The organism is Vreelandella subterranea (genome assembly GCF_900111305.1).
GTDB classification, from domain to species: Bacteria; Pseudomonadota; Gammaproteobacteria; order Pseudomonadales; family Halomonadaceae; genus Vreelandella; species Vreelandella subterranea.
Genome location: NZ_FOGS01000016.1, coordinates 1 through 40,960 on the forward strand (window position 1 = coordinate 1; position 40,960 = coordinate 40,960).

General features: G+C 57.6%; 36 protein-coding genes. 6 read left to right on the forward strand and 30 right to left on the reverse strand.

What is annotated here, in order from left to right; all coding sequences use genetic code 11:
• Nucleotides 1–604: 604 nt before the first annotated feature.
• The 4 genes from BMX75_RS17165 to BMX75_RS17180 form a co-directional block, all read right to left on the reverse strand.
• Nucleotides 605–2,410: an acyl-CoA dehydrogenase C-terminal domain-containing protein gene (locus BMX75_RS17165; protein WP_092830814.1), complete on the reverse strand. Its 1,806-nt coding sequence runs from the start codon at nucleotides 2,408–2,410 to the stop codon at nucleotides 605–607.
• Between the two features lie 232 nt (nucleotides 2,411–2,642).
• Nucleotides 2,643–3,410 carry an SDR family NAD(P)-dependent oxidoreductase gene (locus tag BMX75_RS17170; RefSeq protein WP_092830816.1) on the reverse strand — a complete coding sequence of 256 codons (768 nt, stop codon included), beginning with the start codon at nucleotides 3,408–3,410 and terminating at the stop codon, nucleotides 2,643–2,645.
• 27 nt (nucleotides 3,411–3,437) lie between these two features.
• A complete protein-coding gene (locus BMX75_RS17175; protein ID WP_092830818.1) occupies nucleotides 3,438–5,102 on the reverse strand; it encodes an AMP-binding protein in 1,665 nt (554 codons plus the stop codon).
• 160 nt (nucleotides 5,103–5,262) lie between these two features.
• A complete protein-coding gene (locus BMX75_RS17180) occupies nucleotides 5,263–5,862 on the reverse strand; it encodes a TetR/AcrR family transcriptional regulator (RefSeq protein ID WP_092830820.1) in 600 nt (199 codons plus the stop codon).
• Between the two features lie 126 nt (nucleotides 5,863–5,988).
• Here BMX75_RS17180 and BMX75_RS17185 point away from each other — a divergent pair, with 126 nt between their 5' ends.
• Nucleotides 5,989–7,176 carry an acetyl-CoA C-acyltransferase gene (locus BMX75_RS17185; protein WP_092830822.1) on the forward strand — a complete coding sequence of 396 codons (1,188 nt, stop codon included), beginning with the start codon at nucleotides 5,989–5,991 and terminating at the stop codon, nucleotides 7,174–7,176.
• Between the two features lie 60 nt (nucleotides 7,177–7,236).
• Here BMX75_RS17185 and BMX75_RS17190 read toward each other — a convergent pair whose 3' ends face one another.
• Both BMX75_RS17190 and BMX75_RS17195 read right to left on the reverse strand, forming a co-directional pair.
• A complete protein-coding gene (locus BMX75_RS17190) occupies nucleotides 7,237–8,928 on the reverse strand; it encodes a methyl-accepting chemotaxis protein (protein WP_092830824.1) in 1,692 nt (563 codons plus the stop codon).
• A gap of 15 nt (nucleotides 8,929–8,943) precedes the next feature.
• Nucleotides 8,944–9,366 carry an arsenate reductase ArsC gene (locus BMX75_RS17195; protein ID WP_092830826.1) on the reverse strand — a complete coding sequence of 141 codons (423 nt, stop codon included), beginning with the start codon at nucleotides 9,364–9,366 and terminating at the stop codon, nucleotides 8,944–8,946.
• A 182-nt stretch (nucleotides 9,367–9,548) separates the two neighbouring features.
• Here BMX75_RS17195 and arsB point away from each other — a divergent pair, with 182 nt between their 5' ends.
• Entirely contained in the window at nucleotides 9,549–10,619 is a 1,071-nt protein-coding gene (gene arsB / locus BMX75_RS17200) for an ACR3 family arsenite efflux transporter (protein WP_092830828.1), read from the forward strand.
• A gap of 19 nt (nucleotides 10,620–10,638) precedes the next feature.
• Here the strand turns inward: arsB and arsJ are convergent, their stop codons facing one another.
• The 16 genes from arsJ to BMX75_RS17280 form a co-directional block, all read right to left on the reverse strand.
• Nucleotides 10,639–11,850 carry an organoarsenical effux MFS transporter ArsJ gene (arsJ, locus tag BMX75_RS17205; RefSeq protein WP_092830876.1) on the reverse strand — a complete coding sequence of 404 codons (1,212 nt, stop codon included), beginning with the start codon at nucleotides 11,848–11,850 and terminating at the stop codon, nucleotides 10,639–10,641.
• 16 nt (nucleotides 11,851–11,866) lie between these two features.
• The gene (locus BMX75_RS17210) at nucleotides 11,867–12,898 is read right to left on the reverse strand and encodes an ArsJ-associated glyceraldehyde-3-phosphate dehydrogenase (protein WP_092830830.1); all 1,032 of its coding nucleotides are present in this window, start codon (nucleotides 12,896–12,898) and stop codon (nucleotides 11,867–11,869) included.
• Between the two features lie 132 nt (nucleotides 12,899–13,030).
• Nucleotides 13,031–13,849: a phosphate ABC transporter ATP-binding protein PstB gene (gene pstB, locus BMX75_RS17215; RefSeq protein WP_422822083.1), complete on the reverse strand. Its 819-nt coding sequence runs from the start codon at nucleotides 13,847–13,849 to the stop codon at nucleotides 13,031–13,033.
• Nucleotides 13,850–13,896: 47 nt separating this feature from the next.
• A complete protein-coding gene (gene pstA / locus BMX75_RS17220) occupies nucleotides 13,897–15,063 on the reverse strand; it encodes a phosphate ABC transporter permease PstA (RefSeq protein ID WP_092830834.1) in 1,167 nt (388 codons plus the stop codon).
• Between the two features lie 18 nt (nucleotides 15,064–15,081).
• On the reverse strand, nucleotides 15,082–16,332 hold the full coding sequence (gene pstC / locus BMX75_RS17225; protein WP_092830836.1) for a phosphate ABC transporter permease subunit PstC: 1,251 nt from the start codon (nucleotides 16,330–16,332) through the stop codon (nucleotides 15,082–15,084).
• 177 nt (nucleotides 16,333–16,509) lie between these two features.
• Nucleotides 16,510–17,520, reverse strand: coding sequence for a PstS family phosphate ABC transporter substrate-binding protein (locus BMX75_RS17230; protein WP_092830838.1), 1,011 nt, complete (start codon nucleotides 17,518–17,520; stop codon nucleotides 16,510–16,512).
• A 143-nt stretch (nucleotides 17,521–17,663) separates the two neighbouring features.
• A complete protein-coding gene (locus BMX75_RS17235; protein WP_092830840.1) occupies nucleotides 17,664–18,398 on the reverse strand; it encodes a sulfite exporter TauE/SafE family protein in 735 nt (244 codons plus the stop codon).
• Nucleotides 18,395–19,588, reverse strand: a complete 1,194-nt coding sequence (locus tag BMX75_RS17240) for a multidrug effflux MFS transporter (protein ID WP_092830842.1) — start codon at nucleotides 19,586–19,588, stop codon at nucleotides 18,395–18,397. Before BMX75_RS17240 ends, BMX75_RS17235 begins: the two co-directional genes overlap by 4 nt.
• 158 nt (nucleotides 19,589–19,746) lie before the next feature.
• Nucleotides 19,747–20,259: an STAS domain-containing protein gene (locus BMX75_RS17245; RefSeq protein WP_092830844.1), complete on the reverse strand. Its 513-nt coding sequence runs from the start codon at nucleotides 20,257–20,259 to the stop codon at nucleotides 19,747–19,749.
• On the reverse strand, nucleotides 20,249–21,439 hold the full coding sequence (locus BMX75_RS17250) for a PP2C family protein-serine/threonine phosphatase (RefSeq protein ID WP_092830846.1): 1,191 nt from the start codon (nucleotides 21,437–21,439) through the stop codon (nucleotides 20,249–20,251). The genes BMX75_RS17245 and BMX75_RS17250 overlap by 11 nt, the downstream gene beginning before the upstream one ends.
• 8 nt (nucleotides 21,440–21,447) lie before the next feature.
• Complete coding sequence (locus BMX75_RS17255) at nucleotides 21,448–22,209, reverse strand: MlaA family lipoprotein (protein WP_245748637.1); 762 nt, start codon at nucleotides 22,207–22,209, stop codon at nucleotides 21,448–21,450.
• A 62-nt stretch (nucleotides 22,210–22,271) separates the two neighbouring features.
• Nucleotides 22,272–23,393 carry a beta-ketoacyl-ACP synthase III gene (locus BMX75_RS17260; RefSeq protein WP_092830850.1) on the reverse strand — a complete coding sequence of 374 codons (1,122 nt, stop codon included), beginning with the start codon at nucleotides 23,391–23,393 and terminating at the stop codon, nucleotides 22,272–22,274.
• A 96-nt stretch (nucleotides 23,394–23,489) separates the two neighbouring features.
• Nucleotides 23,490–27,401 (reverse strand): ATP-dependent RNA helicase HrpA, encoded by a 3,912-nt coding sequence (gene hrpA / locus BMX75_RS17265; RefSeq protein ID WP_245748642.1) that lies wholly within the window; start codon nucleotides 27,399–27,401, stop codon nucleotides 23,490–23,492.
• Between the two features lie 199 nt (nucleotides 27,402–27,600).
• On the reverse strand, nucleotides 27,601–29,277 hold the full coding sequence (locus BMX75_RS17270) for an AMP-binding protein (RefSeq protein ID WP_092830852.1): 1,677 nt from the start codon (nucleotides 29,275–29,277) through the stop codon (nucleotides 27,601–27,603).
• Between the two features lie 141 nt (nucleotides 29,278–29,418).
• Complete coding sequence (locus tag BMX75_RS17275) at nucleotides 29,419–30,204, reverse strand: class II glutamine amidotransferase (protein ID WP_092830854.1); 786 nt, start codon at nucleotides 30,202–30,204, stop codon at nucleotides 29,419–29,421.
• Between the two features lie 19 nt (nucleotides 30,205–30,223).
• Nucleotides 30,224–30,649 (reverse strand): hypothetical protein, encoded by a 426-nt coding sequence (locus BMX75_RS17280; protein ID WP_092830856.1) that lies wholly within the window; start codon nucleotides 30,647–30,649, stop codon nucleotides 30,224–30,226.
• 63 nt (nucleotides 30,650–30,712) lie between these two features.
• Here BMX75_RS17280 and BMX75_RS17285 point away from each other — a divergent pair, with 63 nt between their 5' ends.
• Both BMX75_RS17285 and BMX75_RS18105 read left to right on the forward strand, forming a co-directional pair.
• Nucleotides 30,713–32,794: a S9 family peptidase gene (locus BMX75_RS17285; protein WP_092830858.1), complete on the forward strand. Its 2,082-nt coding sequence runs from the start codon at nucleotides 30,713–30,715 to the stop codon at nucleotides 32,792–32,794.
• Nucleotides 32,795–32,947: 153 nt separating this feature from the next.
• Complete coding sequence (locus BMX75_RS18105; protein WP_175474768.1) at nucleotides 32,948–33,109, forward strand: hypothetical protein; 162 nt, start codon at nucleotides 32,948–32,950, stop codon at nucleotides 33,107–33,109.
• A 42-nt stretch (nucleotides 33,110–33,151) separates the two neighbouring features.
• On the opposite strand, the gene BMX75_RS17290 is transcribed toward BMX75_RS18105, so the two are convergent.
• The 8 genes from BMX75_RS17290 to grxD all read right to left on the reverse strand — a co-directional run bounded on the left by BMX75_RS17290 (nucleotide 33,152) and on the right by grxD (nucleotide 38,948).
• The gene (locus tag BMX75_RS17290) at nucleotides 33,152–33,607 is read right to left on the reverse strand and encodes a YcgN family cysteine cluster protein (RefSeq protein ID WP_092830860.1); all 456 of its coding nucleotides are present in this window, start codon (nucleotides 33,605–33,607) and stop codon (nucleotides 33,152–33,154) included.
• Between the two features lie 10 nt (nucleotides 33,608–33,617).
• Nucleotides 33,618–34,211: an acyl carrier protein phosphodiesterase gene (locus BMX75_RS17295; protein WP_092830862.1), complete on the reverse strand. Its 594-nt coding sequence runs from the start codon at nucleotides 34,209–34,211 to the stop codon at nucleotides 33,618–33,620.
• Nucleotides 34,208–34,513 carry a YcgL domain-containing protein gene (locus BMX75_RS17300; RefSeq protein WP_092830864.1) on the reverse strand — a complete coding sequence of 102 codons (306 nt, stop codon included), beginning with the start codon at nucleotides 34,511–34,513 and terminating at the stop codon, nucleotides 34,208–34,210. The genes BMX75_RS17295 and BMX75_RS17300 overlap by 4 nt, the downstream gene beginning before the upstream one ends.
• Nucleotides 34,510–35,643 carry a ribonuclease D gene (gene rnd, locus BMX75_RS17305; protein ID WP_245748639.1) on the reverse strand — a complete coding sequence of 378 codons (1,134 nt, stop codon included), beginning with the start codon at nucleotides 35,641–35,643 and terminating at the stop codon, nucleotides 34,510–34,512. The genes BMX75_RS17300 and rnd overlap by 4 nt, the downstream gene beginning before the upstream one ends.
• Before the next feature lie 50 nt (nucleotides 35,644–35,693).
• Entirely contained in the window at nucleotides 35,694–36,299 is a 606-nt protein-coding gene (gene recR / locus BMX75_RS17310; protein WP_066319820.1) for a recombination mediator RecR, read from the reverse strand.
• Between the two features lie 3 nt (nucleotides 36,300–36,302).
• On the reverse strand, nucleotides 36,303–36,629 hold the full coding sequence (locus BMX75_RS17315) for a YbaB/EbfC family nucleoid-associated protein (protein ID WP_092830868.1): 327 nt from the start codon (nucleotides 36,627–36,629) through the stop codon (nucleotides 36,303–36,305).
• A 36-nt stretch (nucleotides 36,630–36,665) separates the two neighbouring features.
• Nucleotides 36,666–38,489 carry a DNA polymerase III subunit gamma/tau gene (gene dnaX, locus BMX75_RS17320; RefSeq protein ID WP_092830870.1) on the reverse strand — a complete coding sequence of 608 codons (1,824 nt, stop codon included), beginning with the start codon at nucleotides 38,487–38,489 and terminating at the stop codon, nucleotides 36,666–36,668.
• 108 nt (nucleotides 38,490–38,597) lie between these two features.
• Nucleotides 38,598–38,948 (reverse strand): Grx4 family monothiol glutaredoxin, encoded by a 351-nt coding sequence (gene grxD / locus BMX75_RS17325; protein WP_074395926.1) that lies wholly within the window; start codon nucleotides 38,946–38,948, stop codon nucleotides 38,598–38,600.
• A gap of 222 nt (nucleotides 38,949–39,170) precedes the next feature.
• Between grxD and argF the strand changes: the two genes are divergently transcribed.
• The gene (gene argF / locus BMX75_RS17330; RefSeq protein ID WP_092830872.1) at nucleotides 39,171–40,091 is read left to right on the forward strand and encodes an ornithine carbamoyltransferase; all 921 of its coding nucleotides are present in this window, start codon (nucleotides 39,171–39,173) and stop codon (nucleotides 40,089–40,091) included.
• A gap of 59 nt (nucleotides 40,092–40,150) precedes the next feature.
• Nucleotides 40,151–40,960, forward strand: a protein-coding gene (locus tag BMX75_RS17335) for an IS5 family transposase (protein WP_092830874.1) whose coding sequence is annotated in 2 segments (ribosomal slippage) — nucleotides 40,151–40,493 and nucleotides 40,493–40,960 — 811 coding nt annotated over the 2 segments. Because the reading frame shifts where the segments join, the coding sequence is not laid out codon by codon here. This gene is flagged as partial in the annotation.

Below are 40,960 nucleotides of genomic sequence, written 5' to 3' on the forward strand. Positions count from 1 at the left end.
CCATGATCAAACTCTTCAGTTTACAATCATTGCGGTTCTTACCTGCCACCCGAAAGCGACAGAAGCGAACCAAACTTGGCTCAAGGTTTTCAAACGTTCTCTCAAGATCCGAAGACCTTGGACGAGTCGCTTGCCTTGATATTTGGTGATTTACCACCCTCATCGGCAAGCGCCCACATGAATTACCTGATCACATTATTAAAGAGCGTTTCGCTGTGCTGCTTGACTGACTAAAAAGTCAGTGAAAGGCTCGACCAACCGTTGAACTGCTTGGCCTCAGCGAGGAAGACGTATTCTACGCACTTCCGAAGGATTGTCAATGACTGATTGGCAAAAATCGCGGCGGCGTGACATGACACATGAACCACGCTCGCTTGCCTAACCCGCTGACAAATCTGAGGTTTTACACCTCATCTACCGCTGGCAACGCTGGGCGTCCCCGGCAGCGGATGCGTACTTTACGGTGTTGCTGGCGGGTTGGCAAGGGGTAATAAAATAAAAAAGCGGCAGACTTCGTCAAAAGACGGAATCTACCGCAAACCACCGATCAGAACGCCTGACCAGAGAGTGCCCGTTCGCAGCCTGCGGCCGCGCTAACTGTTAATCAGATTTCAAACCCCAGACCAAAGTCCTCACTGGACATGGCCATCAGGCTACCCGCACCCGCCTGGATCATTTCCGCGTGGGCCTTGGTACGCGGTAACAACCGCTGGTAATAGAAACGTGCAGTGTTCAACTTCGCGGCATAGAAAGCCTTGTCTTCGCCCGCTAGAGACACCGACGCCTGCTTGGCCGCCCGAGCAAATAAGTACGCGAGCGTGACGTAACCGGAATACATAAGGTAATCAACGCTTGCCGCCCCGACTTCTTCTCGGTCCTGCATGGCTTTCATGCCAACGCCCATGGTCAGCTCACCCCATTCGGCATTCAGCTTGGCCAGCGGCTCGACAAACTCTTTGAGGTCGGGGTTGTCGGCTTCTGCCTTGCAGAACTTGTGAATCTCCTTGGTGAACACCTTCAACGATTCGCCCTGGCTCATCAATACTTTACGGCCCAGCAGGTCGAGGGCCTGAATACCGGTCGTGCCTTCATAGAGGCGGGTAATCCGCGCATCACGGACCAGCTGCTCCATTCCCCACTCTTTGATGAAGCCATGACCACCGTATACCTGCACGCCTTCGTTGGTACTTTCAAAACCGACTTCCGTCAGGAAAGCTTTGACGACAGGCGTCAAAAGTCCGAGCAGCGTCTCGGCACGGTCACGCTCTTCACCCGCCTGCCCATGCTCGACCACGTCAAGCATTTGTGCGGTGTACAGCACCAGCATGCGCCCGCCTTCAGCAAAGGCTTTCTGGGTGAGTAGCATCCGGCGCACATCGGGATGAACGATGATAGGGTCAGCCGGCTTTTCAGGGGCCTGCTTACCTGAGAGGCCACGCATCTGCAGGCGGTCGCGGGCGTAGCTGAGCGAGTTTTGAAAACTGGCTTCGATCAACCCCAACCCCTGGATTCCGACGCCGAGACGTGCCGCATTCATCATGGTGAACATGCACGCCAGCCCTTTATTAGGTGGTCCTACCAGGTAGCCGGTTGCGTCGTCGAAGTTCATCACGCAGGTGGCGTTACCGTGAATGCCCATCTTGTGCTCTAGCGAACCACAGGTGACGCCATTGCGTTCGCCGGGATTACCGTCTGCATCCGGCAGGAACTTGGGCACGACAAACAGCGAAATGCCCTTGGAGCCTTCAGGCGCATCAGGTAGCTTTGCCAGCACCAAATGAACGATATTCTCGGCAAGGTTGTGCTCACCTGCCGAGATAAAGATCTTGGTGCCAGTGATCGCGTACGCGTCACCCGCAACGGGGACTGCACGGGTCTTGATCAGACCAAGGTCGGTGCCGCAGTGCGGCTCGGTGAGGCACATGGTCCCCGTCCAGACGCCTTCAACCAGCTTGGTGAGATAGGCCGCCTTCTGCTCTTCGGTGCCGTGATGGCGCAGCGCATCCGCCGCGCCATGGGAAAGCCCTGGGTACATGCCCCACGCCAGGTTCGTCGCGCAGATCATTTCCGAGAGCATCATGGCAAGCGAGGGCGGCAAGCCCTGGCCACCCTGCTCGGGGTCGGCAGCCAGGCTTGGCCAGCCGCCTTCAACATACTGTTGATAGGCTTCTTTGAATCCTTTGGGCGCTTTTACCTCGCCGCCCTCTAACAGGCACCCTTCTTCATCACCGCTCTGGTTAAGGGGCAACAACACCTCGCGGGCAAAGCGTGCGCCCTCTTCCAGAATAGCGCTCACCACATCGGGAGAAGCGTCCTCACCGTTGGGCAGCGAGGCATAATGAGCGGGGTAGTCAAACATCTCGTCCATGACGAAACGCATGTCACGCAAGGGGGCCTGGTAGCTGGGCATGGCACTTCTCCTAAAACAGGGGGCTGAAAGCAACAAACGTCTTCAGAAAACGGCTTTCAAACACATGTTTGAAAATTAGCGCGAGCCCACCCAGTAGTCAAGCAGTCGTTTTAATTTAGACGCCCAAATCGCTACCACTTTAGTCGCCCAACGGGCCTGTCATGCCTCAAAAAAAATAAAGCCTGCCGACGAGAACGCTGGCAGGCCATCTAATAGCGGATGAATAGGACACTTACTGCATTCGAATACCACCGTCCAGCCGAATCACTTCTCCGTTCAACATCGGGTTCGTAATAATTTGCTCTGCCAACTGGGCAAATTCTTCTGGCTTGCCCAGCCGTTTAGGGAAAGGAACGGCAGCGGCCAGCGCCTGGGTGGCTTCGTCAGGTATTTCGCTCATCATGGGGGTTTCGAACACGCCGGGGGCAATGGCCATGACGCGAACGGCATGACGCGAAAGCTCCCGGGCAGCAGGCAGGCTCATACCCACAACACCCGCTTTGGAGGCACTATATGCACACTGCCCCACCTGCCCGTCAAATGCCGCTATGGACGCCGTATTGATGATCACCCCCCGCTCGCCGGACTCATTCGGCGTGTTTCTGGCCATCGCGGCCGCCGTCAGACGCATGACATTGAAGGTACCGACGAGATTGATATTGATCGTTTTGGTATAGCTTTCCAGGTCAGCGGGGTTGCCCTCACGATCAACCAGCTTGGCAACACTGACAACGCCCGCGCAGTGAATGACACCCGAGAGCCCGTGCTCGCCGCCCAATGCGACGGCGGTATCAACTGCCTGCTGCATCTGCTCTTGGGACGTGATATCCGCCAGGCATGCACGGGCGTCTTCCCCCAATTGTTCTGCATGGGACTGGACACTGTCGCTGAGGTCGCACAAGACGACGCGAGCACCGGCAGCCACTAAGCGTTCTGCTGTCGCAGCGCCTAAGCCTGAAGCAGCGCCGGTGATTAAAAACGCATGATCCTTCACCTGCATGGTCGTGTTTCCCTGTCATGAAAGTCGTTATTGGCTCAAGTTGACGTCTTCTGCTGCTTGAGCGCGCAACTTGAAGCGCTGAATTTTGCCGCTCGGTGTCTTGGGCAGTTCGTCGACAAATTCGATGGCCCGGGGAAATGCATGGGCCGACAAACGGTCTCGCACCTGTTGACGAATTTCATCCGCCAGGGCTTCGCTTGCCTCGTAGCCATCACGCAACACGATGTACGACTTGATCACTTCGCCCCGAATCTCATCCGGCTGGCCAACCGCGGCCGACTCCGCCACAGCAGGGTGTGCCATGACGCTGTTTTCGACATCGGTCGGGCCCACCCGGTAGCCGGAGGTCGTGATGATATCGTCATCACGGCCAGCAAACTGAAACGACCCGTCTTCGTTGCGAATCACCACATCGCCCGTCAGGTAATACCCCTGCACGAAGGGATCTTTTTCCCACCAGGTGTAGCCCTGAAAAAAGTGCGCGGGGGACTGCTCGATATCCACGGCCAGAACACCGGGCTCGCCGGGCGGAAGCTCGTTATACTCGGCGTCCAGAATCGCCAGCCGGTACCCTGGCATGGGCACCCCCATGCCACCGACATGCTTGGGGTGATCCAGGGCATGGTGATTATTGCACGTCATCCCGGTTTCGGTTTGCCCATAGTGGTCCATCACCGAACAGCCTAATGACGTCTCCACCCATGACACTACTTCGGTATTGAGCGGTTCGCCTGCTGAACTGGCGGCACGTAACTCAAGCGTTTGGTGGGCGTCGTCGAAAAGGCCTGACGCCTTCATCAGCCGGTAGGCGGTTGGTGCTGCAGCGAAGTTGGTAATGCGGTGGCGCTTCATGAACTCAAGCGCGCCTTCGGCACTGAACCCTGCTTCGCAGAAGTGGGTCGTGACCCCCAGAAGCAATGGGCCCGCAATGGCATAGTAAAGGCCGTATGCCCAGCCGGGGTCGGCCATGTTCCAGAAGCGATCCTCCTCGCGAAGGTCGACTGCCAATTCCATGTAGAAGGCAAATGCCGTCATACCGGAAAGCGGCACGGCAACCCCCTTTGGCTTGCCCACCGTCCCGGAAGTAAACATCTGCAGGAAAGGTTTATCCGCGGACAGGCGGGGCGGCTCGCCGCTCATTGACGTGTGCGTCAACGCCGTTTGCCAATCATGGTCGTCGGGGTGCTCCCGGGTCGGGCCACCGACGGCCAATACGTGTGGGCACTGGCCCAAGCCATCAAACTTGTAGCGGTTCGCATGATCGGTAATGACAAGTCTGGAGTCAGCCCGCCCCAACCGATAATCCACTGCATCTGGGCCAAAGGCAGTGAATAGCGGCTGGTAGACCGCGCCAATACGCCAGGTCGCCACCACGGCGACCAGAAGCGCCAGCGAACGGGGGAGCATACACGCAATGCGATCCCCCTCGCCTAGTCCTTGAGATTGAAACCAGCCCGCCAGCTTGGCGCTCTGCTGATCGAGCTCTTTATAGCTAAGCGTGTGCGTGGTGCCTTCCAGATCCTCCTGCACCATAGCCAACACCTCGCCCCTGCCAGCACGGACATGACGCCCACAACACGCCTCAAAGGCGTTTAAATAACCATCCTGATGATCGTCAAGTTTGGCGATGACGTCTCCGATAGAAAACGAATCAAGGTAATCCGAGTAATTGGGGCGTGATGTCGCAGTCATGATGGCTCTCTTGGGTATTGTTGGTAGTGAGCATCGGGCTACCTGCGCAGGCGCCGATATTGCTATCATCAGTTTACGTTAACGGAACCCTTTGAATAAAACCACGCTAAAAGCAAACACGAAGAAGCGCAAGCGAGTCGAAGCATTTACTGGTTATACGTTAGTCGTGAGCAGCCAGGGAATCACCCTGTTCACTCTGACGGGCCATGATCATCCCGACCAGTTCATCGGCCAGGTCATCCGGTGTTCTGGGGCCATCCGGGTCGTACCAGCGTACCGTCCAGTTTAACGCGCCCAGTACAAAGCGGGAGACAAGGAAGCGATCCCCGTGAATCAGCCCTGCTGCCAAGGCATCATCGATCACCGCCACCCACAGCGCTTCGTACGCATCGCGAAGATGGCTCAGATGGGCACTCGCCGCAGGCGCTAGCCTTCGCCATTCAAACAGTGCGACCACGTGGGCATTGCGATCGGTAAACAGTGTTTCGAGGTGTGCTCGCGCCATCGCACGCAGACGCGCTTCGGGGTCATCTTCGCAGTCATCGAGCGCCCGACGCGCAATCAACAGCGCATTGTGAGTGCCTTCTTCAATCACAGCCGCCAGGATTTCCTTTTTATCTTTAAAATGGTGGAACAAGCTACCGGACTTGATCCCCATTTCCTGCGCCAGCATGCGCACCGTGGTACGGTCAAAGCCTTCCTGGACAAATAGCTGAGCCGCGAGGCGTGTTAATTCCTTGCGACGAGGAGATGCATTCATTACATTCATGTCGTTCACACTAGCGCTTGCTTGGTTACCTCGGAGAAGACCACAGCACCGGCAACGGGTCAACGCATAGCGCACCTCTACAGCGAGATAATCACAATAACCTCAATGGAGAACACCATGAGTAACGCTAAAGACATCGTGTTTCTGTCGGCAACACGCACCCCGATGGGCGGCATGATGGGCAGCCTGTCGAGCATGAGTGCTCCCGAGCTGGGTGCCATTGCCATCCGCGCCGCGATTGACCGTGCCGGTATCGACCCCGCGACAATCGAAGAAGGCATCATGGGCTGTGTACTGCCCGCTGGCGTTAAACAGGGCCCGGCGCGACAAGCCATGCGCCAGGCAGGTATCCCCGATGCCAACGGCGCCACCACCATTAACAAGCTGTGTGGCTCGGGAATGAAAGCCGCCATGCTGGCCCACGACCTGATCAAGGCAGGCAGCGGCGATGTCATCCTCGCTGGCGGCATGGAGTCCATGTCCAACGCTCCCCATGTGCTCACAAAGGCGCGCAGCGGTTATCGGTTAGGCCACGGAGAGCTGAAAGATCACATGTTCCTGGATGGCCTGGAAGATGCCGAGACCGGCAAGCTGATGGGTGTCTTCGCCCAGGATGTCGCGTCTCAGCGTGGCTACACCCGCGAGCGGCTTGACGATTTTGCCATCGCCTCCCTCGAGCGCGCCATGGCGGCTACCAATGCGGGACACTTAGATGCCGAAATGGCCGCCGTCACCGTCAGCTCGCGCCATGGCGAGGCCCTGGTTGAACATGACGAGCAGCCCTTTCAGGCCAAACTGGATAAAATCCGCCAGTTGCGTCCTGCCTTTGCCAAAGAGGGCACCATTACCGCCGCCAACTCAAGCTCGATATCGGACGGCGCGTCGGCACTTATCCTGGCGAGTCAGGCAGCGGCAGATCAGCACGGTCTTAATCCGCTGGCACGCATGCTGGGACACACCACCCACTCACGCCACCCGAGCGAGTTCACAATTGCCCCGGTGGGCGCGATTGAAAAGTTGATGAAAAAGCTGGATTGGCGCGTTGAGGACGTTGATCTGTTCGAAATCAACGAGGCCTTTGCCGTGGTGACGCTGATGGCGATGGATGATCTGGGCCTCTCCCATGACAAGGTCAACGTCTTTGGCGGCGCCTGCGCCCAGGGCCACCCGATCGGCTCTACCGGCTCACGCATTATCGCGACGTTAATCCACGCGCTGCGCACCAAAGGCGGCAAGCGCGGTATTGCAAGCCTGTGCATCGGCGGCGGCGAAGCCACGGCCGTCGCCGTCGAGTTGATGGATTAACTGCCCGCAACCCCCAGCGCATGGGAATTTCGCTGCGCTGGGGAAACCCACCCCCTAGTCCTAGTTCAGCGCCAACACTTCGTGTGACGGAACCTGATCCCGGCCCCTTGATGAATCGCTAAGCGCCTCCGAACCTTCCTCTTGTGGATCAGGCATTGGCGGCGTCTCTTTTTCTACACCCGACGTCACTATCTCACCGGTCACCTTGAACTGGCCGGCGTATTCGCGCATTTGCGAAGCTTCTTCTGACAGCTCTGAAGAATATTGAGCCGCTTTATTGACCAGTCGCATGGTATCTTGCGTGGTGGTTTCGATATCGCCAACCGCTTGATTAACCTCTTTAATCCCTCGCCGCTGCTCCTCGGACGCATGCGCTATTTGCGTCATTAATCCATCTACGTAGCTGGCGGCATGCATGATAGCGCGTGTTCGCTCACCGGCCTGTTGGGATAGTAGGCTACCTTGCTGAACACTATTACTTGATGCCTCGATACGTGTTCTGATCTCACTGGCCGCATTAGCACTACGCGTTGCCAAGGCACGCACCTCACTGGCAACCACCGCGAACCCGCGCCCGTGCTCACCGGCACGCGCCGCTTCTACGGAGGCATTCAGCGCCAAGATGTTGGTCTGAAAAGCGATGCTTTCTATCATCTTGATGATGCTTTGAATCTCCTCAGAGTGATCATTGATGGCTTCCATCGTCGCGACAAGCTGGGAAATGACGTCGTCACCCTCTTTTGCTTTCTGGGAGACATCTGTTGTCGACTGACTGACATGGTCAGCGTTTTCCGCGTTTTGATTAACCGTCGCGGTTAGCTGCTCCAGACTCGCCGCAATTTGCTGCAATGCAGAGACTTGCGTATCCGTTTGGCTGGTCAATCGTTCATTCTGTTCTGTCATCTCCTGGCTGTTGCTATATACCTGCTGACTGCTGGCGGCAAGGCGGTTGACCGTCGCTGTCAGTGAGTCCTGCATGCTGGCAAGCTCGCTGAACAGTTGCCCAATCTCATTGTTCGAATGCGCGTTTACTGGAGCAGACAGGTCACCCTTGGCAATACGCTGAAAGTGCCCTCTGATATTTTTTAAAGGGCCAAGCACATTCCTGCGCACGCCCCAAACGACAAAGCCCACGACTACCAGTGCCGCGATGAGTACCGCTACCACGCCCCAGAAGAGCAATGAAGACACTTGATCGAAGCGTGCCAACAATCCATTACCCCGTTGAGCGGATGCTTCGAAAAAAGCTTCGACACTTTCTACAAAATGCTCACTGCTCTCATCCACCCGCGACTCACCCGACAGAAAGCCGGACACATCACGCTCATCAAGCATCATCATTTGCAGGCTGAGATTGTTGTTAACAAAGGATTGAAAATCATCTGTTAACTGATCAACCAGGGCCTGTTGGCTCGGCGCAATATGACTCGATGTAAATTGTGAAAAATGCGCTTTCGCCGATTCAAGCAACTGGTGTGCCTCTTCCAGCAACGGCTCGGGACGATCAAAAGACGGGGTTCGAATGAGCTCCGCGGCACGATTCATCTGGATACGAGCACGCAGCAACTCACTATAAGCGCTGTTGAGCTCACTGATTTGTGCCATATCGCGCTGATGTACTGATGTGAAGGCATCCCGCCCAAACTGGTTGGCAAATAATCCAAGTGCACCAATAAGTAGGATCAAACCGCTAAATGCCGCCAAAACCAGCATCCCGCTCATTTTGACGCTTAGGTGATTAACAAGCTTCATCACGACACGCCTCATTCACAGTTGTTTTTGGGAGTCGGGTAGCAAAAGCCATAGCTGCAGACGGCGCCGAATCTCTTGAAGTGCCTGTTCGTAGGCGTCCAGCTTGCTGATCAAACGCGGGTCGCGAATATCCCAAAACAGCCTTTCACCCGCCGCCCCTTGCCATTCACGGCAAGCCTGCTGGGCCTTGTCACACAGCACAATGACGTAATCAAAGCTTTCGTTTTCAAACTCATCCAATGACTTGCTGTGCAGCCCTTCAATGGAAAGCCCCTGCTTGGCGAGCGCTTCAAGCGTCAGTGAATGGGGTTCATCCGGCTCAGTGCCCGCGCTGAACGCATCAAAGCGGTCACCGGCCATATGACGAAGCAGCACTTCGCCCATTAGCGAACGTGCCGAATTGGCGTTACACAGGAATAGCACGCGACGCTTTGACATAAATAAACAGCCTCTCATGTAATGAATGGCTATGACTTTACGCCAGGTTCATGACGGCAATGTTGCATGCTTGGCGGCACTAGAAATATATGGAAAAACATATATTATGGATACATATTGTGCGTTCCAGCAGTTAGATACTAACGGATGTATTCACGCGCCCTTCGATCAAGGAGTTCTATATGTCATCGCTGCAGGATAAAGCATCTCCCTCCACCGCCGAGGGCATGGGTTTATTCGAGCGCTTTCTCTCGGTATGGGTCGCGCTTGCCATCGTGGCAGGCATCTTGCTCGGGCAGCTTGCCCCGGTGATACCGGAAACGCTTTCACGCTTTGAGGTAGCCCAGGTCTCCATCCCTATCGCGGTACTCATCTGGGCCATGATTTTTCCCATGATGGCGCAAATTGACTTCACCGCCATCGCCGGGGTTCGCCGTCAACCCAAAGGGCTAACCATCACCACGGCCGTCAATTGGCTGATCAAGCCCTTCTCCATGTTTGCCATTGCGTGGCTGTTTTTCATGGTGATCTTTCAGCCCTTTATCCCTGAAGCGCTGGCCAGCCAGTATCTGGCGGGTGCCATTCTGCTGGGCGCCGCACCGTGTACCGCCATGGTGTTTGTATGGAGCTATCTTACCCGAGGGGACGCGGCTTATACCCTGGTGCAGGTGGCTCTCAACGACCTGATCATGCTGTTCGCCTTTGCCCCCATCGTGGTCTTCCTGCTGGGGATCTCTAATATTCAGGTGCCCTGGAACACCGTCGCCCTATCGGTCGTGCTGTATATCGTGATTCCCCTGGCAGCAGGCTATATCACGCGGCAGAGCTTGATTAAAAAACACGGTGCCGAGTGGTACGACAATGTCTTCATGAAGCGCGTTGGCCCGATCACCCCGGTTGGCTTGATCATTACCCTGGTGCTGCTGTTTGCCTTCCAGGGCGAGGTGATTCTGAACAATCCGCTGCATATTGTGCTCATTGCCATTCCGCTGATTATTCAGACCTTCCTGATCTTCTTTATCGCCTATGGCTGGGCGAAAGCCTGGCGCGTCCCCCACAACATTGCCGCTCCCGGCGCGATGATTGGCGCCAGCAACTTTTTTGAACTCGCGGTCGCGGTCGCCATTGCGCTGTTTGGCATGCAGTCAGGCGCGGCGCTGGCAACGGTCGTCGGTGTATTGGTCGAAGTGCCGTTGATGCTGGCACTGGTAAGAATCGCCAATAAGACGCGCCAACGCTTCATAACGCCATAAAGCGAGAAAACATGGTTTGCTATGCCAATTGCTTAGGCAACGCCAGCGCCATCACCGCGCTGGAAGCCACCAGCGCAGCGGCGACCCACAGGCAGGCACTCAGCCCATAGGCCATATACAGCCAGCCGGATAGCAGCGTGCCCACCAACCGCCCCATGGCATTGGCCATATAGTAAAAGCCGACGTCCATGGAAACGCCGTCGGCACGCGCGTAATGCACAATCAGATAGCTGTGCCAGCTGGAATTAATTGCAAACAGCACGCCAAACGCCAGTAAGCCGACGACCAGCCAGCCGACCTGCGCCAAGGGCAGCATGGCCAACACGATTGCCAGCACCGCCAATGCCGCTGCCCAGCCTGCGGTAAGGGCGCGCGCATCGCCCTTGATCAGCCGCGTGAGCTTGGGCGCCTGGGTTTGCACACCGCCGTAGCCAATAATCCATACCGCCAGCAAGCCGCCCACTGTCCAGTGGGTCCAGCCATGCTGGTCATATAAAAACACCGGTAGCGCCACCACAAACCACACATCCCGCGATGCGAACAGACAGAACCGCGCCGCTGACAGCACGTTGATGGCACGTGATTTCGAGAAGATTTCGGAAAACTTGGGCTTTACCTTTTGACGCCCCAGATCCGCCCTCAAGCGCCATAGGGAGAGCAGCAGCACCACGCCCAACATGACGGCCATGGCCACCACGGCACCGCGAAAGCCAATCAACGTCAGCAACAGGCCGCCGACGAAAAAGCCCAAACCTTTCAGGGCATTTTTAGAGCCGGTGAGCATGGCGACCCAGCGGTAGAGCGAGCTGTTGGCGTTGGCACTTTCTTTAGGCACCAGCACTTTCACGGCACTTTTGGCGCTCATCTTGTTGAGGTCTTTGGCGATCCCGGAAAGCGCCTGAGCCGCCATGACCCAGGCGACGGTCAGCAGGCTGGCAGGCACCATCAACATGGCGAGGGCAATAATCTGTAGCCCAAGCCCGACGTTCATGGTGCGATTGAGGCCCAGGCGCGCCCCCAGCCAACCGCCTACCAGGTTGGTCACCACGCCAAAGGCTTCGTAAAACAGAAACAGCATGGCGATTTCCAACGGCGAGTAGCCCAGCTGGTGGAAATGCATCACCACCAGCATGCGCAGGGCGCCATCGGTAATCGTGAAGGCCCAGTAATTGCCCGTTATCAGCATGTACTGGCGCACTTCAAACGGCAGTGCCTTTACACGGGCCCGCATCTTCAACAACGCAGATTCAGCCACGTTCCACCTGCTCGCCACCTACCTTCAGGGACAGCTCGGCGGTACGGTTAGCATAGCCCCACTCGTTGTCGTACCAGGCGTAGAGTTTGAGCTGTGTACCGTTGATCACCATGGTGGAGAGCGCATCGATAACCGAGCTGCGCGGGTCGGTACAGTAATCGATCGACACCAGCGGGCGTTCTTCATAGCCCAGAATGCCGGCAAGCGCGCCTTCAGCGGCATGCTTCAATGCCTGGTTGACTTCCTCGGCGGTGACCTCGCGCTCTAGTTCGAAGACCATATCGGTGAGCGACGCGTTGGCCAGCGGCACGCGCACGGCATGGCCATTCAGTTTGCCTTCCAGCTCAGGAAAGATCGCCGTAATGGCTTTAGCAGAACCGGTCGTGGTGGGAATCAAGCTCATACCGCATGCGCGGGCACGCCGCAGGTCCTTGTGCGGGGCATCCAGGATCGTCTGGGTATTGGTGATGTCGTGCACCGTGGTCATGGAGCCATGGCGGATTCCGAAGCTTTCCTGGATAACCTTGACCACCGGTGCCAGGCAGTTGGTGGTACAACTGGCGGCAGTGACAACCTTGTGCTGAATGGGGTCGTAAAGGTGGTCGTTGACGCCGACAACCACGTTCAAGGCATCTTCGTCTTTCAGAGGTGCACTCACCACTACCCGGGCAACATCCTGATCAAAATACGGCTGAAGCTGAGCGGTATTTTTCATCACGCCCGAACACTCGATGACCACCTCGCAGCCTGACCAGTCGCTCTCCATGATCTGCTTGTTGGCGCTGAATGCGATCGCATCGCCGTCGATCACGATAGCCTCCTGGGTAGCGGATATCCCTGCGCCCGGTGACCAGTGGCCATGCACGGAATCAAATTCGAGCAGGTGGGCGAAGGTTGCTGCATCACCGCCAGGGTCGTTAATGTGAGCCAGTTCCACCTCACCCGCTTCTACCCGTGGCCACAAACTTCGCAGCGTGAGTCGGCCGATGCGGCCGAACCCATTGATACCGATACGTAGTGCCATGGTACCCTCCTAAGCTATTTGATGCGCAAAAGCATAATATCCATATACGGAAAATCATATATATAGCGTTAAAAAAACACACCCTTTAACAGACCCACCGCAGTGGCGGTGGGTCTGAGAAATGAGTGTTACTTAGCCATAGCGTCCGGAGATATAATCTTCGGTCTTTTTCTTGGCGGGGGTGGAGAACATTACCTTGGTATCGTTGTACTCGATGATTTCCCCCAGATGGAAAAACGCCGTGTAGTCAGCCACCCGCGCTGCCTGCTGCATGTTGTGCGTGACCGTCACGATGGTGAATTTCTCTTTCAGGCGGTCCATCAGGTCCTCGATGGTCGCCGTGGAAATCGGGTCAAGGGCCGATGTAGGCTCATCCATCAAGATCACGTCGGGCTGCACGGCAATCGCCCGGGCAATGCACAACCGCTGCTGCTGACCACCGGAGAGCGACGTGCCCGGTTCCTGAAGCTTGTCTTTCACCTCTTCCCAGAGACCTGCATCACGCAGCGCTTTTTCAACCAGCTCGTCCTGCTCGGCTTTACGGCTGACCATATCGTGCATACGTGGTGCGTAAGCGACATTTTCAAAGATTGACTTGGGAAATGGATTGGGTTTCTGGAACACCATGCCCACGCGACGACGCAGCGCCACTTCATCCATTTTAACGGCATTGACGTCATGACCATCCATCTCGACCAGCCCTTCCGTTCGGACGCTGGGAATCAGATCGTTCATACGGTTCAGACAGCGCAGGAACGTCGACTTGCCGCAGCCGGAAGGCCCGATGAGGGCCGTCACATTTTTCTGGAACAGGTCAATATTGAGGTTTTTCAGCGCCTGGTTCTTGCCGTACCAGAGGCTCAGGTCGCGGACACGGATACTCAGGTCATGGCACGCCTGTTCATTGCGCGTGTAGGGCTGACCGACGCTTGGCGTATCTTGCTCAGACATTATGGGTGCTTGGCTGTTCATAACGATATCCTTTTTAACGTGCTGGATTACCAGCGACGCTCAAATTTCTTGCGCAGTAAAACGGCGAAGGCGTTGAGGGAGATGAGCACTGCCAGAAGAACCAGAATACCCCCAGCGGTTTTTTCCACAAACGCAGCCTCAGGCTCACCGGCCCAGGTAAAGATCTGCGCAGGCATCACGGTAGCGGCCTCAGTAAAGGAGGCGCCCACATCGGGGATAAACGCCACCATTCCCACGATGATCAACGGCGCCGTCTCCCCCATGGCTTGCGCCAGACCAATGATCGAACCGGTCATGATACCCGGCATTGCCAGTGGTAATACGTGATCGCGCACCACCTGCCAGCGCGAACAGCCCACGCCAAACGCCGCATGCCGAATCGAATCCGGTACGCTACGCAACGCCGCACGCGTTGAGATAATGATGACCGGCAATGTCATCAGCGCCAAGGTCATACCACCCGCCAGCGGAGAAGACCGAGGCACGCCAAAGAAGTTGATGAAAATCGCCAACCCCAACAAACCAAACAGGATCGAGGGAATCGCGGCCAGGTTATTGATGTTGATTTCAATCGCCTGGGTAATCCGGTTGTCCGGTGCGAACTCTTCCAGATACACCGCCGTCATCACGCCAATCGGAAAAGAAATCGCCAGGGTAACGATCATGGTCATGACGGTACCTACGACGGCTGCCAATATACCGGCTCTCTCTGAGGTTTTGGAATCACCTTCGGTAAAGAAGGTGCGGTTGAAGGCCAGCTCCACCTGTCCCGACTCGACACGTTCATCAATGGCCGTGCGCTCCTCTTCGCTCAGACTATTTCGGTTGCCCTTGAGATACTGATCGACCTCGCCGTTGACCAACAGCCACCGCTGCTCGGATGTACCTAACAAATTTTCGTTATTACGCATTTGCAACGGGATGCTTCGAATCTCGGTACGGCTGACGATCGCCACCAGGTCGTCCGGGATGGCCTGGCGTGCGTCGCGGGCCGCCTCCTCGGTGTAGTTTATCTCCGTATTGACATACGCTTGCTGAAAGGCAGGTAGGCCCTTATTGAGCATATCGGCGAAAAACAGCAGCAGAAATAGACCTGCCAGGCCAAGTGCGCCCATGGAAATCCACTTTAAACGAGCAGATTTGCGGTGACGCCGCTTGAGCTGCTGGCTGATGTCATCAAAAGAATGGCTCATCGAATCAGTTCCTCGGCGTTACAGGTTATTCACGCGGTATTTTTCACGGAAGCGGCGAATCATCAGCACCGAGACCAGATTGAGCGTCAGCGTGACGGCAAACAGCACCAGGCCTAGCGCAAAAGCAGACAGGGTTTCAGCGCTTGCAAACTCCTGGTCCCCGGTCAGCGCTGCCACGATGCGCACGGTCACGGTGGTCATATCTTCCAGTGGGTTGGCAGTCAAATTGGGGCGCATACCCGCCGCCATTACTACAATCATGGTTTCACCCATTGCCCTTGAAACACCCAATAGCGAGGCAGAAATGATCCCGGGTAACGCTGCCGGGATCACCACGTCGCGAATGGTCTCGCCCTTGGTCATGCCCAGCGCCAGTGACCCTTGACGCATGGTATCGGGTACCGAATTGATCACGTCATCGGAAAGCGAGGAGATAAAAGGAATGATCATGATGCCCATAACGATGCCGGGCGCCAGCGCATTGTTGTAGGAAGCATCCAGACCGAAAAAGCCGGCAACATTGACGATGATGGGCGCCACTGTAATGGCTGCAAAGAAGCCGTACACGACGGTAGGAATACCGGCCAATATTTCGAGAATCGGCTTCGCCACGGTGCGTACTTTCTGCGGGGCATACTCAGACATGTAAATCGCCGATAGCAATCCCACAGGCACCGCCACCAGCATAGCAATAGCGGTAATCATGAAAGTACCGGCAAAAAGCGGCACCGAGCCGAACTGTGCACCGCTGCCGTCGCCGCGTCCGGCTGCTGCCAAGAAGCTGTCGCCCGGGCTCCAGGTGGTGCCGGTTATAAACTCCCAGAAGCTATGCATCTGGAAAAAACGAATGGCCTCGGAAATGATCGAAAAAAGGATCCCAAAGGTCGTAAAAATCGAAATCAACGCCGCTGACGCCAACGTCATTCGAATTGCACGTTCAATCGCCTGGCGAGCGTGAAAACTTGGTCGCACTTGGGCTATTCCCACCACCAGCCCTGCAGCAGCAACCACAAGGCTTGCAGCGAGAAGATAAAACGTGGGGATGTCTGCGCCCAACAGCAGCATGATCAACGCGCCCACCGCCCCCACTAATATGGCAGGGCCTGCGGTGGAGAGCACGGCAAACCAGGCATACTGATCGGGTTGCGCAAACATGCTGCCACCAGCGCTGCGTACACGAGCGGCCTTCGAGCGACCAATAAAAAAGGCCACTAGCCCGAGCAGCAAGAGCACAGTGCAAAAGAGTAAAAATAGCTGATTGGTTTGCATCTAATCTCTCTCGCGTTCCTGATAAAGTCGGTTTGGGAAGTACTTTGCAGCAAAAACATTACAGCAATGTGACAGACGCCAAATCCACAAGCTGGAGGTAAGGCGACAAGCACAAAGAAAAAAGCCGACAGCTTATGCTGTCGGCCATTGTTTTATTGTCGGGTGTTATCTCTGTTATTACTGCAGATCAGAGAGTTCCAACTGAGCGCGATCGGCCACCATCTGGCGCCACTCTGCACGCTCTTCTTCCGGCAGCACGATCAGGCCGATATCACGCAGGTAGCCATCGCTGCCAATCATCTGCTCTTCCATGAACATATCAACATATTCGTACATCGGCGGCACTTCTTCTGCATGCTGGTTCTTGACGTAGAACCACAGTGAGCGAGCAACAGGGTATTCACCCTCACTAATAGTTTCCGGAAGTGGCTCAACACCGTTGATGGAAGCGCCATTCAGGATGTTGGTATTCTCTTCCAGAAAGGAGTAACCGAAAATACCCATGGCACCAGTGTCTTCACCCAAACGCTGAACGATCAGGTTGTCGTTTTCACCGGCATCGATATAAACACCATCAGAACGGATGTTGGTATAAGCTTCTGCGTACTCATCCATGCCTTCAGACACAACTTCCATGACAAGTTCTTCAAAGGCGTCACGAGTACCCGAAGTAGTGGGGGGGCCGTAAATGGAAATTTCACGATCCGGCAGCGAAGAATCGATTTCGCTCCAATTAGTGTAAGGATTTTCGACAAGCTGACCGTCTTGTGGGATTTGAGCGGCAACGGCTAAGAAAATTTGTTCAAGCGTCAGATCAACCACATCATTTTCATTGGACTGACCGAGCACGATACCATCTGAACCGATCTTGGCTTCTGTTATATCAGTCACGCCGTTTTCTACACAGCGCTCAAACTCACCTGGCTTCATGCGGCGCGATGCATTGGTGATATCCGGCGTACCGTCACCCACTCCGTTACAAAACAGACGCAAACCGCCTCCTGAACCCGTAGACTCGATCACCGGTGTGGGGTAATTGGTAACCGCGCCAAACTCTTCAGTCACATAGCTGGCAAACGGATACACCGTGCTGGAGCCAACAATGCGGATTTGATCACGGGCTTGTGCAACACCTGCCACGCTCATCACAGCAGCTGCGAGCACGGTAGTTTTGAGAATACGGTTCATGCGAATTACTCCTGAAGCTGTTAGGGATCTTGCCTTCGCAAGGCACACTTTGCATCGCTTCGATGACAGCTTCATGACAAGCAATGTCACACAATCATTTTTTTAACTTTTTTTTTCGCCACGGTCGACAACGCCATGATGTATTACAACAACAGCCCCACGGCGGCCAGGGTACACAGCGCAAGGGACGCCGCCTGAAGCCATTGCCGGTCAATGCGGTGCGCCACCGCATCCGCCAGCGCATTCCCCAGCAGCACCCCAGGCAATAGCGTTGCCGCCACACCCAGATGCCATGAACCTACCTGCCCTGCCAACGCCAGCGTGGCGAGCGTCAGCATCGAGGTGATGATAAAAAAAGCCGCCAGATTACCGCGCAGACGGTCTGGGGCAAATCCATGCATTAGCAGCACCATTGGCGGCCCGCCAATGGCGGCGACAGTACCGAAAATCCCCGAGAACACCCCTGCGCCAAATAGCGACAAGCGATTGACCGGCAGCCGCACGCGGCATAGCGTGACGAATACTGCAAACAGCACGATGGCAGCAATCAACTTTTCCAATACCACCATGGGCGCCGCGATCAGCAGCCAGATCCCCAACGCATTGCCCGGCAAACGTCCCACCAGCGCCATGGTCAGTGCCCCCAGGCGCACCTCATGCCGGTAATGGCGTACCATCATTAATGAAACGGTGAACCCGAACAGCACCAGCACCACAGGCACCAGGCGCGGCTCAATCATCAACAGCAGCGGTGCGCCAACAACCGCCAAGCCAAAGCCGGTGGCTCGCTGCACAAAGGCGCCTAATGCCAGGGTCAGCGCACACCCCACCCAGGTACTCACCGACATATCCAGCCACGCGGCAAGGTCCGCGATCATGCCGAGCGCTCATCCGTTGCCGCTGGCGTCAGCAGGCGCACGCCGACGTTACCCAACAGAGCCGCCGCCAGCATGGTCAGTACCATCGGCCAGAGGTGTTCGACTTCAAACAGGCCCACCATGGCCCCCGCCAGGGCGCCACAGCTAAATTGAATACCGCCCAACAGGGCCGTGGCGGTGGCACTGATATGACCGAAATGATCCAGCAATGAGGAAATCGCATTGGGGGTAATCAGACCGATCATGCCGGTAAACAACATGACCAACGGGACGACAACGCCCAATGAAGCAATATTGAGGGCTGTGGCAGCTACCAGGCCCAATGCGGCGATCAGTTGAACCGCCAGCCCCAGGCGTAGATTCTGCTGGGGCGTGCGTTTACGCAATAGATAGATGTTGACCCGGTTCGACCCGGCGATCATGACCACGTTGACGCCAAACACGAACGGGTACACGCCCGGGCTCAGCGAGAAATAGTCCAGGTAAAGAAACGGCGACGCCGTCACAAAGGCGAACAGCCCCGCGAACGACGCGGCCACAGCGCAGATATACCCCATCCCCTCGCGATGGCGCAGCACACTGGCATAGTTGCGAATCACCTGGCGCGGCGACGCTGCTGGCAGCGACATATCGCGGGTTTCAGGCAGCCTCGTTCCCAGCAGCCAGAGAAGAAACCCCGCATACACGGAGAGAAACACAAAGATCAGCCACCAGTCCGCCATGTGCAGCAACAGGCTCCCCACCGCCGGGGCGACCAGGGGCGCGAGCATCATGATCATGGCCATGGTCGACATCACCCTGGCGGCTTCGCGGCCGCTGAAACAGTCGCGCACGATCGCTGCCGAGTTGACCACGCAGGCCCCGCCGCCCAAGGCCTGTACAAACCGCCAAACAAGCAGAGAGGTAAGGCTGTCAGCGGTCATAATCATCAAGCTGGCGCATAGAAACACGACCAGGCCGCTCATCAGCACCGGCTTGCGCCCTAGCCGGTCAGACATGGGGCCGAAACACAGCTGCCCCAGCGCAAAGCCGAACAGGAAGACGCTAATCGAAAGTTCGGCGCGATGAATGCTTGCATTGATGGTATCGGCAATGGCCGCCATGGCCGGTAAATAGGCATCAATGGCAAAAGGCGCCAAGGCCGTGTTGGCGGCCACCAGAATAGCGACGCGCCGGGGATTGAGTTCCATGTCTCTCCTTAGGGTGGCCGCAGTCACCCTGGCAGCATAAAGGTAGGCCGCTAATTATATGCCTTTTAAGCTACATTGTCGGCCACGATCACGCTAAGGCCGTCATGGAGATGATATCTGAAGAGGGGAAACGCGGCTGAGGCCAGCGGGCGGAACCGTCAGTGGTGGGTTGTCTCTTGGGATTCGAGCATTTCCACCAGCGGCTGAAACTGTTCGCGGTTGTGCTCGTTCATGCGCATGAGGATACGGTGGGCTTCCAGAATGCGCTCACGCAGGCCCTCTTCATCCGCCGGCACTTCGGGCAATTCCTCTAAGGTGCTCAAGTCTGCCGTGGGCTGAAGCGGAGCTTCCATCAAGGTGAAAAAACGCGCAAATCCCATGACATCGAGCATCTGGCGCACATCCTGATTATCCACGATGATCGTTGGCGGCTGTTCCAGGCGCCCTTTTACCGCCAGGGATACCTTGGCAAGAAAACCGAGCGCCGTGGAGTCAACGTTTGTCGCCTCACGCAGGTCGATCATCACAGCGCTCAACCCTGGCGTCTCCGCCAGCCGCTGAGCCTGGGTGTCCAGAGTGGCACACAGTGTCAAGCGTACATCGCCACACAATTTTAAAACAAAAACACCAGAGTCGAACGCCGCTTTTATGCGACCTTCTTCAGTCAGCATGACCAAATCCGCTCACCATCATGATTGTCAGGTCGTCGGGCAAAGCATCACGATCGGGGCTGTCCTCATCACCAGCACGCTGTTTGCTTAACAGTGCGTTGTTGTTGGTCAGTCGATCACAAAGCTGTTCAAGCGTGGTACTCACGCTTACGAATTGCTCAAGCTCCCTGAGCCGCGTGTCGAGCGAATCACCCGGCAAGCACTCCAATACGCCATCCGAGCACAGCCATAGCCGAAAGTTCTCCGGCAGTTCACAACTGAGAACGGGGTACTCCACATCGGGGAACAGCCCTACCGGCATTCCTTCACCCGGCAACCGCGTCAGTTGGTCACCCGAGACTAATAACGGCATCGGTAACTGTGCCCCGAGCGAATAGTGAAGAGTATGCGCCTCATGGTCAATAACGCCAACAAATAATGTGGCGTGCTTACCAATATCAGTCCCTTGCAACTCGCGGTTCATCGCCGCCAGCCACTGGCTGGGCAGTTTATCGGGTTGAATACCGTCCCATTCACCTAGCCAGCGATTGCAAAGGTACTTCAACAATACCGTGACAAATGCCGAGGATGCCCCATGGCCTGACACATCGGCAAAGTAGAAGGCACTGTAACGCGAATTGTAGCGTTGGTAGTCGAGAAAATCCCCGGACAAATAAAGCGATGGCGCGAACCAGTAGTCATAGTAAACCCCGTTGATGACCTTGGGGCGCGGCGGCAGCAGGCGACGCTGAATGTGTCCCCCGCTCTGCTGGTCCATGCGCAGCAATGCCAAGTGGGTTTCCAGGCTTTCGTTCAGCTCGGCTAATCGCTCGTGATCACGGGCACGGGCTTTCTCAAGCACATCCAGTTCGATCGCCTTGCGGATCATGCGCCGCAGCAGTTCAGCGTGACGCAGCGGGTGGACAATATAGTCGACCAGCCCAACGTCCACCGCTTTTATCAAGTCGGCATCCTGACGCGAATCACTCACCACTACCGTCGGCAAATGATGGGTCAACTGCGACCACTGCTGACGGGGAACCGCCCGGGCGTGGGCCACGATCAGGGCCGTTTCGGCCGGTAAATGGGCGATATTATCCGCTGCATATACCCACATACCATCGCAGGTAATCGCCTCGGCAAGCGCATCGCGCTCGGTGCCGGGCTCATCGATTACCGCAATCAGCTGCTTATGCGCCATGGCAAGCCTCAGTCGGCGAAGTCGGCATCATCGAATTCAAAGTCATCGGCAGAAAACGGATCATCCCCGAGTTCGCCGTCGCTAATTTCAAACTGACGACGCTGGAGATAGGCATCGCGAATAAACCGGTAACGGTCGCCCTGGATCAGTTCTTCCTGATCCAGCAGGCCGGCTCGGGTATCCACGATATTGAGTGCCGTCAGTCCCGCTCGCACCGCATCGTCGTCGACGTAGGTGACCGGATAGGCTGCCATATCGGCTGGCAGTCCCGATGTGTCACGCAGCGTGCTAGGCCCGAGCAGGGGCAGCACCAGATAGCGCGAGTCTTCCCATCCCCATGTCGCCAGGGTTTGGCCGAAGTCTTCCTCGTCTGAGTCGATATCCATGCGAGAGGCAATATCGAAGAGTCCGCCAATCCCCATGGTGGTGTTGACCAAAAACCGTGATGTCGAACGCCCGGCATTGGCTGGTTTGCCCTGGAGCAGACTGTTCACCGTGGTGCGAAGCTCGCCCAGATTGCTGAAGAAATTACCCACCCCCAACTGTAGTGGCTCGGGGGTAATAGTGCGATATCCCGAGGCAACGGGTTTTAACGCATAACGATCAAGCACGTCATTGAAGACAAACACTTTACGGTTAAAACCTTCCCAGGGGTCATCCGGATTGGACGCCTGCGAGGCTTCTGAACCGGTTGAACCGGTGCTGGCACAACCGCCCAGCGCCATCACCAACGTCGAGGCCAAGGCGACTCCTCTTAAACGTCGCCGCATCAAGTGACATCTCCCTACCCTAGGCATACTGCGTTCCTCTGTATTTTGTATCTGCAAGCAGCTCATCGACGCCTGACGACCACGCTGCCTGCACTGTACCCCGCACCGAAAGAGCAGATAACGCCAATGTCACCCGCCTCCAGCGATTCACGGTGTAAATGAAACGCGATGATCGACCCTGCTGAGCTGGTATTCGCGTAGCGATCAAGAATGATCGGCGCCTGTTCCGCACTGGGGTCGTAACCGAGCACTTTGCGCGCAATCATATCGTTCATATGGCGGTTTGCCTGATGCAGCCAGAGGCGCTTCAAATCGCTGCCCTGTAACTCCAGCGATGCCAAATGCTGCGCGATCATCGACGCGACCATCGGGCATACCTCGCGAAAAACGCGGCGGCCTTCCTGAACGAACAGCTTATCTTCCGCTAGCGGATCACTATCGGTGACGCGATTCAGAAACCCGGCGTTGTTGCGGATGGCATTGGAATAAATCGTCGCTAACCGGGTCCCCAGTATCTCGTAGGTCTCGTCGGCGGATGCACTCGACGCGTCTTCAAGCACCATTGCGGTACACGCATCACCAAAAATAAAGTGGCTGTCACGGTCGGTAAAATTGAGGTGCGCCGAGCATATTTCAGGATTCACGATCAACGCGCGCTTCACGCTGCCCGATGCAATGGCGTTGGCAGCGGTTTCAATCGCGAAGGTCGCCGAACTGCAGGCCACATTCATATCGAAACCGTAGCCGCCAGCACCCAGCGCGTGCTGAAGCTCAACCGCCACGGCTGGATAGGCGCGCTCGAGGTTGGAGCAGGCAACGATCACAAGCTCAATATCCCCGGCAGCCACCTTCGCATTGGCTAATGCCTCACGCGCGGCACTCAGCGCCATGTCACATTGGATAGAAGGCTCGTCGTTTTGCCGCTGAGGCAGTTTGGGACGCATGCGCGCCGGGTCAAGAATACCATCGGCATTCAATACGTAGCGGCTCTTGATGCCTGACGCTTTTTCAATGAAGTCGCTACTCGAGTGAGCGAGTGGTTCCCGCTGCCCCTGCTCAATGGCTTCTGCATGGCGGTCATTTTCCTGATCCACCCAGGCGTTGAATGCGGCAACCAAGGACGCATTATCGATGGCGTGTTCCGGTGTATAAAGCCCCGTACCGGTTATCACCACGTGTGTCATGTACATCTCCTTTTCACGGCTGCTTGCGCCAGGAAGCTTCAACCGCCGCCAATATCATCACTGTGTGCGTTTAACGCGCATTTTTCCAGCCCGCATCTAAACGCTAATTATCTCTTGCCAACGTTTCTCCAGCCGCTTCACCGAAACGGGCATCCGTGTCCCCAACTGCTGGGCAAATAACGAGACGCGAAGTTCCTGCAACCACCAGCCAAACTCGACAAGCGACGGGTCTTCAACGCGCCCACGGCGTTCGTTTTCGCGACGGGCATCGAATTTTTCCTCCATCGCCTGAATGTCCTGCATCAGCATTTGATCGCGCCCCCGCTCGCGGGCGGCTTTTTCCAACCGGATCAAGGCTGCCTCGGTGTAGCGCGGGTACTCTGAAAGCCACTCCCCTGCCTGGGTAATAAAGCCAGGGTAAACAAGCCGCTGCATTTGTGCTTTCACGTCACTGTAGACAAGCGCCAGCGCAAAGTTCAGCTTGCCTTTCAGTATCTTGCTGACCGCCAAATGGCCTTTCAGCGCCGCTTCCACCTGGCCAAGCAGTTGCTCGGCGTGGGGTACCAGGTCGCCCTTGACCGCTGCCAGGCGGTCACTCAGCTCGGCGGCCGAGCGAGGGATTGGCGCTTGCGCCACCGTTTGGGTAAACACCGCCACTAACACATCGTCGATCAACGCCTGCTTGCTACCCACGTTGGTGAACAACAAGGCGCACTTTTCCAGCGCGGGCAGTGCCTTGATTGCCTTGACCTGGGCGGGAGATTGCTGCATCGCCAGACGCGCCACGCCCATTTGGTGGGCCGCCTGAGCTTTTGCCGCATGGTCAAAGAGCGTTACCTTAAACGTATCGGCCTCGTTAACCAATGCCGGGTAGGCTTCAACCCGAATACCCGCCTGGGTGGTCACGCGGGAATCGGGCAGGGGCTCCTCAGGTAAGCCTGATAAATCCGGGGCTTCGCTGACCTGCTCGGACAGTGCCTGAGCACCGGCCTTGGCCGCCGCTTCAAACGTCGTTTCCAATGCCCGCAGGGAGCGGCCCTGCCCCAGCGTCTCGCCATCATGATCCACCACCCGGATATTCATCATCAGGTGAGCGGGCAAGGTATCAAAGCGCCAATCGTCCGGGTGCACACGTATCCCTGTGCGCTGGCGAATGAACTCGCCCAGGGCCTCGGTCAAGGGCCGCTCATCCGGCACCAGCGTTTCCAGTGCAGCGTCGACCCAGTCAGGAATGGGCACTACCTGGCGGCGAATGCTCTTGGGCAAGGCTTTCATCAAGGCAATGCATTTCTCGCGCAGCAAGCCGGGTACCAGCCACTCCAGGGCATGCTCTGGCAATTGTGGCAGCATTGCCGCGGGGACGGTCAAGGTGACGCCATCGTCCTCCGCGTCGGGGTCAAAATGATAGCTCAACGGGTAGGCAACCCCCGAAAGGGTCAGATGATCAGGGTACTGCGCCTTTGTGACGTCCTCGGCGTCGCGGGCCTTGAGCGCTTCGATATCGAACTTGAGCAGCTCTGGTTCCTGCTGTTCGGCCTGCTTGCGCCAGTGTTCAAACCCCTTGCCGTTGACGATGTCACTGGGGAGCCGCTCGTCGTAAAACGCAAACAAGGTGTCTTCGTCGACCAGGATGTCGCGACGACGGGCACGGTCTTCAAGCGATTCGACTTCTTCAATCAGCGCCCGGTTGTGGGCAAAAAACTCGCCCTTGGTGTGAAACTCGCCCTCTACCAGCGCGCGGCGAATGAACAGCTCCCGCGACTCGGCCGGGGCGATCGGGCCGTAATGCACACGGCGCCGGGTCACGATGGGCAAACCAAACAGGGTCACCTGCTCGAATGCCACTACCTGGGCACGCTTCATTTCCCAGTGAGGCTCGCTGTAGCTGCGCTTGACCAGATGTGACGCCAGCGGCTCAATCCATTGGGGGTCAATCTTTGCCACGGTGCGCGCAAACAGCTTGGAGGTTTCCACCAGCTCGAAGGCCATCAACCATTTGGGCGTTTTTTTGGCCAACCCCGAGCCTGGATGAATCATGAACTTACGATTACGCGCACCTAAGTACTCGCGATTTTCCAGCAGCGTACCCAGGTTGGAGAGCAACCCGGTCAGCAAGGCCTTGTGTAGCGGGCCGGAGGTTTTACGCCGCGCCTGTCGGGCCTGCTCTTCGTTTTCATCCGCCGGGGCGGGCGTCGGCGCTGGCACCTCGATGTCCATATCGCGCAGCAACTGACGCAACTGGCGGAAGGTATCGTGCCACTCGCGTACGCGCAGGTAATTGATGTAGTGGTCCCGGCACCAGCGACGCAGTTGATTGCCCGACAGCGCCTCGCGGGCATTGTCGATGCCGTGCCAAAGGTTCAGCAGCGCCACGAAATCCGAGTCGGGATCGTGCCAGCGCTGGTGGGCCTGATCAGCGGCCTGGCGTTTGTCGGCCGGACGGTCGCGGGGGTCCTGAATCGCCAGTCCAGAGACCACGACCAATACATCGCGCAGGCTGCCCTGCTCGTGACCCGCCAGCACCATACGCGCCAGCCGGGGGTCTATCGGCAACCGCGCGAGCTTGCGACCCAGCGCCGTGAGCCGCTGGCGCTCGTCCACCGCCCCGAGTTCAAAGAGCAGGCGGAAACCGTCTTTGATAAAGCGGCTATCGGGCGGGTCGACAAACGGGAAGTCTTCGATGTCGCCCAGTTTGAGGGCCAGCATGGATAAAATGACCGAGGCAAGATTGGTACGCTGGATCTCTGGGTCGGTAAACGCCGGACGGGCCAGGAAATCGTCCTCGTCGTACAGACGGATACACACGCCTTCGGCAATCCGCCCACAGCGTCCCATGCGCTGGTTGGCGCTGGCCTGGCTCACCGGCTCGACCGGCAAGCGCTGGATCTTCGACCGGTAGCTATAACGGCTGATACGCACCAACCCCGGGTCGATCACATAGCGGATGCCGGGGACGGTCAGCGAAGTTTCGGCAACGTTGGTCGCCAGCACGATTCGTCGCCCACGGTGCGGCGCGAACACCCGGTTCTGCTCGGCGTTGGAAAGCCGTGCGTACAGCGGCAGTACTTCACAGTCACGCAAATCAGCGCGGCGCAGCGTATCGGCCGTTTCACGAATTTCCCGCTCGCCGGGCAGGAACACCAGCACATCGCGAGGCCCCTGCTGCCAGCCCTTTTCACGCTCCAGCCCCTCGATCTCCTCGACCGCGTGGAGGATACCCTCTTGCAGGGTGCGGTCCTCTTCGTCCTCGCCGTCGCGTACCAGTGGCCGGTAATGCACCTCAACCGGATAAGCCCGGCCGGAGACTTCAACCGTCGGGGCGGGGCGCTGGGCACTGCCGAAATGGGCGGCAAATCGCGCCACGTCGATGGTGGCCGAGGTGATGATAACCGACAGGTCCGGGCGCTTGGGGAGCAGACGTTTCAGATAGCCCAGCAGGAAATCGATGTTGAGGCTGCGCTCGTGGGCTTCATCGATAATGATGGTGTCGTAGCGCAGCAAAAGCGGGTCGTGCTGGGTTTCCGCCAGCAGGATCCCGTCGGTCATCAGCTTGACCAGGGTGTTCTCGTTGCTCTGGTCGGTAAACCTGACCTGATACCCCACCTGCTCGCCAAGCGGCACCGCCAGTTCCTCGGCAAGCCGGGTGGCCACACTGCGCGCGGCAAGCCGCCGCGGCTGGGTGTGGCCTATCAGGCCACGCCGACCACGGCCTAGCTCCAGGCACATTTTGGGTAACTGGGTGGTTTTACCCGACCCGGTTTCCCCCGCGACGACAACGACCTGATGGTCGCGCAGCGCCGCAAGAATATCCTCACGGCGTTCAACCACCGGCAATTCGTTCGGGTAGTTCCAGTTAAACGACTGGTTCTCTCGCTGGTGAAGCACCTGCTGCGCGCGCGCCACCTCGGGTTCCAGCTCGTTCAACCCCCGGTCGATGGGCTTACCCTCCTGCAGACGACGCGACAAACCGGCCAACCGCCGCTCGAAACGCTGGGCATCGCGTCGCATCGTGTTGTTCACGGCGGACTTGAGCGTCTTGAGGCGTTGTGCATCGGAGGTCGTTGCGAGCGGCGTGTCGTTGGTCACGATATATCCAGGTCCTATGGGCACTTGCAGGGTGGCACGTATAAAAAAGTCTGCCCGCTCAACCGAGCGGGCAGATCATTGTAACGCGTTCGCTTAGTCGGCGCATAAATCGCGCCACCGATTAAGCGTCAGCGGAGGTGTTATCTTCGTCACGGAGCTGACGGCGCAGCACCTTACCGACGTTCGTTTTGGGCAGCTCATCGCGAAACTCGATGTGCTTCGGCACTTTGTAACCGGCAAGTTCACTCTTGCACCAGCGACGCAGCGTTTCGGCATCCAGCTCGGGATTTTTGCTGACCACGAACAGCTTGATGGCCTCTCCCGCCGCTTCATCGGCAACGCCTACCGCGGCTGACTCGACCACATCGGGATGTCCGGCCACGACGTCTTCCACTTCGTTGGGATAAACATTGAATCCCGAGACCAGAATCATGTCTTTCTTGCGGTCCACAATACGGATGTAGCCGTCTTCCTGGAGCACGGCAATATCACCGGTATAGAACCAGCCGTCGGCATCAATGGAGGCGCGCGTCTCTTCCTCACGCTGCCAGTAGCCCTTCATGACCTGAGGGCCCTGCACACACAGCTCGCCAGGCTCGCCCAGCGGCTGGTCCTGACCGTCGGCATTGACGACTTTGACCGCCGTCCCTGCCACCGGTTTGCCAATCGTGCCTAGCTGAATGGCATCCGACGGGTTGAAACTGACAATCGGCGAGGTTTCCGTGAGTCCGTAGCCTTCCGAGATGGGACACCCCGTTACCTCTTCCCAGCGCTTCGCGGAGGTTTTCGTCAAGGCCATACCGCCAGAAATGGTCAGGTGCAGTTTCGAGAAGTCGAGCTGCTTGAAGTCCTCGCGATTGCACAGCGCATTGAACAGTGTATTGAGACCAATAAAGGCGGTAAACGGCATGCCCTTCAATGACTTGATAAAGCCATCCAGATCACGCGGGTTAGTGATCAATACCGAATGGTTGCCAGTCTCCATCAGAAACAGGCAGTTCACGGTAAAGGTGTAAATGTGGTACACGGGCAACGGCGCAATCACCAGTTCGTTGCCATCGGTCAGGTTACCGCCGATAGCCTGTCGGGCCTGCAGCATGTTGGCGACAAGGTTACGGTGGGTCAGCATCGCCCCTTTGGGCATGCCGGTGGTCCCCCCGGTATATTGAAGCGCGGCCAGGTCCTCCTGGTCTCGGGTGACTTCGCGGTGACTCAAGGCCTGCCCTTTATTCAACGCATCGCGCAGACGCACCGACTGAGGTAACGAAAAGCGCGGGACCATTTTCTTGATGTACTTGACCACGCTGTTGATCAGCAGCCGCTTGGGGAAGTCGTGCAGGTCGGCAAGCTCCGTCACGACCACATGCTTGATCTCCGTTTTGTCGAGCACGCGCTCGAGCTTGTCCGCCATGTTGGCCAGGATCACAATCGCCTTGGCGTTGGCATCCTTGAACTGGTGGGCCATTTCGCGCTCGGTATACAGCGGGTTGGTGTTGACCACCACCAGGCCCGCGCGCAGCGCACCAAATACCGCCACCGGGAACTGCAGCACATTGGGCAGTTGAATGGCGATCCGGTCACCGGGCACCAGGTCGGTTTCATGCTGTAACCAGGCGGCAAAATTGGCCGATAACCGGTCAAGGTCAGCAAAGCTGAGCGTTTTGCCCATGCAGCTAAATGCCGGCTTGTCTTTGAAACGTTCAACGGCCGTGTGGAAAACGTCGGTCACGGCACCGTACTGCTCTAACCCCTCGAGCACGGGACCGCGAAGAATAGGGGCATCAGCTTGTTCGCTCATGGGCAATCTCCAGTTTCCATGTCGATGTCGTCACCGACCTTGTTGTTGTCGAGTCGCGAAGAACGCAACGATATACGACTGACCTACCACTGTAAAACGATCGATTGAAACTTTCGTTTCAACTTTAGCCCTAACCTCCTATCATGCCTGACTTAAATAGCGCGCCTGAATGCATCCATCTCGCCACACCAGCAATTCCCCCGGCTGCATGCGGCACCAGTGTTCATTATGGGTCAGTGGTTCGGTCGCAATCACCGACACGATATCGTTGGGCGTGGTATGTTCGGCAAAGTTGACCGTTAGTTCGGCATCAGACAGTTCAGCCTCACCAAAAGGCGCAGCACGGGTGATATGAGCAAGCTTAGTTGAACAGTAGGTATAGAGATACGTGCCGTCAGAAAGCAGTAGATTAAAGACACCCAAGGTTCGCAACCGCTCGCAAAGACCATGGAGCGTTTGCCAAAGCGGCGCCTGCTCGTCCGGCGGGGTTGGAAAGGCACGCCTCAGCTCGCTCATCAGCCAGCAGAAAGCATGCTCGCTATCCGTGCTACCCACGGGGGTATAAACGCCCAACGGTAAAGGCTGCCAGTCGCTCAGCTGACCATTGTGGGCGTAGCACCAGGGCCGCCCCCACATTTCACGGGTAAACGGATGGGTATTGGCCAAGGTGACTCCACCAACATTGGCCTGACGAATATGACTGATCACGACATTGGATTTGATCGGGTAATCGCAGATCAGTCTCGCGATGGGCGAGTCTACCGACGGATGGGGGTCGCGAAACTCCCGGTAGCCTCCTTCTTCATAGAAGGCAATGCCCCAACCGTCCCGATGCGGTCCTGTTCCGCCGCCCCGGTGCAGGAAGCCTGCGAAGCTGAAACAGATATCGGTGGGCACATTGGCGCTCATTCCCAACAGCTCACACATTGACGCGCTCCTGTCCGGCTTAACGGATCACCGGTTCGCGGCGGCGCGTTTCTTCGCGGTCGCTGGCCGCTTTTTCCTCGGCCACAGGCGCATCGACGACCTTGTTACGCCCTCGCCACCAAAGTAACACCCCCACTACCCCGCCGATGGCCACACCAAGTACCAAACACAGCAGGCCATTACGCAGGGCACCACCGTTGCTCTCTAAAAACCCCACAGCGGCGACCATGGCGGAAGGTGCCCACCCCGTGTAAAACTCGCCCTCTTCCACCAGCGGCAACCGAAAGGGTGCAGGCGCCCACATCGCACCGCCAATGCACCATGTCAGCAACAGGCGCGGCAGCCTGGGTAAAAAGGCGAACGCAAAATAAATAGCCACGAACACGACCAGTGACAGGCCGTAATAACTCAACCACAACAGTGACATTGAATCAGCAAACAGCATAATACTCCTCATGAGGGTGCACTCACCCAACGTAGATTTCCCGTTTATGGTACCTATCAATTTATGAAAGCACAGCCAGCTTTGAACAACAGCCACCCGGTCAGCACCTATTTTCGTGCGGATGATCCACACTGGCACTGGCTAGAGCAGCGTGACAGCGCCGATGTCAGCCAATTTTTAAGCGCGGCTAACCAGCAGCATGCCGAATGGTTCAAACCGCTGGAACCGCTTGCCGACGCGCTTTATGAAAGCCACCTGCGCCGACGGGAACTCGCGGTCACCAGCCTTCCGACAACGCTCGACCACTTTACGTTCTGGAGCGAAACCGCCGCCGATGAGGAATACCCCCGCTGGTGGCGTCACCCCAACGGTCAGCCCGACGCCTCTGAATGCGTTCTGGCGGTACCCGACCTTGCCACCGGGCAGCCATTCTACGAAATGGGCGACATGGCGCTGTCACCGGATGAAGCATGGCTGGCCTGGACCGACGACACCCAGGGAGACGAGCGGTTTACCCTGTGGCTAAAACGCCTGCCCGACGGTCAACCGGTTCAGTTGCTCAGCGACATCGGCCCCGGCATCTGCTGGGCAGAAGACCAGACCGCAGGCCGTGCCTCGCTGCTGTTTACCCGCTTCGACGACACCCAACGCCCGGACAGCATTTGGTGCCTGCCCATCAGCCTTGACCACACACCGCACTCCCAGCCAGCGACGTTATTGCTGCGCGAGGACGACCCGGAGTTTTGGCTGGGCATGGGCAAAACCCGTTCCCGTGAGTGGCTGGTGCTTGAAAGCGCCTCCAAAGACACCAGTGAAGTCCACGTGGTGCCAGCCCGAACGCCGACCGATACACCCCGCTGTCTTCAAACTCGACAACCCGGCGTTGAGTATACGGTAGACCATCGTCCCGGCGTATTTTATCGGCTGCATAATCAAGCCAGCGCCCATTTCCAGCTTGACGTGTTGGCCATCGAGGCACTGAATAGCGACTCGCCTGCATGGCAGCCCCTCGTCCCGGCGCGGGAAGACGCTACCCTGGAGGGCATAGATGCCTTCGCCTGGGGGCTGATGCTTGCTGAACGCGATCATGATCGAGCGCAGGTGCGACTGCGTCGTCTGGACCTCAACCCGCAGCAGCATATCACCCGGGACGACTACCTCGACCAACCCGAATCGCTGTGCTCACAGCTGCTTGAGGACGCCCCCCACTTCGATACCCAGGTGCTGCGTCTGCGGGAAGAATCGTTTACCCGTCCGCCCAGCTGGTATGCCCTGGACCTGACCACCGGGGAGCGCACACTGCTCAAACGCGTGCCGGTATATGGCAGCCTGGCACCGGAACAGCTTGTCAGTCAGCGGATCTGGGCGACCAGTGCCGACGGCCAGCGTGTTCCTGTCTCGGTCGTTACGCGTAGCGACCTGGCCAACCAGCCGCTGCCCACCCTGTTATATGGCTATGGTGCTTACGGAGAACCCCTCGACCCGTGGTTTTCCATTGCCCGCCTGGAACTGCTCGAGCGGGGTATTGCCTTTGCCGTGGCCCACGTGCGTGGAGGCGGCGAGCGTGGCGAGCCTTGGTATCTGGACGGCAAGATGGCCCACAAGGAACACAGCTTTGACGACTTTCTAGCCGCCCGCGATGCCCTGGTGGCGCAAGGCTTGAGCGATCCACAGCGAATTGTCGCCTGTGGCGCAAGCGCTGGCGGCCTGCTGGTGGGCACCTGCCTCAATCGCGCCCCTGAGTCGTTTTGCGCCGGTGTCCTCGAGGTACCGTTTCTCGACGTGCTACGCACCATGCAGAATCCGTCGCTGCCGTTGACCACCGCCGAATACAGCGAATGGGGCAACCCGGTCGACCCGCAGGTGGCCGAACGTATCCGCCATTATTCGCCCATCGACAACGTGACGGCCCAACGCTACCCGGCGTTGTGGCTGGAAGGCAGCTGGTTTGATACCCGGGTTAGCTATTGGGAACCGGCGAAATTCTATGCGCGGGTCAGCCAACTCCAGCAAGGCGACGCGCCGGTATTGCTACACACCGATATGAGTAGTGGCCACGGCGGCGCCTCCGGCCGTTTCAAGGCGTGGCGCGATGCCGCTCGCCAGGATGCCTTTATTCTCTGGGCGCTAGGCTTGGTGGATTGATCCAATCCTGATAGATCGTTTTATGAAAGATAGTTTTATGAAAGATCGTTAGACGGAAGGATTTTTATGGAAAAGATTTCCATAAAATAGAATCATGTGGCATATTATGCCTTAGTCTTACAGACCAAGGTTGTAAAACCTCAAGGAGATACCATGCCACATCACGATCATTTCCCGACCATTTGGGATACACCGCGCCAGCCCCGCAAAGCAAAAGCGCCATCGCCTGCGCAAGCGGTAACGCAGGCAGCAAAACCAGCGAAAGAGGCATTTTTATCGATCTGGGATAAGCCAACACGCAAGTCAGCCGTTTAACAAACAGGGGTGGGAATGCACATGCTACCCATAAGCAGGGCGCTACATGGGTAGTACGGCGATGATATGGGATTCCAGCCGGTGTTCGGGAACATCATCCTGAGAAACGGCATAGCTGCGCACACTCACCCCTTTGCGATGGACTCGCTCGGCATCGTTGCTGAGTAAAGGGTGCCAGCCGGCCAGCTTGCGCCCTTCGGCGACACGCCGGTAGCCACAGGTGGGCGGCAACCAGGTGAATTCTTTCACCAGCTCAGGAGTCAGCTGAGTACAGTCGGGGACGAAGTCAAAACGATTTTCGTAATCGCTGCATTGGCAACTATGCGTATCCAGCAGCCGACAGGCCACATTGAGCACCGCCAGCTCCTGGCTTTCTTCATCGTGCAGCTTCAACAGGCAGCACTGCCCGCAGCCATCGCAGAGTGCCTCCCACTCGGCCGTGGTCAGTTCTTCCAGCGTATAGCGCTCCCAAAAGCGCTCGCGTAACGCGCCTGTCATTGGATCACCTTCACTTGCTAGTCGTATGCGTTGGGAAACGACGCTCGGTACCTAGCGCATCAAAAAGCGCGGGCCAGAGTTCATCAAAATCGCTCTTCAACTGAGCGTAATCCTCGTGCAGCCATGGGACAAGCTCCGCCAACCGATTGGGTCCTGACAGACGTCTGCCTACGCCAGCAATGGCCTGGCAGGTGAAATCGAAATCGGCATAGCGGCGCAGCCAGTCGTGGGTGATCAAGGGCTCCACCATGGGGGCCAGGCGGTCAGGCGCCGAGCGCTCATTCAACAGCCGATAGCAGCGCTCGATCAATGCCGGCTGTGAGGCGTCGGCATGGTGTTCAAGGGAAAGAAAGTGGTCCCAGACAATATCCAGCGCAATGCCCATGAAGCGTCGCTGAGCGGGGGGCGACCGACGCAACGCCGCCTTGACGCAGTGATGTCCGTCCACCCAGGCGTCCACACGGCGGTGGTGACGGATACCCAGGGCCGTATCATCAGGCCAGGCGGCCAGATCGCGGCCCTTGACCCCATCGGCAATCAGATTGCCGTAGAGGAAGTCATCGCTGCCGTCGCGGGCAAGCCAGGCATGGGCGAGAAAATTCATTCGCCTGGCGGATTGCCGGAACGCTGCTGGGCCAGGTGTTCCGTCAATAAATTCGTTTCGTTGCCGGGTGGCATCTGCAGATAAAAACCCTGGGAATCAATCGCCTCGATGATGTCTGCCGCACTGGCACGCGCCAGCTTTTTGTCAGCGGTCAAAATCATGGTGAGCAATGCCTGGGGCTTGCCAAACGATGCCAATAGCGGCTCGGGGACATGCGCAAGCCCCTGACGCTTATCAACGTAAAGATACATTTCGTCTTTACGCGAGCTTTTGAAAATCTCGCACAGCAGTTTATCGCTCACTGGGTCTTCGCCTCCAACGCCGTTGCCAGATCATCATTCAGCCGTTCACCTCGCCAACCGGTGGGCAGGGTTAGCGGCGTCCCCGCCAGCGACTGCATGACCAACGCCTCCAGATCACGGCGCCGCAACAACACCTCAGGTGCAAGCCCCAGTTCATCGGCATGCCCTTTAACCACTTTCTTTAACGCCTTGAAACGCTGCTTGAAGGCGGGTTGCATCGGGTCCGGCCATGGCGTGGGCAAGGCGTCACTGGGCGTATGCTGGGCCTCCTTGACGAAGCCCAGCAGGGCATCGCCCTCTTTCTTGACCAGCGGGGGTGTCATTCCTTCAACACGGGCTAGTTCATAGCGATTGCTAGGCATCGCCTCGGCAATGGCCATCAAGTGTTTATCGCTTATCAGCCAGTTCCGCGGTATGTCGCGACGACGTGTCTCGCCTTCCCGCCAGGTGGTCATCAGCTGATACGCTTTCAGTTGTGGCGCGGTGAGTCGCCATAGCTGGCGTTGCCGGGTGTACCACTGAGTGTCGTTGTCATCGCTGCGACCCGCCTGGTCGATCAGTTGGCGGCAGTCGCTCTCCAGCCAGGCAAAGCGGTCAAGGTGCTCGAGCTGCTCACGCTGTTTTGCCCATACGTCGAGCAGGTAAATAACGTCCAGCGCGGCATACTCGCACTGCGCGGCGGTCAAGGGGCGCTCCAGCCAATTGGAGCGGGTTTCTTCCTTGGGCAGGGTTCTACCCACCCAGGCCTCGACCAGCTTCTGGTATCCCATGCTGGGATTATCACCCAGAAACCCCTGCGCCACCTGGGTGTCGATCAAGGGGCTGGGCAAGACACCTGCCCAGATTTGAAACACCTCCAGGTCTTCACTGCAGGCATGCAGCAGCTTGATCGCTTGATTCTGCAAAAGGGCCCGAAAGGCATCGGTACAGGGCGTTGCCAGCGGGTCGATCAGGAACGCATGCTCACCCGCACTGAACTGGATTAGCGCCGGGATGGGAAAAAACGTTTTCTCGCGGAAAAACTCCGTATCCAAGGCAATCACAGGGGCATCGGCCACCTGTAGGCAGGCGTCATCGAGGGCCTGCGGCGAGGCAATCCAGCTGATGTCAGCGGGTTGAAATGAGGACAAAAGTCTATTCCCTGTTTGCACAACCGCCTGAGCGCTTGCTTGAGAGTAAGTTATTCACTGCTGAACGGCTGGCGGCCGTTGAATGCTCGGCTGAGTGTGCCGCCGTCTACGTACTCCAGCTCACCGCCCATGGGGACGCCGTAGGCAAGCCGCGATAGCGTTACGCCGTGTTCCGCCAGCAAGGCAGCAATGTAATGCGCGGTGGCTTCGCCCTCCACCGTGGGGTTGGTGGCGAGCACCACTTCGCTGATTTGACCTTCCGCGACACGGGCTTCAAGCACGTCCAGGCCGATAGCATCAGGCCCGATGCCATCCAGCGGCGACAGATGGCCATGGAGGACGAAATAGCGCCCCTGAAAGCCGCCGGCTTCTTCAATCGCCAGTTGATCGGCAGGTGATTCCACCACGCATAGCAGCTGGTCGTGGCGGCGCGGGCTTTCACACAACGCGCAGATATCCGCTTCTGTCAGCGTTCGGCAACGCCGACAGTAGCCGACTTCGTCAATCGCCTGCTGGATGGTGGACGCCAGTTTCTGGCCGCCGGGGCGGTCCCGTTCCAGCAGGTGCATGGCCATACGCTGTGCGGTTTTCGGCCCCACGCCCGGCAAGACGCGAAAGGCCTCCATCAGTTGCTCGACAAGCGGAGAAAACCGCATCATTTAAAATGGCATTTTGAAGCCGGGGGGCAGATCAAGCCCGGCAGTGGCTTCTTCCATCTTGGCTTTCGAGTTGACCTCGACTTTGCGCACTGCATCGTTGACGGCAGCCGCCAGCAGATCTTCCAGCAGTTCCTTGTCTTCCTGCATGACGCTCGGGTCGATATCGACCGAAATCACGTCATGACGGCCATTCATGGTCACCTTGACCATGCCGGCGCCGGCTTCGCCCAACACTTCTGCCTCGGCCACTTCTTCCTGGGCACGCTGCATTTTTTCCTGCATCTCTTGGGCTTGTTTCATCAAGTTGCCCATGCCGCCTTTCATCATGGTAAGACTCTCCAATCATCAGTGGATCGCACAGCGTTAGCGCGACGCTTCAACAGGTTTGACGCTGGTTTCGACAAGCTGTGCGCCGAAAGCCTGCATTAACTCTACTACATGGGGGTCGCGCTGCAAGACATCAACCGCCTGAGCATGACGCTCCGCCTGGCAACGCACTTCGCGTTGCCGAGGGGTTTCCAGGGCACCGGCGAGGTCTTCGACATGAAACACCACGCGGCGCTTTACCCCCAGTTCGGCCAGGGCATTCTCGATGCGCGTCTGGTGAACCTCGGCTTGCATCGCCGACTGGCTAGGTGCCAAGCGCAGCGTGAAGGTGTGCCCATCATCAGTGTCCAACTGACAATGGGCGGCCAGGTTACGCGTCAGGCCGCCAAGCCCCAGGGCATCGAACTGCTCAAGCCATTGGGCATGGTCCCAATACTCGGATGGGGGGGCGGAAGCACTGACTTGCGCAGCCGACGCTGGCTCTGGCTCTGGCTCTGGCTCTGGCTCTGGCTCTGGCTCTGGCTCTGGCTCTGGCTCTGGCTCTGGCTCTGAGGTTAGCGTTGGCTCATCCCTGGACACGTCAAGCGCCCAGGGGGGCGCGGCTGACGTTTCTTCATCGTTGACCAACGCCGGAGGCGGCGGCGAATCTTCTGGCGTTGCTTCTGGCCGCTCGCTGACAGGCGCCTCTTCAGGCGCTTCGGGTGCGACAGGCGCTTCAGGCTGAAGCGGCAGTTTAGTTGTCGGTGGCTTGGGCACGCCCTGAGGGCGGAACGCCAGCATTCTCAGCAGGGTCATTTCCAGTGCACTGCGCAAATCGGGGGCGTGTTGCATATCACCACGCCCCTGGATACCGATTTGATAGTACAGCTGAATATCCTCGGCACTGAAACGCGATGCCAATTGCAGGATAATGTCGCGGTCGCCGTGGCTGTTATCCACGGCGTCGGGCACCATCTGCGCCACTGCCAAGCGATGTAATACCCCGGTCACATCATCCAGCACTGCGGCAAAGTCAGGACTCTGCTCGGCTAGCTGACCGACCTCCGACAGCAAGCGGGCAACGTTAACCTCCGCCAACGCCTCTATCAGCGCAATCACGTGGCGGTGATCCAGGGTGCCCAGCATCGCCGCCACATCCGCATGCCTGACGGCGCCCTGACCAAAGGCAATCGCCTGGTCAGTCAGGCTCATGGCATCGCGCATGGAGCCTTCAGCCGCTTTACCCAACAGCCAAAGCGCGCTTTCGTCAAACGCGACGCCTTCACTGTTCAGTATGTGCGTCAGGTGCGTCACCACGCGTTCCGGCGGCATGTGTTTGAGGGTGAATTGCAGGCAGCGCGAGAGCACCGTCGCGGGAAGCTTTTGTGGATCGGTGGTCGCCAGCAGGAACTTGACGTGAGGGGGAGGCTCTTCAAGTGTCTTCAGCAGCGCGTTAAAGCTGCTTGTGGAGAGCATGTGCACCTCATCGATGAGGTACACCTTATAGCGCCCTTGGGTCGGGGCGTATTGAACGTTGTCGAGCAGTTCACGGGTGTCTTCGACCTTGGTGCGCGAAGCAGCATCCACTTCGATCAAGTCGACAAAACGCCCTTCATCGATGGCCTGGCAGCTATCGCACTGCCCACAAGGGGTTGAGGTAACCCCCTCGTCGCCGCGACCATTGGCGGTGCAGTTCAGGCACTTGGCCAGTATCCTTGCCAGAGTGGTCTTGCCCACGCCCCGCGTGCCGGTAAACAGGTACGCATGGTGCAGGCGGCCCTGGTCAAGCGCATTGACCAGGGCACGCTGCACATGGGCTTGGCCCACAAGCTCGTGAAAAGTACGCGGCCGCCATTTACGGGCCAGAACCTGATAGCTCATTGAGCATGACATCCTTGGGCGGTGTGGCTTCAGAGCCAAGACAAAAGGTTATTCTAGCGACTGCGCCACGACCCGCCAACCGTCTACCCAACGGGCCAGGCAAACCCCTCAGGCATTATCACCGCTTTCATTGGCAGCGGCGCGCTGACCTGCTTCTTTAACCAGCGTTTCCAGCTCGCCGTTCTGGTGCATCTCGATCACGATATCGCAGCCGCCGACCAGCTCACCTTCGACCCATAGCTGCGGGAATGTCGGCCAGTTGGCAATTTTCGGCAGCTCGGCACGAATGTCTGGATTATCCAGCACGTTGACAAACGCGAAGCGCTCGCCGCAGCTCATCAGTGCCTGAACGGTTTGCGCCGAGAAGCCGCATTGCGGCAACTGTGGCGTGCCTTTCATGTAAATCAGGATCGGGTTTTCACTGATTTGACGCTGAATGTTCTCGGCTGTGGTGCTCATACAGTCTCCTATAGAGATGGGCCTCGATGGTCGATTCGGCGGCGCACCGCCGGGCGACCTCAAGGCGATCGATAGATAATGCAGCATGCTTGAGGCATGGCGTTTTAATACCCGAGCATACTACTCAACCTTAGGCGGTACTTGCCATTCTACGCGTGCCAACCACGTTGCGCATCCCCCAGGGCATCGCTAGGATAGGGTTTTTGCGCGGAGACTACCTTCATGGCGACACGCCATTTTCTGACGTTACTGGACTTAACGCCCGACGAGCTGAACTATTTGATTCAGCGCGCCATCACTGTCAAGAGCAACTTGAAGGCACAGGGGCCACGCTATACGCCGTTGCCAAACCGCACGCTGGCGATGATCTTCGAGAAATCGTCAACGCGTACACGCGTTTCGTTCGAAACCGCCATGGCACAGTTCGGCGGCCACGCCCTGTTTCTCTCTCCCCGTGACACCCAACTGGGACGCGGCGAACCCATCGAGGACACCGCCCGCGTGCTGGCCGAGATGGTCGATGCGGTGATGATTCGCACCTTTTCCCACGCTGGTCTTGAAACCTACGCCAGCGCCAGCAGCGTACCGGTCATCAACGCGCTAAGCGATGATTATCATCCCTGCCAACTGCTCGCCGATGTCATGACCTGGACCGAGCTTCGCGGCAGTGTCAAGGGACGAACGGCGGTATGGGTTGGCGATGGCAACAACATGTGCCATTCCTGGATCAACGCCGCGCGACAATTCGACTTCCACCTGCGGATTTGTTGCCCCAAGGGGTATGAGCCACGCGCCGACATCATGGCGGCCGCTGGCGACCAGGTGACGCTCCTGCACGACCCGCAAGCCGCCGCCGAGGGTGCCGACCTGATCACCACGGATGTCTGGGCCTCCATGGGCCAGGAAGAGGAACAGGCCAAGCGCGAGGCGGATTTCGCAGGGTTTCAGGTCACCGAGGCGTTGCTTGATAAAGCCAGGCCAGACGCCCTGTTTCTACACTGCCTACCCGCTCATCGCGGCGAGGAAATCAGCCACACCTTACTGGACGACCCGCGCGCCGTGGTTTGGCAGGAAGCAGGTAACCGCCTCCACGCCCAGAAGGCGCTGATCGAGTTCCTGCTACTCGGCAAGGTAAATTCTTAGGTTCTGTCTGAAAAGTCATGTTTGCTACGCTGTTCCCTGTCACCGAACAGGAGGCAGCTATGGCGGGCCGTTACGAACTTTCCGATCAGCGCTGGCAAATGATTGAGGATATCGTTTCTCCTCCACAGACCATGGGTCGCCCACGCCGTGATGATCGTCAGATGCTCAATGGGATCTTCTGGATTCTGTGCTCGGGAGCGCAATGGCGCGACCTGCCAGAACGTTACGGCCCCTGGAAGACCGTTTACCAGCGCTTTCGTCGGTGGCGCGATGACGGCACTTTTGATCGGATCCTGATGCGTCTTCATCTGCGTCTGCGGGAAGACGGCTTTATGGATCTCGACACATGGATGGCCGATTCGACCTCCATCAGAGCAACACGATCAGCCAGCGGTGCCGGTAAAAAGGGGGATCGATAGAACCGCCCGATCATGCTCTCGGCCGCAGTCGTGGTGGCCTGACCACCAAGATACACTTACTGTGCGATAGCCAGGGTTTTCCACTTACCTTTTCCCTCTCAGCAGGCCAGCGTGCCGATTCAACCCATTTCATCGAGTTGCTGGAGAAGGTTCGACTACCAGGGCGTTCCGGTAGGCCTCGCAAACGCAGTCGTTATGTCGTGGCTGACAAGGGCTACGATAGTGATGAGCTTCGACGCTACTGCACGCGTTACGGCATGCGGCCCATCATCCCCAGACGTCGCATGCATAGGCGCCCGCGTCCTGGCCTGCCGCATCAGTTCGACCGGCCGAAATACCGTCAGCGCAATGTGGTAGAACGCCTATTCGGTTGGTTGAAAGAAAAGCGTCGGCTAAATACCCGCTATGACAAGCTGGCCAGTAGCTTCAGGGCCATGGTGACCCTGGCTT

Bases quoted from the DNA above. Each gene is read 5' to 3' on its own strand.
- recR (WP_066319820.1), bottom strand. From the start codon at position 36,299: ATGCGGTTTTCTCCGCTTGTCGAGCAACTGATGGAGGCCTTTCGCGTC.
- pstA (WP_092830834.1), bottom strand. From the start codon at position 15,063: ATGAGCCATTCTTTTGATGACATCAGCCAGCAGCTCAAGCGGCGTCAC.
- BMX75_RS18105 (WP_175474768.1), top strand. From the start codon at position 32,948: ATGCCACATCACGATCATTTCCCGACCATTTGGGATACACCGCGCCAG.
- dnaX (WP_092830870.1), bottom strand. From the start codon at position 38,489: ATGAGCTATCAGGTTCTGGCCCGTAAATGGCGGCCGCGTACTTTTCAC.
- arsJ (WP_092830876.1), bottom strand. From the start codon at position 11,850: ATGCGGGCCCGTGTAAAGGCACTGCCGTTTGAAGTGCGCCAGTACATG.
- BMX75_RS17275 (WP_092830854.1), bottom strand. From the start codon at position 30,204: ATGTGTGAGCTGTTGGGAATGAGCGCCAATGTGCCCACCGATATCTGT.
- BMX75_RS17260 (WP_092830850.1), bottom strand. From the start codon at position 23,393: ATGACACACGTGGTGATAACCGGTACGGGGCTTTATACACCGGAACAC.
- hrpA (WP_245748642.1), bottom strand. From the start codon at position 27,401: ATGCGACGCGATGCCCAGCGTTTCGAGCGGCGGTTGGCCGGTTTGTCG.
- arsB (WP_092830828.1), top strand. From the start codon at position 9,549: ATGTCATCGCTGCAGGATAAAGCATCTCCCTCCACCGCCGAGGGCATG.
- BMX75_RS17235 (WP_092830840.1), bottom strand. From the start codon at position 18,398: ATGATCGCGGACCTTGCCGCGTGGCTGGATATGTCGGTGAGTACCTGG.
- pstB (WP_422822083.1), bottom strand. From the start codon at position 13,849: ATGTCTGAGCAAGATACGCCAAGCGTCGGTCAGCCCTACACGCGCAAT.
- BMX75_RS17230 (WP_092830838.1), bottom strand. From the start codon at position 17,520: ATGAACCGTATTCTCAAAACTACCGTGCTCGCAGCTGCTGTGATGAGC.
- argF (WP_092830872.1), top strand. From the start codon at position 39,171: ATGGCGACACGCCATTTTCTGACGTTACTGGACTTAACGCCCGACGAG.
- pstC (WP_092830836.1), bottom strand. From the start codon at position 16,332: ATGCAAACCAATCAGCTATTTTTACTCTTTTGCACTGTGCTCTTGCTG.
- grxD (WP_074395926.1), bottom strand. From the start codon at position 38,948: ATGAGCACCACAGCCGAGAACATTCAGCGTCAAATCAGTGAAAACCCG.
- BMX75_RS17245 (WP_092830844.1), bottom strand. From the start codon at position 20,259: ATGCTGACTGAAGAAGGTCGCATAAAAGCGGCGTTCGACTCTGGTGTT.
- BMX75_RS17170 (WP_092830816.1), bottom strand. From the start codon at position 3,410: ATGCAGGTGAAGGATCATGCGTTTTTAATCACCGGCGCTGCTTCAGGC.
- BMX75_RS17315 (WP_092830868.1), bottom strand. From the start codon at position 36,629: ATGATGAAAGGCGGCATGGGCAACTTGATGAAACAAGCCCAAGAGATG.
- BMX75_RS17290 (WP_092830860.1), bottom strand. From the start codon at position 33,607: ATGACAGGCGCGTTACGCGAGCGCTTTTGGGAGCGCTATACGCTGGAA.
- BMX75_RS17280 (WP_092830856.1), bottom strand. From the start codon at position 30,649: ATGCTGTTTGCTGATTCAATGTCACTGTTGTGGTTGAGTTATTACGGC.
- BMX75_RS17240 (WP_092830842.1), bottom strand. From the start codon at position 19,588: ATGGAACTCAATCCCCGGCGCGTCGCTATTCTGGTGGCCGCCAACACG.
- BMX75_RS17295 (WP_092830862.1), bottom strand. From the start codon at position 34,211: ATGAATTTTCTCGCCCATGCCTGGCTTGCCCGCGACGGCAGCGATGAC.
- BMX75_RS17270 (WP_092830852.1), bottom strand. From the start codon at position 29,277: ATGAGCGAACAAGCTGATGCCCCTATTCTTCGCGGTCCCGTGCTCGAG.
- BMX75_RS17165 (WP_092830814.1), bottom strand. From the start codon at position 2,410: ATGCCCAGCTACCAGGCCCCCTTGCGTGACATGCGTTTCGTCATGGAC.
- BMX75_RS17210 (WP_092830830.1), bottom strand. From the start codon at position 12,898: ATGGCACTACGTATCGGTATCAATGGGTTCGGCCGCATCGGCCGACTC.
- BMX75_RS17185 (WP_092830822.1), top strand. From the start codon at position 5,989: ATGAGTAACGCTAAAGACATCGTGTTTCTGTCGGCAACACGCACCCCG.
- BMX75_RS17175 (WP_092830818.1), bottom strand. From the start codon at position 5,102: ATGACTGCGACATCACGCCCCAATTACTCGGATTACCTTGATTCGTTT.
- BMX75_RS17195 (WP_092830826.1), bottom strand. From the start codon at position 9,366: ATGTCAAAGCGTCGCGTGCTATTCCTGTGTAACGCCAATTCGGCACGT.
- BMX75_RS17255 (WP_245748637.1), bottom strand. From the start codon at position 22,209: ATGCGGCGACGTTTAAGAGGAGTCGCCTTGGCCTCGACGTTGGTGATG.
- BMX75_RS17180 (WP_092830820.1), bottom strand. From the start codon at position 5,862: ATGAATGCATCTCCTCGTCGCAAGGAATTAACACGCCTCGCGGCTCAG.
- BMX75_RS17190 (WP_092830824.1), bottom strand. From the start codon at position 8,928: ATGAAGCTTGTTAATCACCTAAGCGTCAAAATGAGCGGGATGCTGGTT.
- BMX75_RS17285 (WP_092830858.1), top strand. From the start codon at position 30,713: ATGAAAGCACAGCCAGCTTTGAACAACAGCCACCCGGTCAGCACCTAT.
- BMX75_RS17250 (WP_092830846.1), bottom strand. From the start codon at position 21,439: ATGGCGCATAAGCAGCTGATTGCGGTAATCGATGAGCCCGGCACCGAG.